This window comes from Enterovibrio norvegicus DSM 15893, assembly GCF_900115495.1.
GTDB lineage: Bacteria > Pseudomonadota > Gammaproteobacteria > Enterobacterales > Vibrionaceae > Enterovibrio > Enterovibrio norvegicus.
In genome coordinates this window covers 57,299-114,969 of record NZ_FOWR01000013.1, presented here as the reverse complement: position 1 = coordinate 114,969, position 57,671 = coordinate 57,299, and the positions used below count along the sequence as shown (strand labels likewise).

Sequence of the window (57,671 nt, the reverse complement as noted above, 5' to 3'; positions counted from 1 at the left end):
AGGCAATGAGCAAACAGGTAAGAAACAATGTTTGATTAAAAGTAAACGAGATGTTGAAGCAGCTGTCCGACATTTTTTCACTGTGAGTTCTCCAGAGATAGCAGGCTCTTTAGCGTCTTGCATTAACTGTGACCTCAAGTGCCAAACTTTAAATCGATAAGGTATATCTTGTTGATAATTAATATTAAGTTATCATTTAATAGTGAGAAAAGCCACACTCATATCGCGGGTAAGTGAAAGTGAACAGTATCTAATAAAGTGATTGGTGAACTAAAAAATTTAATAAATAAAGAATGATAAAAACACAATTTTAAGTGTAAAAAGTGGCGCTTTCATCACGGTTTAAACTTATATGTGATTAGCTCTACATTACATAGTGCAGTAGGTTTATGTTCTGAATTTTTGCCTTGTGTGTGAATTTATGTCCTGAAAATAGATAGTAATGGCTATATATCCTTTGAGTGTGCCCTATAATGTGATGTGGGTAATAAGCATTACTGGATAAGTACTATGTCAAGAACTATAAAGGTATGAATTTTAATTTTGAGTAAAGATATTAAAGACCAAGAACAAAATAAAAATATGTTGTAAAGTAATTAAAAAAGAGGGGTAGGGAAAAAGATAATTAGATTTTTATAATTAATATGAGGTACTAATCCTATTTATTGAGACTATATTTTAATCTTATTTATATTTATTTAATAAATATAAAATAAAACCAGTTTTAGCCTTTTTATACTCTAGATAGTAATTATCCATAGCCTTTAGTATTTGATTGGATTGAAGGAAATATTCATATGGATAAAATATTTGCCCCACTTGATGTCAATACTAAATTATCACAAAGCGAGCTGTATGATAATAGTGCATTCTATTCTGTAAAAGAAGAAATGAGAAAGCTAACAGGGATAGAGGAAGAGAACCAGATAGATTGGGTGAAAGTAGAAGATCTTTCATATGAAGTGTTGACGAAGTATGACAAGAACCTGCAAGTGCTTACCTACTGGTTTGTCGCTAGACTATATAACATAGGCTATCAGAGTATTCTAGATTCTTATTTTACTCTTAAAGGTTTTATTTTTAAAGTAAATATAAATCCTTCGCATAGAACAAGTCGCTATTTTGATTGGTGGATAGATAAAACAGTTGATTGGATAAATAATAATATAAAAAATATAGAACGTGATGATGTTAAACATTATATTGATGAGATTAAAAATATAGAAAAAAATTTACCAAATGGTTTTTCTGAATTAATACCAACATATAAAATACTGAATGTTTTAGAGAGTAGGGTATTAAAGCAGGATTCGAGCGTAGATGGATCTGTTACAGAGTTAGAGAGTATTGATAGTGATCGAGATACCCAGGGAAGTTGTTGTCAAGTAAAAGAGGTTACTGATAAAAATTCAGACGAAAACCATCAATCTTTAGGCAATCCTAGTGAAAATAATAAGTTATTGAAATCTAACTTACTAGAACTACAAAGAATTGCTGAGAAAATGTTTACTGATGATATCTCAGATACGAAATCTTATAGGATAAGAAGAATCGGAATTTGGGCGGATATCTATACGTTACCTATTGCTGTGGAAGGAGGAAAAACGAATATTTCGCCGCCTGATATCAACGATAAAAAAGTTATTATTACTCTATTAGAGTCTAAGAATTGGTTAGAACTATTAAGAGCTAGCGAGAGAAAAATACTGCAATATCCATATTGGTTAGATTTGAATAGATATAGTTATATGTCATTATTGGAACTAGGGTACTCTAATATTGCAGAACAAATAAAGAATGATGTTTATCAATTCAGTCAGCTTATACCTGAGGTTAGAGTGACAGAGTTTGTAGATGGAATGCCATATGCAGACTTAAAGACAATCGAGTGGATAACAAAAAAAGAAAAAAAAGAAAAAATTAAAGATCCAGGAAGAAAAATAATAAAGTCAAAAAAAGAGATTTTTATTGAAATTTATGATGAAGCTCAAACGTCGCTAGAGATTGGCAGAATAGATTTGGCACTTTGTCAAATAGAGTTAATTATAATCGCGATCGATGAGTATAAAATAGATGAATGGGAACCAGAGCTAAGTATTATGTTTTTAGAGCTTGCTTTAGAAATATATTATAAGGGCAAGAAAAAATCACATTACCTAAGTGTTATACAGAGGATTTCAAGAATAGATCCAAATAGAGCGATGAACCTATTCAGAAATTAAATGCCGATAACTGGGAGTGGAACATGAGTAATAAAGGAACTGTGGCGCCAAAGGAAAGGGTAAATATTGTTTATCGTCCAGCGACAGATGAGGCATCAGAAGGTGTAGAACTACCTCTTAAAATGCTGATTGTTGGAGAGTTTTCTAATAAAGAAGATAATCGAGCTGTAGAAGAGCGAAGTCCTGTAAATATAAATAAAGAAAACTTTGACGATGTGCTCCAATCGCAGGGTATTAGTCTCAATCTTTCTGTACCACGCAGACTAGCCGGTTCTGAAGAAGGTGACAGTATTGCAGTTTCCCTAGATGTTGAAAGTATGAAGGACTTCGAGCCTGACAATATTATTAAGCAAGTTCCTGAACTTAGAAAGCTATTGGAATTACGAGAAGCACTGAAAGCCCTAAAAGGCCCCTTGAGTAATGTGCCAGCATTTAGGAAAAAATTACAGACACTGATTGTTGATGATGAATCGCGTGCCACTCTACTTAAAGAAATTGGCTTGGATGAGCTTATGGAGAAAGGAGCTTCAGAATGAGCGATACGAACATAATACAAGATAATAGCCAACCGCTTGATAGCTCTTCTGATATGGCGTTACTAGATCAAATTGTTGAAGCAACTAAAATTCCGCCGGATAACCACGCGTTTTCAATAATGAAAAGTGGTGTTGAAGCATTAATAAAAGATCTGGTTAAACCAGAATACCGTGGTGTCAAAATCAACGGCGACTTAGTTGACGCAATTATTGGTGAAATAGATACACAACTCTCTCTACAAGTTGATGAGATATTGCACACTCAAGATTTTTTAAAGATGGAGAGCGCTTGGCGAGGCCTACAGTTTTTGGTCGAAAGAACGGATTTTCGTGAAAATATACGTTTGGAGATGATGAACCTATCCAAACAAGATTTACATGAAGATTTTGAAGACAGTCCAGAAGTCGTTAAGTCTGGCTTATATCAATTAGCTTACACAAAAGAGTACGGACAGTTTGGTGGCCAGCCCTATGGCGCAATCATTGCAAACTATGAGTTTGGTCCTGGCTCTCAAGATATGACATTACTGTCTGATATTGCAGCAGTATGCACAATGTCTCACTCACCGTTCATTGCCGCAGCAGGTCGCGAATTTTTTGGAATAGATGACTGGAAGAGTCTCCCTTCACTGAAAGATCTAAAGTCTGTTTTTGAGGGACCACAATACCAGAAATGGAATGCCTTTCGAGAAAATGAAGACTCACGCCATATCGGATTGACACTACCGAGATTTCTTCTTCGTCAGCCTTATGGTGGAGATGGGAAAATATGTAAATCATTCAATTACCAAGAGCAGGTTAATAATGATGACAATAACTTCTGCTGGGGGAATACCGCCTTTGCATTTGCGACGAGGTTGGCTGCCAGCTTTGCAGATTATCGTTGGTGCGCAAACATTATTGGTCCGCAAAGTGGCGGGATGGTCGATAAACTTGCTACCTACCAGTTCCACTCACAAGGTGAAGTGAAGTCTCAAATTCCGACGCAAGTTTTACTGTCAGAACGAAGAGAGTACGAATTAAGTGAAGAAGGGTTTATTGGTTTAACCATGAGAAAAGGGAGCGACAATGCAGCCTTTTTCTCCGCAAACTCCTGTCAGAAGCCGAAAACTTTTTCTGGACCAGGCGCAAAAGATGCTGAGCTTAACTACAAACTGTCCACACAACTTCCCTATATGCTTGTGATGGATCGTTTGGCTCATTACGTAAAAGTACTACAGAGGGAAAATATTGGTAGTTGGAAAGAAAAACAGGATCTTGAGAGAGAGCTTAATAATTGGATTAGTCAGTATGTAACAGAAATGGACAACCCACAGCCTGGAGTAAGAAGTAAGCATCCTCTAAGAGGAGCCCAAATTGCTGTGAATGATGTCGAGGGTGATCCTGGCTGGTATCAGGTTTCATTAAAGGCAAAACCTCATTTTAAATATATGGGAGCGTCTTTTACCCTCTCATTGGTCGGTAAACTCGACAAAGAGTAACACAAGATATATCTAAATTACTGAAGGAGCTTACGCATGGCACTAACTATGTACATGTCCCTTACGGGAAAAAAACAGGGTGAAATAAAGGGTGGTTGTATTCAATCACATGAAAGTAAAAAAGACAAAATTCTTGTCTACCAAATGGAGCAAGAAACCACAATCCCTAAGAATCCACATGATGGTTTACCTACAGGACAGCGGATCCATAACCCACTTATTGTTATAAAGGGGCTAGATGTTGCTTCACCAAAAATCTTCCAGGCAGTTTGTAGTGGTGAAAGATTTTCAAATGTTACGTTAGACTTCTGGCGTATTACATCTGATGGTATTGAAGAGCATTACTACACTATCCAGTTAGAAGATGCGATTATAGTAAATAGACGAGCATATACGCCGCTAACATTTCAACCAGAAAACCAATCTTATATGGATATGGAAGAAGTAAGCTTTAGCTACTCAAAAATAATCCATACATATAATGATGGAAATATATCAGCTGAAGATTCATGGGTGTAAAGTAATTTCATTCTAATACATAAGGGGAGTTTCCCCTTATATGGAGTTTTTATGAAAAATCAACGACTCCTAGAAAGAATTGGATCTAAAAGTAATGATTCAGATAAAGAATTAATTCTAGCTTCTATTACAAGATATATACAAAAAATTTTAAATACACAACAAGGTAGTGTTCTGATTGACAAGGACTTTGGTATGCCGGACTTCAGTGACCTACGCTGGGGTGAAGGATCAGATATCAGGCGCGACTTAGAGAAGTTCATATCCAAACTCATCTTAAAATACGAGACGAGAATTAATTCAGTTAACGTATGTACGAGGCAGAGTGAAAGTTCCCCTTTATTATTAATTTTTGTATTAGAAGCGAAAGTTGAACTTGATAATAAAATAGTGCCATTAGTATTTGAAACGGTATTAAAGCCGGATGGTCATATAACTTTGAAGCGGGAAAAGTAGAAATAATGTTCAAAGATTACTATCAACAACAACTTTCTCTTCTCAGAGATTTGGGAAAGGAATTCTCAAATAAGCATCCTTCTCTTGCGCCTATGCTTGCAGGGCAAAATTCTGATCCTGATGTGGAGAGGCTATTAGAAGGTGTTGCTTTTCTTACCGGCTCAGTACAGCAGCGATTAGACGATGATTTTCCGGAGTTGATACAAAACCTTGCCCATCTACTTTTCCCGCACTATATGCGTCCTCTGCCTGCAACAACGATTGTACAATTTAAGCCTAAAAGAGGGTTGAGCGAACTGTGCAAAGTGAAAGCTGGTACGGAGCTCAATAGCACTGAAAAGCATGGTGTCATCTGTAAGTTCACGACCTGTGATGATCTAAGCGTATACCCCTTGGCGATTGAGTCTGCTGAGACACACCCAAGTTTTCTGCAGCTTAACTTTCGTTTTATTGAAGCATCTGTCTCCGTGTTAAAAGAAAATTCCCTACGCATTTTCCTCAGTGGGAGCTATGCCAATGCCTCTAATAACTTATTGTTTATACGGGATAACATCGATGGTATTACACTCAGCTGTCAGGGGAAGACATTCTCCTTAACGGGTGAACAAGCAATCAGTCTGATTTCTGAGAGTGGAGAGATAAGTTTATTTGAGTACCCTAATAACGCCAATACATCGTTCAAAAGTATCCAAGAGTATTTTACCTTACCAAAATATCAATTATATATTGATATTCTTGGTGTCGATTGGTTGCAACAAAATCGATTTCTTAATGAAAAAGAATTCTCTATTAAACTGCGATGGAAAACACCTCATCCATACAAAACGTTTAGACAAGAAGACTTCCAGTTATTTTGCGTTCCTGCTGTTAACTTATTTAACCATCATGCTGATAGTATCAGTTTAGACCACAGTGTGACCGAATATCGTGTCAACCCTTCTGGTGGGGAACAATATCAGATTTATTCTCTTGACAGTATTGTGGGCTTTCAACAAGGGTCAGTCAATCAGAGAGAATATTTGCCTTTTACTATGTTCAACCCACAATCATCAAGCGTGGCTGTTTATTCTATGAAACGAAAGGCCTCTATGTTGAGGGATGGCTGTGATTCTTACATCTCCGTTGCTTATACCGAGCCTTTAGAACAAATAAAGCAAGAGCATTTAGCCATAAAGGTAAAGTGTACAAACGGTCGCGTTACTGATGACTTAAGAGTAGGTGATATTTGTGAATCAACGAGTACATCGCCTGTTCTCGCTGAATTTTCTAATATTACAAAACCGACTGCAGCCGTAGAATCACCGCTTGGTGACCAGTTGCTATGGAGAATGTTATCACACCTATATATTAACCAGGCTAGTTTGGCTGAAAGGCAAAACCTCATTACCTTGCTAAAGCTATATATTTTTACTGATTCACAAGACACAAAAAGTACCCTTGCAAATACAAAACGCGTAGAAGCTATTATGACCATCACTTCAAAGCCGGTGTTACGACTTTTTGAAGGAATGATGGCGAGAGGAAATGAAATCATTATCACGCTCGATCCTGATGGATTTTCGAGCAGAGGTGACATGTACTTATTTGGCTGCGCCATTAATAAAGTGATGTCTGGTTATAGCAGCATTAATAGTTTTACAAGGCTTGTTTTTGAAGAATCTGGTACAAGTTATCGGATAACTTGGCCAGAGAAGGTTGGTTTGAAATGTCTCGTTTAAATCAACGTCCGGTTATCGACTTACTCTTTGAAGCACCATATAAGTTCACTTATATACAGGCAATTAGGCTATTAAATTCTGGGCTGGAAGGTTCGAACACAAAAGTAACGTCACGATCCGCATTATCACTTGCTTTTTCCGCAAACCACCTAGAAAGCGTGGTTAAGGAAGATGATCGGGTAGAAATTACTACCAATATTCTTGGCTTATATGGTATTGCTTCTCCGTTACCAACCTTTTATACCGAGGAACTTTTCGAAGAGTTCAGAAATGATGAAACTGCACAGCGTGACTTTTTAGACCTACTGGTTGAGCCGATTTATAAACAGTACTTTCAAGCGTGGGAAAAGTATCGTTCAATATCGTGGCTAGTCGAACGAAATGATCAATCAAAAACAAATCACTTATTTTCATTTCTGGGGAACACTCATCCTCCACCGAGTGCACAGGATGAATTTGATGCTTTTGAGTTGCTTCCCTATGCAGGGCTTTTTACGCAGACAAGGCGTTCAGCTTATGGCTTAAAGTCTGTTGTTCAGGAACTTGTTGGGAATCATGCCACGGTTTCAATATACCAATGGTATCCGAAGTGGGTCGATGTTCCTTCTAATCAATTGTGTCTATTAGGTCAGAAAAATACCTACTTAAATGGCGGGTGTTATTTAGGAGAACAGATTCGTGATTGTGCAAATAATATACAAATTGGAGTTACAACTCATGATTACTTGCTTTTCCTAGGTCTTATTCCTAATGGGGATAGACATATAAAACTATTAAGAACATTAAAGAAATATATACAAGAAGGGTTGGATGTTAATTTGGATCTTAGGTATGAGCGCTTGGAAGACACGCAAACTTATCTAGGTGATGATAATTCCGCTTTACTGGGGCTGAATTCATCATTGGGGAACGAATTATTCACCTTAAACTTTCAGCTAGATTATTTTTCTGTTGATGGAGAAAGTCATTCTTTTTTCAAAAAAGAAAAAATAGATATGATGAATTGTCACAATTATGAGTAAGCACCTCGGAGATAGGGATTTATGACAGACTTTGAATTTACTTGCATAAACTGGCAAGGCAGCACACTCAACGTGATTAAAGTACAGGGTAAAGAAGCTATCTCCCAGCCTTATCGCTTTGACATCATCCTAAGCTGTCCAGAACCCATTGATCCAGATATATTTCTTGGACAAGTAGGTCAATTTTCAATGCGTAATGGCATCGATGAACCCCAGACATATCACGGTATTATTTCCGAAAACCAGCTGTTAGCGAAAACACATGACCAGTATCGTATACAGGTCACATTGGTACCTCGCTTATGGGCATTAGGGTTGGGTACGCAAAGCCAGATTTTCTTAGATAGAAACATTCCAGAAATCATTACGCATGTGTTAACCGACCTAGAGTCCAACGGTCTACCCTTGGCCATTGATATTTCCCTCACCAAAGAATACCCGCAGCATGAATATGTCTGCCAATTCAATGAATCAGCATTGAACTTTATTTCGCGTCTTATGGAAAAAACGGGGATTTACTACTTTTTTGACCAAAAAAATGGGACGGATTGTTTATGCATCAGAGACTTGAGCCTACTACATGAAAGTAAAAACGACGCAGAGCTTACTTATGCATCGATATCCGGTTTAGATTCCATCGAAGACGAACTGGGTGAACCTAATGATAAACCTCAACTGATACATACCTTCACTGAACATTTACAGCACCGCACAGTCGACGTTCATCTAAGGGCTTTTGATGAACAAAAGCCTGATGTGCAAAGTGAAGTTATTCATCCCGTCGCTGATAAAGGCTTCGGAAAAACCTACGTGTACAGCACCCAGTTTAAACGGAGCGAAGATGCTAGCCATCTTGCCGAAATCTGCGCACGTCAACTCGCTTGCCAATTAAAGCAATACGCCGGCAAAAGCCGCGCTACCTGGGTGGAGCCGGGCTATACCTTCGCCTTAAAAGAGCATTTTCTTGGTCGATTAAATCAATCGTACCTGGTCACCGAAGTGCACCATTCAGCTGAACAATCCACATTCCTTACGCACGGCATCAGTAAGAATGAAAACGTTGACACTATTCACTACACCAACTGGTTCACTTGTATTCCAGCCTCCGTGCACTATTACAGCCAGCCCAACACACCGATTCCCAAAATCACTGGTGTGCTCAGCGCAGTGATAGACGGAATAGGAAATGGGGACAGTGCACTGCTCGATGAACAAGGCCGCTATAAAGTCATTATGCCGTTTGACTTGGCATCAGATGCCAAGGGAGACGGTAAAGCCTCCCATTGGATTCGACTCGCTCAACCTTATGGCGGAAATGCCCAAGGTTTCCACTTTCCATTGCTCAAAGGCACAGAGGTACTCCTTACTTTTGAAGAAGGCAACCCTGACCTGCCCGTCATACAAAGCACGATCCCCAATGCCAAAAACCAAAACATCGTGAATGACCAAACGCCATACAGAAATACGCTCAAAACAGTGTCAGGAGCGGAAATCGTCATGGATGACACCCCGGGTAACCAACATATTTGCCTCAGAATAGGCGGCGTTTCCATAGAAATGGGCGACATAGACATATAAGCATAGATGTGTGATTAATCGGGATTAATGAAAAATGAGAATTATAAAAGACCTGAATCAAGGCATATTAACCGCCCCGTTTTCACTGGCTGGTAAGCAATATTTTACTGTCACAACAACAGTGGCTTTCACGCTTGGTGAACAAAACATACTCAAAGATGAACAAGAGATGTGGAATCTACTGGGTGAAGAGTTGGGAGAAGAGATCCTGGATACAGGCATGCCGAAAACAAACGGTGAATGGTTGGTCAAAGGAAAAGCACATTGCTACGAGTCGCCCAAAGAGCATACAAGGGTCAAATCAGGGCTCGCAGGGCGCAGTAAAACCCTTGAAGTTCATGGCCCGAGACGCTGGCAGAAAGATGAAGCGACCTCTGCGTCATCATTTCGCACCATGGCTATCGATTGGGTAAACGCCTACGGACACGAAAAGTGCGCCGAGAATCCCAGTGGAAATGTGTTCCAGCAACCCGCCATGGTGAATTATCCAGGCCATACCCAACTGCATAGAGACCATGAAATTGAACCCGCGAGTTTCTTACCTTTGTATGCCCATCATCCGCGTCGCTACAAACAATTGGGAACTTACGATAAAGACTGGTTTGCTGATCACTGGCCTGGCTACCCACAGGATTTTGATCTCAACTACTTTAATGTCGCCCCCAACGACCAACAACTTTCCGGATGGGTACCTGAAGGTGCGGAGTTCCAGTTGGTCAATCTCCACCCCACTCAACCGGTCTTGACGGGGCGCATCCCCACTCATACGCCAAGGGCATTTGCGCTTCATGAAACAGAAGACAGCACGCTATTTTCAGAAATCACGCTGAACCGCGATACGGTTTGGTTCTTTCCCAGTGTCGAGCTTGGCGTAGTCATTTACCACGGGGTAATTGAAATTACAGACGATGAGGCTCTGGACGTAAAAACGGTAGTGCTGGGCTTAGAGCCACCGGGCTCCGAGCTTTTGCCTATCGAACATTACCTTGCAGAAGCAAACAGCACGCCTGCTGAGCAGGCAGCAAAAATGGCTGGCATTGATCCTTCGGACAATGAAGCCGCTTCTCAGGAAGCGTCTCTCAAAGAACTCGCTATTCAACGGGAGAGAGAAAAAGCCAATGCAGACAATGCGAGGCAACGTCATTTTGAAATCGCCCAGCTAAGAGGGCTGGTACCCACCCTTACCGTCGGAATAGCAGACTACGGATCCTTTATGACGGATATGCTCGAAGGATTTGGCGAAGACACCAGTGAGTTTTTGGAGGGGTTAGAACAACAAAAAAATCAGCTCAACGAAATTAAGCAATCAAGCCTGAAAAAATTAGACAAACAATCTGAAAGCTTGAGCAAAGAAGCGGCTGGCAACCCTCAAAAGACAAACAATCGGGCAATGTTAGATGCACAACAGAAACTACAAGCTGCAAAAGAAAAAATAAATAACGTGGGTAAAGACCCGGAAGATTGGAATCTGCGTGCCAGTAGTCTGCTGGCACTGGGGGAATTAGCCGTCTCAAAACATTGGGAGGAATATCAGGCAAGCGGTCTGAGAACGGTGAGTGCTAAGCGCTACATGCTGGGCTATTTAGAGAAGCCTTACCCCTTTATGGCAAGAGAATGGGGTCTTGATATGGATGAAAGCTTAGAGATTGGTCCTGGATGGCTACTGCCCAACTATCAGGGCGACAAGTTTGTATCCATCACCGTCAGACCGAGCCACCTGAGCGACCCAAATGGGGAGTATCAAGTTCCCGGCAGCCGAACTGTAAATTGGCGATCGGGACCAGAGGGAAAAAACGTTCTCATTGCAGATGAATTATTTCTGGGTTGGCAAATCGCGCAGGACATTGACGACTCTATCATGGTGATCGTCGCCGAAGATGCCACATTCATTCAAGCTGATGAATTAGCGCACGCAGAAAGTATTCTGATCCCCGTTGCGGCTGGAAACAATAGCGACCAGAGTTTACTCGAACCCTGGCAAGCCCTGCATCCCAATGTCATCGCTTGGCAGTTACCGCAAGATTGTGAATGTTTGGATGACCTTATAGCAAACGGACACGAACCACGAGAATGGTTGCAACCTTATGTGTCTGATGAAGCCCTTGAACCGCCCTCAATAGAAGAGCTCATCCAAGCAACATACGACAAACACACCGAAGGAAAACCGCCTGAGCAATTTATGCAGGAGCAGGCAGAAAAGCACCTTGCTCAAACAGAAGAAACCTTATTAAAGCAGGGTCGCTTTTTAGAAGATAAAGCCCCCATTTATGCTGCAATAGAAAAGGCGAGGGCACAAATAAACGCGCCCGCCACACCGATGACATATCAGGATATGAGAGATGTGCTGAACAATCAGCCGAGCCCTGACACCTTACTGCCAAAGATGAAATCAATGAAAGATGTCCCATTAGAAGACATCAAATTAAAACTGGCTGAAGCCAAGAAAAAACAGGCAGCGTTTAACCAAGAAATGAATCAGTTAATCGATGATGCCGAGCAAGCTGAGAAGAATGTTCAAGCGCTGGAAGAACAAGCGAAAGTGATTAAACAAAAAGAAGGTATGGCCGGTCGAAAACTGACGCGTAAAGAGTTGGAGCAAGCCTATGCCAATGGCGAATCACTTCAAGCCCTTGATTTAACGGGATTAGACCTAGCTAAGATTCAACTGGAAGGTGCGGATTTATCAAAATCAATACTCATAGGGGCAGACTTGACGGGCAGTAATCTTGCGAATACAAAAATGGAGGATATTCAGGCAGAAAAAGCCAAGTTTGATGAATGTATTCTTACAGAGAGCAGCTTTAATTCTGCGTTAATACAAGGAGCGTCATTTTCAAAAGCTCAGTGTATACATTGTGACTTTAGCGGAGCGAATCTTACTGAAGCGTCTTTGATAGGTGCAGATCTTACACAAGCAAATTTCCAAATGTCGCAAATAGATAAAGCCGATCTCTCTCAATCGTATTTAATGAATGCTGACTTTTCCAATGTTATGGCTTTTGAAGCTAACTTTGATAACGCACAAATGAAAGGGTGCATATTTAATAAATCCATCTTCAACGATGCCAGCTTTAACCACACAAATCTTTCTGATTCACAAGGCGAGCGGTGCTGTTTATGGGGAGTGAAAGCAGAATCAATGTGTATGGATAATGCAGATATATCCTATTTAGCATTAAGTGAAGCAAAACTTAATAACGCCAGTTTTATGCACGCAAAACTAGTCAGTTTGAGTGTTATTGAAGCTGAAATATATAATGCGAACTTTCAAGGTGCGATACTAAATCAAGCCTACATTAATGAAAGTAGAATAATAAGAAGTAACTTTAATCTTGCTCAGATAAGGCAGGGGCAACTTAGAAATACGGATATGGAAGGAAGTAGTTTTATCGGTGCTAACTTAATGAAATCTTCGTTGGTAAAGTCAAGTTTTTCAGATGTTGACTTTCAAGGTGCTATTTTATTTAACGCTGATGTAAGAAATATTAATATTACTGAAGGGGTATTTAAAAATAGTAATGTTAAACGCACTATTCTCGAAGAAAACAAGAGCATTTGAGGTGTAAATTATGAGAGAGCATGATTTTATAAACCTACTTGGTGAATCTAAATTTATCAAAGGCATAAATCTAAAAAATGCAAATTTATCTGATGCTGACTTTTCAGGAAAAACGTTTGAAGATTGTGACTTTTCTTCAAGTAATTTTCATGGTACTAATTTAGAGAATGCACATTTTATTAACTGTATACTAAATAGAATAAACTTCAGTCATGTAAATTTAAAACATGCAATATTTGAACGTTGTTTGATGCAGTCCTCTTCATTGAAAAAAGTCGAAGCGGTATTCACTTCTTTCAAAAATTGCCAGATGAATGCTTGCATGATAGCTGAAAGTTACTTTCAGCATTGTTCATTAGAGGTGTGTTGTTTTCATCATAGTCACTGGTCTAACAATTCAATTGATATCATGATGATGACTGATTGTAAAATGTCTGAGGCGACATTTAGAAAGGTCAAGTTGAAATCCATGATTATATCAGGAGGAAAGTTCGGAGAAGTTGTATTTGAGCGATGTAGACTCAATAAATGCTTTATGGATGATCAGGACTTAAGGAATGTAAAACTTACAGATACAAGTGTCTTAGCTTGCCAGCTAAATAATTGTGATATGAGAGGGATTAATTTATCAAATATAAATATGGCACATTGCTATTTTAATAATTCTGACTTTTCACATTCGGATTGGTCCCATTCTATTATAAGGAATTGTGCATTTCAAAATGCTACTTTAGAGTTTAGTTGCTTTAAGGGAGCATCAATGAGTGGATGTATTTTTGATGGGGCAAGAATTTCCGGTTCTAATTTTACCGAAGCAGATTTGGGCAAAAGCATACTGACATCTGTGTCTGGCTCTGCTGCTCTCTTTTATAAAGCTAATATGCCGTATTGTGATTTTTCATATGCCGATTTGAGTTTGGCAAATTTTAGTGAAAGCAACCTTATGTACACAAAATTTCACCGGACTAAGTTAGAGCATGCCGACTTTTCGAGGGCAGATAAACGTGGATCTAGCGGCACAGATGCTGATCTATTGCAGGCAGAAAGCTGGAAATAAATAGGGAGAATAATCATGGTTGTTTCACCATTAAAAACGTCCACCCACCAATCGGAAGGTGAACTGACGAGTGGCATCGTGAATGCTGTCTGTACCAGCACTTTTACTGTCGTTATTCACAACCGTCGCCTCACGGCTAAAAAGGCGGCTGGCTGTTTGTTGATTCCTGAGGTGGGCGACACCGTTATGCTTGCCATGCTGGGTGGACAATCCTGGATCCTTGGTGTGCTAGAGAAATCAAATGTCGAGAAGGGCAATATTTCTTTCCCAGGCTCTTTGACTCTGCATACCGGCCAAAAACTAACACTCTCAAGTCTTGCGGGCTTGACGTTACAAACCCCGGCGAAAGCCGCGCTTGTCGCGAGTGAAATGAACGTGAAAACCCAATCTACTCAAGTACACACTAGCCAGGTCAAGCTCACTGCAGAAAAGGCTGATGTAGCCCTTACAGTCCTCCACCAAGTGATCGAACGGGCAGAAACATACACGGAATGGCTCATCAGCAAACTGGGGCGATGTATACGCACTGTCCGTGAGCATGATGAGCAACGCTGTGGCAGCCACACGCAGAGGGTTGAAGGCTCCCATGTAGTGGAATCAGAAAACAGCGTACACATTGCTCGTAAACACATGGCAATGGATGCCAAGAAAATTCATTTGGGATAGGAGAACAACATGTGCATGGCTAACAATGCGGTTTCAGGCAGTTCCATGGCGCCGGCAGACGTATGTAAAACGCCGCCGTTTGGCATACCTGCCCCTTTCCCCAACATGATGAACAGATCCATGTCTAACCCCTCAACCGCCAATACCAAGGTGATCATCGTGAGCGGTCCTGCCGCCACAACCAACACCATAGTATTGCTAAGCAGTGGCGATGAAGCTGGTGTGATGGGCGGTGTCGCCTCCTCAATGATTATTGGCCCATGCCGGAATGCTACAGGCAGTGCATGTGTGATCCATGCCGGTATGCCAGCAACCACCTTCATTCACCCTTCTATGCACAATGGCATGTCGCCTAATACGGTTGGAAACGGCGTCGCGCCTTCACAAACCAAAGTCATGATAATGAGGTAACCGTCATGAAATACACACTCCTTGCCATGTTGTTATTCGGCCTCACTGCTTGTTCCAGTTCGGACGAGCTGGCCGAAGAACTGCCACCGTCTGCGGAACATCCCAACCAAATGGTGTGGACCAAGCAAAAATCTGCTGTGAGCTACCACATACAAGCTGACGAACGACTCAATGTGAATAACGACGCGCCAACCAGTCTGATGTTGTGTGTTTACCAACTGACTGACAGCGCTGAGTTCGTGCAATTCAGCCAAAGTGAGCAAGGAGTGAGGCAGTTGCTGGAATGTGAACGCTTTGGCCCTTCCGTGGCATTTTATCAGCGGCTCTATCTTCAACCGGGGCTAACCCTTTCTGATGTGATGGATAGACATGAAGCCGTCAGATTCCTCGCCGTAGTAGCGGGATATTGGAATTTGGACACCAAAAATGTCACCCAGCTTTATGCATTCCCAACCGATTACACCACCACAGGCAGTTTATTGTGGGAAACGGACCATTACCGTCCCGGTAAATTGGCTGTGCGGCTAAAAGCGGGTGAACAGTCCCTCTGGTCTGAAACAGAAACGGAATAAGGTAGGCAGGACATGGACAAGATCACACCAGTGTATTGGCATCAGGGTATGTTGCTGCAACCTCAGCATTTTCAAATGGAATCTCAGTATCTTCAGTCTCGACAAAACAGGATTGACCAGTTAACACGAAACGAACACTGGGGGTTAAAGGACATTCACATTCAGGTTGATGAGCTGGAACAGGGTCGGCTTGTCGTTAGTGGCGGCGAGTTTTTCTTTCCCGAAGGAAGTGTATTCAGGGTACCACAGGAGGCGACCGTACTAACGCGAGTGCTTGACGATGAGAGTATTCCTTCGGGACGAACAACAAACATTTACCTCGGCATCAAGCGTTGGCAAAGGGAAGGTGCCAATGCTGACGAAATGGCCCGAGATCAACTGTCTAACGCATTAGAATCTCGCTTCTATATACCGGAAGACGTGGATTCTGTGCCTGATCTTTATGGGAAAGGGCTGAATGCTGACGTTCGTAGCATGAAGTTTCTAGTCAAGATTTTTTTTGAATCAGAGCTTGAACACATCAGTGACTACGACCTTTTACCCATTGCGCGCCTTGAGCATGAAAGCGGGATGTTGCGCTTGGCATCTGACTATGTGCCACCTCTTATTAATGTTCAACACTCACAACGACTTAAAAACCAGCTTATTGATATTCGCGATCACATTTTATCCCGGGCAAAACACATTGAAAGGTTCAAACCCACCGCGGAAGAACTGCTTGAACAGGGAGGTAATGACTTCGGGTTAATGCTTGTTCTTGGGGTGCTCGTGGAATGCGCTTGGAAAATTCAGGATGTGACAGAAACCCCTATCCTCCATCCGAGAAAAGCCTGGTCAGATGTTTGCTCCATTGTGGCTAAGCTAAGCAGTTTCGTGAGCCAGTTGTCTGTTGTCGGTGAACCTGGAAGGGAGCGTTGGCCGGAATACGATCATGAAAATCTCAGCCAGATTTTTGATGAACTTCAAACACAAATAAAGCAAGCCCTAAACACGATCACGGTAGGCCCTCAACATGTGATCAGGTTCAGTCAACAGCAAGAAACCTGGTATTGCCAAATAGAAGAAGACGTCTTTAACGAAGACTATCAATTCTGGTTGTTGTTTGAAGGACAACACCGTGAAGACATTGAAGAGGCACTCAGCCACCTCATAAAGCTGGCACCAGAATCCATGTTAAGCACCATTCTCATGCGGGCGCTTTCTGGTATTCCGTTACAACCCCACAGCACCTCCCCACGGGGATTACCCAAAGAAGAACAAGGGGTTTACTGTGAAATCGATGTGACTCATGAACTCTGGCAGGAAACAGTAGAAGAAGGCCAGCTTGCCTTGTTCTGGCCAACTGATGAGGGTGCCCAAGTCACACTCTATGTGCTGAGGAAGTAGACAGCAATGAATGATAGTCAAATACGCCAATTTATGGCGACAACATCCGCGATCGCAGAAAACAGGCTACCCACTCCCCACGAAGAGCTCGTTGCGCAGCTACAAAAAAGGTGCATCGAACTGGAGCAAGGGATGAGCACATCGTCAAACAAGCGCGCGAACCTCGCTTTATTTGCACTCTATGTATGGGCAGATGAAAGACTGCTGGCTTCCGCTTGGGCAAGGGATACCCAATGGAAACCCTTACAGACTCGCCACTTCAAGACCACTTGTGGGGGAGAGCTCTTTTTCGAGCGTTTAAACATGCTCATTAACGAATATCAGAGCGCCACAGCTGCAGAACAAAAGGCGTTGGTCGATGTACTGCGTGTTTATGCGATGTGCCTTAATGCCGGTTTTAAAGGCAAATATTACAATGATGGTGAGCCAGCGTTGAACCAGTTCCGCCAATCACTTCTTGAAATTTTCAATATAAAAATTCCTGCACTTAATACCTACACCTCATCAGGCATGTCAGACGTTCCTCTAAGACCTGCTATGGGAGTAAAAGGACTGTTCATCATGCTGGTCATCGGTGTGGGCTTTGTTATAGGGCTCTTCTTTATCTATCGGGAATTATTGCTTAAGCAGCTGATTGTGTAATTACACAACTAACGAGAAGTGGAATGAAAAAGAAAATCCTGGCGTTAATGGGTTGGCTTTGTTTAATCACCCTGTTACTGCTTTTATCAGCAGCACTTTTTTACACCGTGAATAAAAACCAATGGCCATGGTGGTATGGCGCAATCGGTGCCTTATTGATCTGTGCGTTTGCCTTCACTCTGGTGTCACTGGCGAAATGGATACGTCGACGTCGGCAAAAGCGTCTCATTAAACGTATGGTCACCCATGACCAGCCGCAACTGGACACCACGGAAGAGCAACACAAACATCGCCAAACCGAGGTAAAAAGCCAGTTCTTGGCTGCCATAGACACACTAAAGAAATCGAAGTTGTCGGCACAGGGCGACCCCGTGCATGCCTTACCATGGTTTTTGGTGCTCGGTGAAACCGACTCCGGAAAAACATCCGCGCTACGAAAATGCGGTTTAACGTCGTTAATTTCCAAAGCAGGTCCAAAGTTAAACGCCGATTCTACCGACACCTGTGATTGGTGGTTTTTTGAAGATGCCGTCGTGCTCGATACCGCAGGAAGATACACCCTGCCGCTTAATGGTGACGAGGATGAATACGAATGGCAGGAATTTCTCACACTGCTCGGAAAACACCGAAAACGCGAACCAATCAATGGCATTGTGGTTACCTTACCCGCAGAAATGCTGGTGGAAGGCGATGCAGAGAGAATAAAAAAATACGGCACTTACATTGCTAATCGACTCAACGCGCTGACGACAGAATTAAAAGCACGTGTATCTGTATATTTAATGATAACTAAAGCCGATCACATATTCGGTTTCAACGAATTTGCTGAACAGCTCAGCGCCGACAAGCAAAAAGAGGCGCTGGGCATCACCATTGAGCAGACGTCGGAAGCCTCCGACTTTATTGACATGGCATTGAACGATCTGTGTGACCGAATTGATGCGTTATCACTGCTTTCTCCGAATCAGGTCTCATGCGCTGAGCTCAGCCTAACGGACGAGCTGAAAGCGTTGAAAGCAGTATTGAACCAGTTCGCCAGATCCGCGTTTGGTCATGGGAAATATCATGAAGCCGTGTTACTGAGAGGGATCTACCTTTCCAGTGCCAGACAACAACACCCCACCCAAAGCGCCTGTTTCTCGCAAATCAGCCAAAGTACAGGCCCTGAGAGGGAACACGGTCTCTTTCTTCACGATTTCTTTTCACACTTGTTACCCAGTCAGCGAGCGGCATACCACCCGAGCAGCGCATGGTTAAATGTTCAACGGAAAAAAGTCTACACCCTAGGTGGCGTATTTGTTGCCATCCTCACGGTAGGTGCACTCACCCTCACCTATGTGTTTTGGCAAGGTCACAACCAGCTATCAGCCCTACAGAACAGTCTGGTGAACCTTCAACAACATGCGAAGCAAAATACGTCGCCCGAACAAAGCTTGCTTAGGCTGTCAGATTTACATACCCAGATTGCTGGTTTCGAGCGCGAATTGCCCCCCCGTTATTTGCAGCCTGTCAGCTTAAAGGAACCGATGGTTATCGCCCTTGCTAACGCGAAAGACATATACAGCGAGAACTTTCACCGTCAGGTCATCCACCCCACCAACCAACGGCAATTGCAGTGGCTCAAACATGCAGGAGACCCCAGTGTGGCGCTCGGTGCCGTGATTGATAATTTCGCCTCCCAGCTAAAGGGAGTCGATGCTACCCTCAACGATACTTATCACCCCATCACGCTTTCAACGCCGGTGGGACAAGCAGAAGACAGCGAAACCCCCTGGCTATACCAAGGTGTATACGAATCACTGTTTAACGCCTACCTAGGCTTTAACACCCAGCCTAAACAATTGCTCGCATTGCGTGCCCAGCTCGACAACCAGTTGAACAATCTGCTTGCGATCAACGGTGAACTCTCCTGGTTGGTCAACTGGGCAAATCACCACAATCGACCTGTCAGCTCCAATGAGTTCTGGCAATTACCTTTAGTGAGTCCGCTTAAAATACCGGGGGCATATACCGAACAGGGCTATCAACACATTCAAGCCTTGCTGACCACACTCAGCGCCTTGAAGTTGGTCGACAACAGTCAGGTTTCTCGTTTCAACAGTGGTTATGCCGTTCAATACCTCGAACATTGGCGCAACCTTAACCTGAACTTCAACCAGACCGGCGAAGGCATGACCATGGCAGAAAGGCGTATGGTGTCTCTCACGGTGAACCAACCCGACAATCCTTTTGCCATCTTGCAGCAAAGAACCCTTAAAGCGCTGCAGGCCATAGCAGCAATCAATGATGTGAGCTTACGTTCCCTCACGCTTGCGGAAACGATGTTAAAAGGCTACTGGGCGGAGAAAGAACAAGACAACCTGAATAAAGGACAGGCGTTTTTAGATTCGGCAGTCAACAGTCTGGTCGAAGGGGACAGCGCATATTTAGAAAAAATAGAAAAAGGCAAAGAATGGGTTGGCGCATTCACTCAAGCCATGGTGGTGCAAAACCAGAATATTGATAATCAGTCCAAAGTGACAGAAAGCCTGGGGCGATGGCTAAGCGGCGCAGATTCCGGTGCTGGCATAGAAGATGCTTTTACGGCCACACAGCGACTAGAGAATTTATTGGCCTTAGCGCCCGGCTCAACATCGCTGGGGGGCTATCAGCTTTTCAACAATATCTACCAGTTTATGCTCCAATCCAACATGGAAACCGCCGCCTGCCGCATACAAAGTGCATGGGAAAGTGACGTGCTCGGGCCACTCAAGTACCTGCCCAACAACGAAAAAGTACAGCGACTGTATGAAAAAAAAGGGTTGTTAGATACCTTTCTTACCCAACAGCTCACCCCTTTTGTCAGCCTTGATGGGAGAGGCTGGAAGCCCAAAATGGTGCAAGGGAAACAAATTGAGTTCCAGCCCACCTTTTTCAACTTAGTGGAACGGGGGGCGTATGTTCGGGGTTCGCAGCGACAGGAATATACGGTGCGCATTCGGTCTCTACCCGTTACCGTCAACCGGGATGCGTTAACTTACCCGCAAAAAACCACCCTTTCACTTTCCTGTGAAAGCGGCGAACAGACTTTGGTCAACCATAACTATGACAAGAAGCAGGCGTTCAAATGGCAGCCCTCTTCCTGTCTCACCACCAAAATCAGCATCGATTTTGGCGATTTCATTTTGAATAAAGCCTGGGATGGCGAAGGCGCATTTCCCGATTTCCTTCAGGATATGGCCGGAGGCTCCCTGAGACTGGTTCCCTATGATTTTTCAGGCTCACTGCTGACATTGAAAAAACACAATATTAAGCAAGTGACCATCAATTATGAAATACAAGGAGGACGTTCAATAAGGAACTGGAAAAAAGCCAGAAGACTAGTCACACCTAAGAAAATAACTCACTGCATTTAACAGTTTCATATAAGGTTAAAATAATGGAATATGATATAGAAAGGAAAGGTATATTTAGAGTTAAACATATAGGGCATAGTTTTACTTGGACGGGTGGGGATAGTCATTCTTATACACTAGGACATGCGCTTGGAATCAATATTGGCTCAAAAGAAGCCTTCACTATCGGTCTTGACATGTCTTTCAAACTAGCAGCGGTTTTAGATATTTCTTTTGGTGTGAAAAGAGAGTTTACGCTTGTAAAAAAGTGGAAAAACGCTAGCTTTGTAGAGAGCACCTCTATAAAAGACAATAAATTGACAAAGGAGTATAGCCTTACTACAAAAGATAAAACAGAGACAATAGACGAAAATAAGTTATATATAGGATATAACGCTGTTAAGGATGTAAATGTGAACATTTTTGACAGAAAAAAAGCAGAAGAAAACAAAAATATTACAAAGCCAATAGGTCAGTTTTTAACAATTGATAAGAAGGTTAAGAGTCATATTTATATTAATGGTTCTGAAGAAAAAAATATTGGGGGTAATGAAAAAAAGGATATAGCTGGAGATATAATTTACACTTCCACACGAGGAGATATTCAATTGGAAGCGAACATAGACATAATTCAAAAAGCTAAAAATATTTTACTTTTAAAAGCAGATCAAGGATTATATACCTTATCAGAAGGAAATTCGATTGTTAAAAGTAAAAAAACACTCCAGTTAGAAGGGGGTAGTATATATATTAAAACACAAAATAAAGCTTTTTTCGTTTAATGAAATTCTATGAAAAAATGTCTAAAATTATTAAAAGACCAATTTCCGAAGTAAGCTCCTGTGGTATCAACGCAGCGGAAACTGAGCATTTTGATGAAGTAAAGGCTCAGATTAATAATAAGAGCAAGATCATGGCCAGGGTTTCCTGGCCAGTGGTCGAAAAAGGCACGGAGGAGATATTACGCCACCATAGTAAGGATTTCCGCTGCGTGTGTTATTACGCCGTTGCTGCCACCCACAACAGAGGCATAGAGGGATTATTCGATGGGTTAAACGCCATTTTGGATATGTGCCTGATCTATTGGGATAACGGCTTTCCAAAAGGAGGGAAAAAAGATGCCCGGTTAGCCGCGTTTGAATGGTATATCGAAAATATCTTACCTACCAAGGCCCTGATACTAGAAGAGAAAGACAAAGCGAAGCTAGAATTAGGCCGTTCGCTGGCGCTTGATATACATGAAGAATTGCTCAAGCACTATGGAAGAGCAGCGCCTGCTTTTGATTCATTGGTTGCGCTGTTTTCCCGCCGTATTGAAAATCTTGAGGCAAAACAGCGGGCGTCGCTGACACTGTTTAATCAGGCTGAACCGCCTCCCCCCCAGCCTTTGGTTGCGCCTGCTTCGTCCGAGCCTGAAGCCGCGCTTTCCCAAAAACCCAGCAGCAAAAAGGCAAATACGCCTTTGCTACTGATGATCGCACTGACCTTTTTTGCGGCGTTTTTCTACATTATCTATCAAGAAAAACAATTGGAGAGGCTAAAAGAAAACATCAAAGACTATTCCATTGAACGCGTACTGAGCGTGATCAGACATGCGGATACGCCGACAGAACTCACCGCTATACAACAGCCCTTGTATGAAAGGCTCGCGGCGATTGTCAACACCTATGGCCACGAGCCGTTTTCTGTTGATAAAAGCCATAAAGTGCTGGCATCCATCAAGGCGTTTAAGCGGCTTTACCCTGAATCGAACAAAGCCGAAGTGTTAGAAAAGGCGTTTGTTTCTAAACATGCTGGTTTAGTCAGCGAGTGGGCGGCCTTAAACGAGGGCTTCAAGAAAGCCAGAACCCTGTTCGCGAACCTGAAAGAAGCAGGAGGTGAAGAAGCAGGCATCATAAAATCCTATCAATACAGCAACACCCTGTTTCCATTGATGGGCAGAATTAACTTCGCCGAGAGCGAGCAATCATTGGAAGCGCTGGATAGAGCGCAATACATCCTCAACAGCTATCAGTATAAGATTAACCAACTTCGTGAGAACTTCGAACAATGACGTTTGAGTCCGTGTCTTGGTTAAAATCCGAGGAAATAGAACGACTATTCCTCACGAAATTCGCCTCGAGTTGAACGTATTATGACCTCTGAATGCGAACATCTTCCGGTTGTTTGGGTATATGCCGCCGCCATGTCATGACCAAACGCTATTTATCTGACCAGACGGCAAATTCGTTGCCGCTTGGTTCAACGAAATGAAAACGTCTCCCACCAGGGAAGTCGAAGATGGCTTGCACAATTTTGCCGCCAGTTTGGCGAACGTTGATTTCAGTTTGTTCAAGCGATTCGCTGTAGAAAACGATCAGTGCGGCACCTTTGCTGGGTTCTGAGTGCATGTCTGCGCGGTAAAAGCCGCCATCAAGACCTTCATCGGAAAAGGCGGTGTAATCTGGGCCATAGTCGGTGAATGTCCAGCCAAAGGCTTCAGAGAAAAAGGATTTGGTCGCGATTAAATCGCGTGCTGGAAACTCAACGTAATTGATCTTGCCGTGTTGATGCATGGGTGCACTCCGGTGATATGGCCAATGCGGTACGTTCAACTGCCCAAACTGACAACCGCATTGCCTCTGCTAATTGACGGAATCTATCTTAATGGAACGCGCGCTATTTCATTGAGATCAAAGGCGCTTTCTAAAAAATACACCTCTGAAAAATGTGGGTAAACGTTCATCACGTGAAATCAATCGAAGCTGTCCGTGATACAGCTGCAAGTTGCAGTCGGAACTGGGAATGAAGGTAAAGAAAACCGGCAACATAACAATATTCTAGCAACACATTGACGCAAAAATGCCCGTCAGAAACTCGCTTACGTGTCTGTTTAACGGGCATTCTCACTTTTGTCTCATCGTTCCTCACTGAAAGACGGGCTAGGTGACTGACGTTTGTGAGGCGTGTTTCTTGCGGTAGGCAAGGGGGCTTAATCCGTTAATTCTTCGAAAATGGCGGCTGAAATTCGCGAGGTTGTGAAAGCCAACAGTTTGGCTGATGTCGGCGATGGTATCGCTGGTATCACTTAACAACACACAGGCGCGTTGGATACGCACACGGTTTACAAAATCCGTGAATCGATGACCGGATGACTGATGAAAAAACCGTGAGAAATAGGATTCGGTCATGCCGAGCTTGTCAGCTAAGGTTTTGAGGCGTATCGGCTGTTGGTAGTTTTGCATCACGTAGTCGACGACTTCGTTTATTCTGCTTTGTACTGTGCCCGGTTCTTTGACTTCTGAGGCTGGCATATTGGAAAGCAAACGGGTGTTGCGCTTGCTGAGGTAGTCAATAAAAGAGAGGAAATGAACCAGTCTGGTCACTCCTTCGCTTTCCCTGACTTTTTGGAAGCATTCGACGGCATTGTCGAAAGGCACATCGAGGAATTCTATCCCCATTTTTGCTTGTTCTAATAAGCGGCCAAACTGAGCGAGCTCAGGAAAGGACTTGGCCGCTGTATAAAAAAGGTCAGGTTTAAACAAAATCACCATATCGCGTAGCTCATGGGTTTCACCGGGTTGCAGCGTGCTCTCCCAATTGTGAGGGAGCCAAGGGCCAACAAGGGTAAGTTGGCCGGGGGAAAATGGCCCTAAGTGGTTACCTATCATGGCTTTACCATTTGTTTTCACGATCAGGTGGAGTTCATACTGTTCATGCACATGCCAGTGAATACTATGATGAGGCACACCGTGCTCTTTGTAATACACGGACTCGTCGTTGATTTGGATAAATTCCCATACGGGATCTTTGGTGTTCGGCTCTGCCATTAAGTGCTCCTCTTGAAGGGGGCTATACCTGATAGGTTTTTAACCATATGTTGGTGCTAGTGCCGTAAACAACGCCGTGAATTTAGTGTGTTTCTCAGCGTATAGTTGATGCCTTTTGGCATTGGGTGTGAACGTTCTTTCTATTGCGGGAGAGGGGCACACCGTGTCAATAGAGTGCGTGGTGTGGCTCAAAATCGCAAGTCGCGCCGCCCCCAATGCTGGCCCCGTTTCTGCGCCGTCGTATTTGTGAATAACAAGATTCAACACGTCTGCGAGCATTTGTAGCCAGTAATCGTTTTTCACGCCGCCACCGATTGCCCCCAATGAGGATAAATGTGTGTTGGCATTTTCAAGCGCGAGTAAGCAGTCTCTAAAGCTGAATGCAATCCCTTCTAGTATTGCTTGTGTCATGTGATTACGCGATGTGTGCGCTGTTAATCCTTCAAAACTGCCTGTTGCAAACGGGTTGTTGTGCGGGGTGCGCTCGCCATTGAGATAGGGCATGAAAAACACAGGACGATGCAGATCATCTGCGGCTTCTGCTTCGCCAAGCAATTGCTCGATGGACAGGGACGTGATGGACGAGAACCATAGCAACGGACTCGCGCCATTGAGTAAACACGCCATATGGCACCAACGATCAGGCAAAGCATGCGCAAAAGCATGAATGTAGCCTTGAGGGTTCGCACTGTGCTGCGCTTTGGCGACAAAAATTTGCCCCGATGTACCAAGAGAAAGAAAGGCATCGCCTTCATTGACCGCGCCAATACCAATGCCGCCCGCAGAAGCATCACCCGCACCGCCTGCAACAATGACGTCGGTAGACAGCATCAAGCGCTTGGCTATGTCAGGCAGCAGTGAGCCACTGATTTGGTTGCCTTCGATGAGGGTTGGCATGTGGTCACGCGTGAGGTGGCAAGCGCTGAGCAGGTCATCATCCCAATCGCGTGCTGCTTCATTTAGCCACAAGGTGCCTGCGGCATCGCTGACATCGGTGCAACACGCTCCTGTGAGCATTAAGCGTACGTAATCTTTGGGCAAAATAACTTTATCAATTCGCGCAAAGATATCCGGCTCGTTGTCATGCAGCCACAGTAGTTTTGGGGCAGTAAAGCCTGGCATGGCTGGCACCCCCGCGCTGTAGCCAATGTCGGGGCATAAACGGTTGAGATCAGCGCTTTCTTTGTGGGCACGTCCGTCGTTCCATAGAATGGCGGGGTAAACCGGCTCTTGGTTGCTATCAAGGCAAACAGCCCCGTGCATTTGACCGGATAACCCTATGGCAGCGACATGTTGCCATAGGGTTTCATTGCGCTCACGGAGTGCGTCGAAACAGGTGAGCGTACTGTGCCACCAAATAGAGGGGGTTTGCTCGTTCCACAATGCCTGGGGGGAGTCAGTGCCGTAAGACACCGAGCGACTGTCCAGCACTGTGCCATCGCCGCTCACCAGTAACACTTTGACGGCAGAAGTCCCGATATCAATACCTAGATAGGTATTCATGGGTTAACTCATCACATTGCCGCCATCGACGTTATACGTCTGGGCGGTAATGTAGTCAGAAAGGGGGGAGGCAAGGAAAAGCGCCATGCCCGCGATGTCATTAGGAACACCCATACGACCTAATGGCACTTCTTCGCCAACCAATTTTTTCTTCTCGCCAAGTTGGCGGTTTTCATATTTGGCAAACAAGGCATCGACACTGTCCCACATTGGTGTATCCACGACGCCGGGGGAAATCCCGTTAACTGTGATGCCATGTTCTGCCAGTGCGAGTGCGGCAGATTGGGTATAGCTGATCACTGCGGCTTTTGTGGCGCAATAATGCGCGACCAATGCTTCTCCACGACGCCCCGCTTGTGACGCCATATTGATGATTTTTCCGCCTTTACCTATTTCAATCATGGCCTTCGCGACATCTTGCATCAAAAAGAACATGGCTTTGACGTTCACGGAAAACGCGAGATCAAATTCTTCCTCAGAGGCATCCAATATCGGCGCCATGTTAAAAATAGCGGCGTTGTTGAACAGCACATCAATGCTGCCGAACTGGGTCAGAGTAGAGGACACCAAACGTCTGCGTGTGTCAGGATCCGTGATGTCTCCATGTTGGTATGTCACTTTATCGCCAAACTCATCAATAAGGGCGGACACGCCAACCGACGGCTCAATAGGAAGGTCAGCAATCACACATTTTGCGCCGCTGGCGAGATAGGCATAGGCGACGGCAAGCCCAATGCCACCATTCGCGCCCGTCAGCAATGCGACTTTGCCTTGCAATGTAGGTTTGCCATGAAGTTCTAGTGACATTGTCATCTGTAACGCTCCTGATATGCGCCCATCGTGATGGCGATTTGCCTTTTAAGGGACTCGCCAAATTCTGGATATTGTTTATTGAGACCTTGCCAGATATCAGGGTCATGGAGAAAAGCGCCAACAGGATCTTGTTGGTGCATCCACGTTTCGGCGGTTGATAGATAGGGGTCTTTGTAGTTAAACGCGATACGACCCCTGACTTTGAGGGATAAAAAACAGTACCAATGCGCAATCAATATGATTGCCGATATCGGGAAGTGTCCACGGCCGAGGCTTAGCTTGAGCGTGGGCAAAATAAACTGCGGAAACTTGCTGATACTGTCCATCGCGATACGCTCAATGGAATCCGCGATATACCCATTGCTGAAACGAGAGATAATAATTTGTCGGTAGGCCTCTAAATCGAACGGGCGATCATCTATCGTCGGGATAACGTCTTTTTGATGGTAGGCCTTTAGCCACCCATTGAGTTCGTCATCATGAATATTTTGGTCGAACGTCTGGTAACCTCGCAGCGCCCCAACGTAAGACAGCATAAAATGCCCGCCGTTTAGGATTCGGATTTTGGCTTCTTCAAAGGCATGAACGTTCTTCGTGAAAGTCACTCCCACGGCATCGAGCGCAGGGAAAGCGTTCGCCAATTTGTGTTCAATGACCCACTGCTCGAAATCCTCTCCTAGAATAGGGCATGCATCCTCTTCGCCGCGTTGTTGTTGGATCTCGTGAGACAAGCTTGCTGGCGGCACAGGGGTGATCCTGTCAACCATGGAGCACGGGAAGGTGACATTGACATTCATCCACTGTTTGAGGTCTGAGAGTTGCGCTGCTTCGGCAAATTGACCGAATGCCTTTGCGAGGCGATGACCATTGTCACGCAGGTTATCGCAGGTCGCGACGGTGATTGCACCGTTGGCCATGCTCTGGCGTGCTAGCAGCGCCAATGCAAGGAAACCAAACAAGGTTTTTGGTTGACCGCGTTGTTGTTTTATTACCGTGATATCGTTTGCCACCTCTGGGTGTGACAGGTTGACGTCGTCGGTGTCGGTAAGGTAGTACCCGCCTTCCGTCACGGTGATCGTTAACGCTTTTACATTGTCGTCGTTGAAGATACGCCCAATCACTGAAGGGTCTGCAGACGCGTCTTCCACACGGTCAATACTGCTAATTTTGATGTATTCGGCATCCCCATTCGGGGCAATGCGTTTGAAGTGATACTGACCATTTTGAGCCTGCAACGCATCTGGAATAGCCCGCGTCTCTTCACGTAAATTCACGTCTGTGTAATACCAACGCTCGCTTTCTGGCAGCGTGTCGTTGAGCAACTGAAGGTAATAAGCTTGATGGCCTCGGTGAAACGCACCAATGCCAAAGTGAACCAGACGCTTGTGGTCAGACATGGCTCACCTCGCCGTAAATATTGGACGCTTGTTCTGCGTTGTCGAACAAATACACGCGCTGCGTATCTAGCTTCACGCCGACGGTTTCTCGTAATTCTGGAGTGTATTTAGGAGCGGCCCGCACAACGACAGTGTTCCCACTGAGGGTGCGGATATACGTGAGGGTTTCACTGCCCAATTGTTCGATCACCTCCACATCGCCGCTCAAATCGCCATCTTCAGGGTCACAGAAAGAGAGGGATTCCGGGCGGAAACCGATAGACGCCGAGGCGGTTGCACGCTCATCAAACATCGCGGCTGGCAGCGCTGTGCATGCATCTTCATTGAAGGTGATTTCCAAATGCTCGCCGGATGTAGCCACGCTGTTCACGGGCAGCACGTTCATTTTTGGTGTACCGATAAAGGTGGCGACAAATTGATTTGCAGGCTGGTGGTAGAGCTCGAGCGGTGTGCCGATTTGTGCCACTTCACCTTGGCTCATGATGACGACCTTGTCTGCCAGCGTCATGGCTTCGATTTGGTCATGAGTGACATAAATCATCGTACTTTCAAGTTCTTGGTGCAGACGTGAAAGCTCGATACGCATTTCCACGCGCAGTGCGGCATCAAGGTTTGAGAGGGGCTCATCAAACAGGAACACTTTCGGGTTACGCACAATCGCACGACCGATGGCAACACGCTGGCGTTGACCGCCTGATAAGGCTTTTGGCTTACGATCTAAAAGCGCATCCAGCTTGAGTGCTTTCGATACCTTGGTGACCTTTTGTTCAATTTCGTCTTGTGGGCGTTTCGCCAATTTGAGGGCGAAAGACATGTTGTCTTTCACCGACATGTGGGGGTAAAGCGCATAGCTTTGGAACACCATTGCCACGTCGCGTTTTGATGGGTGAGTTTCAATGATGGACTCACCGTCCAATTGAATGTCGCCTTCAGAAGACGACTCTAAGCCTGCAATCGTGCGAAGTAAGGTCGATTTGCCACAACCTGACGGGCCAACAAAAACGACGAATTCGCCTTTTTTAATCTCAAAATCAATGTCCTTGAGCGCAAGAACGTCACCGTACTTCTTATATAAATGTTTGACTTGTAAGTAGCTCATTTAACAGCCCCAAAGGTTAATCCCTGAACCAGTTGTTTCTGACAGAACCAACCAAGAATGATGATAGGCGCACACGCCAGCGTGGATGCGGCTGACAGTTTTGCCCAGAACAAGCCTTCCGGACTTGAGTAAGTTGAAATCATCGTCGCGAGCGTGCCCGCATTGGCAGAGGTCAGGTTGATTGACCAAAATGCTTCATTCCAGCTCAGTACAATCGAGAGCAGCGCGGTGGATGCGATGCCACCGAGAGATAACGGGATCAGCACGTGTCGGATTTCCCCTAACGTGTCAGCGCCATCAAGACGCACAGCTTCTAGGATGTCACGCGGGATATCTTTGAAGTAAGAGAACAGCATCCACACCACAATCGGCAGATTGATCAGCGTGTAAATGATGGTCAGCGCAAACGTGGTATCGAGTAACCCCGTCTTTTGGCAAAGCACATAGATGGGCACCAACACCCCAACCGCAGGCAGCATTTTGGTGGACAGCATCCACAGCAGCATATCTTTCGTGCGTTTCGCGGGGTAAAACGCCATGGAGTAGGCCGCAGGAATCGCAATGATCAGCGCCAATATGGTTGAGCCAAACGCGGTGATCACAGAGTTTGTCGCAAACTTCAGGTAATCACTGCGCTCTTGCACAATGCCGAAGTTCTCCACGGTTGGTTCGAAGATAAAGCTTGGCGGCACTGAAATCGCCTGTTGTTCTGTTTTGAACGCGGTGATCAGCATCATCAAAATGGGAAAGAACACAATCAGTGCAATGGCCCAGCAAATGATGGGGCGCAACCAGCCAGTTTGATCGATAAGTGAAACGTCTTTAGCCATGATGCCTCCCTATGCCACTAAGTTTTTGCCGATCGCACGTATCAAAAAGAACGCGACGATATTGGCGAGAATGACGGCTATTAAGCCACCGGCGGAAGCCACACCCACATCGAATTGCATTAACGCTTGCGCAAAGATGAGGAAAGCCAAGTTGGTCGATTCGTAGCCCGGGCCACCGCCCGTGGTCACAAAAATTTCTGCAAAGATGGACAGCATGAAGATGGTCTCAATCATCATCACCACCGCAATAGGGCGCGCCAAATGGGGCAGGGTGAGATAACGGAACACTTGCCATCCGGTTGCGCCATCCAGCAGCGCGGCTTCTTTTTGTTCGTGGTCCATCGATTGCAATGACGTGATGAATATCAGTAAGGCAAAGGGCATCCATTGCCAACTCACCATGGTAATGATCGAGCCAAGCGGGAAAGCCGTGAGCCAATCTATGGGCTCTAACCCCACGCTTTCCCAAAGCGCCGCCAGTACGCCATAAACGGGGTGCATCATCATGTTTTTCCAGATTAAGGCGTTAACCGTCGGCATGATGAAAAAAGGGGAAATCAGCAAAACGCGTGCGATGCCGCGGCCAAAAAATGGCTTGTCTAATGCGATAGCAATCAGCAATGCACCAATCACAGTGACAACCAACACCATCCCGACGAGGGTCAGTGTGTTAATCAATGCGGGCCAAAATGCGTCGTCGGTGTAGAAGAACTCAAAGTTCATCGACCCGATAAAATCATTCTCTCCGGGATACAGCAGGTTATATCTGATGGTTGAAAAATAGATCGTCATGGAGAGAGGAACGATCATCCAGAGCAGCAAGCTGACAAAGGAGGGAGCAACCAACAGTCGAGGCAACCATTTTTGCATGAGCGACTACCAAATAACGGAAGATAAGAAGCCGGACAGCGCACTGCCCGGCAAGAGGGATTTACTTGTAGTAGCCTGATTTACGCATTTCACGGTCGGCGGACTTGTTTGCACTTTGCAGTGCTTTTTCTACCGTTGTTTTGCCCGCCAGTGCAGAGGAAAGCTGCTGTCCTGTGGCAATACCAATGGCTTGGAACTCAGGGATGGCAGCAAACTGAACGCCAATGTAAGGGCTTGGGTTCTGCGTGCTGTTGCTTGGATCGGCAGAGTTAATGGCGGCAAGTTCTGCTTCTGCAAAGGATGCTGCATCAAGGAACGCTTGTGTTTCGTAGGTAGATTGACGAGTACCTGTCGGTACGCTTGCCCAACCGTTATTTTCGGCAACCAGTTGGATGTACTCTTTTGACGTTGCCCATTTCACGAACTTCTCAGCCGCTTCTGCATTTTTCGTTGCAGATGGAACAGCGAGAGCCCATGCCCAAAGCCAGTTTGCACCGCGGTCAGTGACGGCCACTGGTGACTGTGCGAACGCCACTTTGTCGTGAACTTTGCTTTGTTTAGGGTCTGTGATGAAGGATGCGGCGATCGTTGCATCAATCCACATGCCACATTTGCCTTCGTTAAACAGAGCGAGAATTTCATTGAAGCTGTTTGAGCTTGAACCTGGAGGACCGTAGCTGCTGAGAAGGTCAACATAGAAGCTAACAGCGTGGCTCCACTCCGGTGAGTTCAGCTGTGGTTTCCAATCTGCGTCAAACCATTGCGCGCCAAACGAGTTAGCCATGGTGGTCACGAACGCCGTGTTGTCACCCCAACCTGGCTTACCGCGTAAACAAATGCCGTAAACGCCGTTATCTGGATCATGAATGGCCGCTGCAACATCGCGAATGTGGCCCCATGTGGCGCGATCTGGCACTGTCATGCCGGCTTTGTCTACAAGGTCTTTGCGGTACATGACCATGGAGCTTTCACCGTAAAAAGGTACCGCGAAAAGTTTGCCGTCCACGGATAAACCCGCACGCATTGCTGGCAGCAAATCGTCCGCATCATACGCCGCGTCGGTTTTGATTTCGTTCAACCAACCTTTTTGGCCCCAAATGGGGGTTTCATACATACCAATCGTCATGACATCGAATTGTCCGCCTTTGGTGGCGATGTCAGTGGTTACACGTTGGCGAAGAACTCCTTCCTCTAGGGTCACCCAATTGAGTTTGATGTCAGGGTTTTGCTTTTCAAATACTTCGCTAAACTTCTGCATTTCGATCATGTGACCGTTGTTGACCGTGGCAATGGTCAATTCTGTCGCCGCATGGGCGGACATGGAGAGGGCGGTACAGCATGCAGCAAAGGCAGTTAACGTTTTCCTTGTAGACAGCATTTTTAGTTCCTCATGGTTAGAAGATGCTCATTAGGGGTAATTAACATCCGTGTAACAATGAAAGTACAAAAAAAGGCAAGAGTGAATAAAAGCAGTGTAGAAAAGTACTTTTCTTCATGAGGAATGATGATTTTCTTACTTCATGTGATGTGTGAAGTTTGTAAAATTAGGCGATATTTGGTGTGAGCTGCCTGCTTAAGAATACAGTGATTTTTTGGCTGAAAGCCCTTCTTACGTGTCGCTACGTTGGACAATCGCTTTTTCTCGTATGAAGAACGCTAGCCTGCAGCCAAAAACCATGGTCATCATTGAATTGCCACGATTCTGTCATGCCCCTGTCACCAAAAATCGAAAAAGTAGCGACCCTCAACGGAAGTTAATGGAGTAACCTCATGCGTACACAACGCTCTCTACTATTTTCATTGCTGGCGGTGTCTGTCAGCGTGGGTGTTCATGCTGCTGATGCGGCGTCGTTTCATCGTATAAGTGCATTTTCGACGGCAAACAATATTCCTCCTCATCTTGAGAAAACGCATGAAAGTTCTGCAGAAATCATTGCCGCAAGTGAAGATGGCAACACACTTGTGTATTCGGATAGCCCGCTCAAAGGCGTTGGGATTGTCGACATTACCAACCCGAAAAAACCGCAAGGTAAGGGTTTCATTACCTTTGACGGCGAACCGACATCCATCGATGTTGTGGGCAACACCTTTGTTACCGCTATCAACACCTCTGAAAGCTATACCCAACCGTCGGGCTACCTTGCCCAGCGTGACATAAACAGCACGCAATCACTCGCGACTTGTGATTTGGGCGGGCAGCCTGATTCCGTTGCCGTGGCAAAAGACGGCAGCTTTGTGGCCGTGGCGATCGAAAACGAGCGCGATGAAGACTTAAACGACGGTGTGTTGCCGCAATTCCCTGCGGGGCATTTGGCTTTAGTGCCATTGAAAAACGGTGTACTGGATTGTGGCAACGTAACGCGTGTGGCAATGACTGGGCTATCGGACATTGCACCGAACGATCCTGAGCCTGAGTTTGTTGACATAAACAGCCTCGGCGAAGTGGTGGTAACGCTGCAAGAGAACAACCATATCGTGTTGGTGGACGGCATAAAAGGCGAAGTGATTGCTGACTTCAGTGCAGGCGCAGTAGACCTCAAGAATGTGGATCTAGACGAAGAACGCGCACTGACATTCTCTGGTACTAAACTGGCGGTAAAACGCGAACCGGATGCGGTGAAATGGCTCGACGATCAACGCTTTGTTACCGCCAATGAAGGCGATTATGAAGGCGGATCTCGCGGCTTTACGATCTTCGACAAGCGCGGCAAGGTGTTGTTTGAATCTGGCCTTGATTTTGAATACCGCGTGGCATTGGCGGGGCATTACCCTGAAAAACGCTCCGGTAACAAAGGCGCAGAACCTGAAGGCTTGGAAGTGGCGACCTATAACGGTCAGCGCTATATCTTCGTGATGTCAGAACGAGGCTCTGTGGTGGGCGTTTATCGTGATACAGGTGCAGCACCAGAATTTGTTCAGCTGCTGCCATCGGGCATTTCACCAGAATCTGCGGCAGCGATGCCAAGCCGCGGTTTGCTCGCCACGGCGAACGAAAAAGATTTGATTGAAGATGGCGGCGCGCGTGCGCATGTCATGATGTATGAAATCAGCAATGAAGCTCCTGCTTATCCGCAGATTGAATCTGTGATGGTAGACGGCAAGCCTATCGGCTGGGGCGCGTTGTCGGGTTTGGTGGCAGATCCAAACCATGCAAATAATGCAAACACGCTTTATGCGGTGAACGACAGTTTCTACAAAGCGCAGCCTTCAATCTTTGTGATTGATGCAGCGTCGACGCCAGCAAAAATCACCAAACGTATCCCTGTCATGAACAACGGTAAACCTGCTAAAAAGCTCGATCTTGAAGGCATCACAACTGATGGAAAAGGCGGCTTTTGGCTCGCCTCTGAAGGGCGCACTGACAAAGGTATCGCCCATGCGCTTTACCGCACTGATGCAAACGGTAACATCGTTGAAACGGTGAGTTTCCCTGCTGAGTTAATGGCCGTTGAAAAACGCTATGGCGCGGAAGGCATTACCCGTGTTGGCGATAATCTCTGGATTGCGATTCAACGTGCCTGGAAAGATGACCCAGAAAACACCGTGAAACTGGTGCAATACAACACCAAAACAGGAGAGTGGGGCGCAGTGCGTTACCCTACCGATGCAGCTGCGACGGGCTGGGTGGGCTTATCTGAAATCACCGCTCATGAAGGCGCGCTTTACATCATCGAACGCGATAACCAAATTGGCGAGGCGGCGAAAGTGAAACAGCTTACCCGTGTAATCTTGGCAGATGCACAACCCGCGCCGCTTGGTGGTGAATTGCCAACGGTACGCAAGGAAGTGGTTTACGACTTCTTGCCGGATCTGAAAGCGCAAGGCGGTTACGTTACCGATAAGATTGAAGGCTTTGCCATCACGAAAGACGGTCGCGCATTTGCTGTGACGGACAATGACGGTGTGGATGACAGCAGCGGCGAGACCTTTTTCTTTGCCCTTAAGAAAGAGGGCAAGGTGCTAGATTTCGCCTCAATGCGCCCTTAACCCTTATTCACTCGCCACGCATGTCGTGTGTGGCGAGATAAAAATTTGTCTGTTCGTTTTTCATGTCTGGGACAGACAAAAAACGCCAGCGTTAGCTGGCGTTTCCCTTTTTGACCTACCCATAATGTCACTTTATGCAGGCTGGATTTATGGCGAAATCGGCGTGAATTGACTCATTAATCGCCATGACGATGACGCATAATTTGTGGTGAGGGCAGAGCCTTGATTCACCCAGTAATGCTCGCGATTGAACATCGCAGTTGGGTGATATTTCGGGAGGGTAGAGGCCAATGGGTACTGTCGACCAAAACCGCTTTTTTGGGTAGCCTCCAGCACATATTCTTTGCCCTTATAAAACATGACGACCCATGCGTGACCGCCCCCATCGTAATCCCCAATGACGACGCGCGCGTCATACCCCAATTCAATCAGCCAATCTGCCAATAAAATCGCGTGATCCTCACAATCACCCGAAGGGTAGAAATACGACTGCTTGCTTGATTGCCAGACTTCCATGTTCCCCTTGTATTGCTCGTGGTCATACTGATATTTCTTTTTACGGGCAATGGTCAACATGGGAATGAGCGGGTTATCTACCTTGAAAGGCAGGTAGCCTTCGAGGTAACTGTGCGTCAGGTGAAAGTCGCCGTTGATGTCCGGTGCAAGCGACGTGAATTCACCGATTCCCCGTTCACTGAAGCTGTAAATCGCGTACTTTCCTTTGAGTTCATTTTTCCATTTCTGAATTTGATATTGGGTGATGTACCGATTGTTCGGGATGACCTTTAGCTCGCCTCTACCACCCGAAAACGCCACCTCTTTCTCGGTTAACGTGTTCTGCGATTTCGCCATTAACTGCTTGGTTTCATCACTGATCGCATCTTTCTTCTCTTGCAGAAACCCAGAGAGAATAATCAGTCCGGCGACGAGGGGAAGCACTTTCACCATACCCATGGTTTAAGAGCGAAACCCGAAAGCCACAATCACGGCGACAAAGATCAAAATGGTGGAGGCGAAAATGGCGACAGCCACATTGCCTTTTTTCATTTCCTCTTCGATATTCACGCTTTTTAGCAGCTTTTTGTCGACCCACAGCAAGGCGTAAACGCCAACGAGCAGAGAAATGATGGTGTAAATCAGGTTGATGGAAAGGTTAAGTACAGAGGCGATGAAAAATTCGCTACCCATGTTGTGATGCTCCTTGCGACATGTCGTTGTTCTGTTCTAAATGACGTTGCACAACGTTCCTCGTTGTGTCGCCAATATAAGAGTCGGTAATCAAGTTGTTGGGCATCAAGCGTAACGGTTTCGACGTGGAGAGACGAATTTCACCGTCGAGCTTGAGAATAGCGTCAAATCGTCAAGGGTAGGGATGGGCAAAATTGTGAATACCGTCTTTGATTCAATCGCATCGCATCGCATGGAATGGTTTGGAATGGAATGGTTTGGTGGCGACGTGTTGGGATAGTATCAGTGCTTGGGTATTAACAGTCGTAGACGTAGTACCAAAGCTCGAGGTGATTGCCATTCACCACCGTGCCGTTTCTTTCTTTGTGACTAAACACAAACCCCGCTTTTTCGAGCACACGCTGAGAGGCGTGATTCTCTTTGGTGACTTTGGCAAGCACATAAGGCGTAGCCAGTTGATGTCTGCTGATATCAAGCAGTGCCGCCACGGCCTGTGTTGCGATACCTTTGCCAACATGCGCTTTGCAAACGCGATAGCCGATTTCGACAAAATCGGGACAGATCGTATGAATGTTCGCACGCGCAACAATCGCTGTGCCCTGATAAACCACATACATTAAATGCGACTCGTCGCCTTGGGTCTGTACGAGCTTTTGCGTTGCTGACGCGAGCCCAACACGGTCGAAATAGCGTGTTGGCCGTGGGGGAATATGTTGTTCAAACCACCTTTTATTGCGGCGTTCAAAATCCAATAACGCATCGCAATCTTTCATGGAAAGGGGCGAAAGGGTGATGGGGTGCATCTGACGATTCCGTTGTACGTTTGAAGACGTGCTTTTTACATTGTAAATCACGCGGTATAAGACGATCGAGCGCCTCTAGGCTCATTCATCTTTGACGACGTGCCGCTTCAAGAAATGTGTGCTTAGAGGCGTGTTTTTCACCTCAAACACCATGGTTGTTGCGCTAGAAAAACCGATGATGGGCTTGAGAAACGCAAAGTGTTCAACCTTGGTGGCGATGAACCCTTTGGACTCATACAATTTTTTTGCGCGTGGATTACTGTCGATCACATCAAGGCGCACGGTGTCGAAACCCTTGTCAGCGGCGTGCTGAATAATGGCATCAAGCAGAGCGGATCCCGCGCCGAACCCACGATAATTCGCATTCACCGCGATGCCATCCATCACCAATTCTTTTGGTTTTGCTTTACGTTCAAACAGGCTGAGAATGAGGCACGCCCATAACCCGCGAAGCATTCCTAGAAGACGAATCAAGCCATCGGCATCCATACCGCCTGTTAGCGACCCTTCTGGTGTTTGAAAACCAGCAATACCAATGATGCGATCGTCACGACGTACCACATACGAAAAGTCGGGTTGAAAGCTCTCTGTCAGCATCTCCATGCGTTTCGTTTTGTCTGAAATGGCAACGGCGAATTTTGTACCAAACGCTTCTTCATACAAAACGGCGATGTCATTGGCTTCGGACGGATACCAACCATGCTCGGTAGCTATTTTTGTATCGAGTTTGTTCACATGCGTTCCTTGGCTACTGGTTTTTTCGCAAAGGCGAGATTGTTGATAGTGATGCCACCAAATTATCACGAATGTTCAAAAATGACAGACCGCTGCCAACCTTACAAAAATGTATAGTTCAGGAAAGCTCCTCGCAAGATGACTTGAGTAAAGTGAACACATCGACAGGGACATCACCTTGTCTGGTTAATACCAATAACGAGGAAACCACCATGAAAAAGTCATCTGTGTTTAAGCCTGCTGCAATGTCCACCCTACTTGGTATGAGCGCCTTGATGGTGATGGGAACTGCCTATGCCCATGACGACGCGCCAAAATCCATGACGGAAGATTCTGTCACGCTGCTACAAGCGATTGAGTTGGCAAAAACCAACACAGGCGGCATTCCTATGGAAGCCGAGCGTGATGTCGAAATGGGTCAAGCTTTCTATGAGATTGAACTGGCCGGTAAAAATGGCGAATCCTACTACACAGTGATCAACAGCAGTACTGGCGAAGTGATTTTGAACAGTAATAACCGCCGCAAGCATGGTGATGATCACCACGACAGCGACGACCAGCTTGAAAATGCGCTCTGGTTATCTGGGCTGAATAGCGGCCAATATCAATCGCTAGAAGACGTGGTCAAGCAAGCGGAAGCCGAGCTAAGTGGCAAAGCGTATAGCGTTGAAATTGACGAACACCGCGGCAACTACGTGTATGAAGTGAAACTGGTGACAGCGAACGGTCGCACGGTAGAAACTGAAATTAATGCAATGACGGTGGCGAAGTAATCATCGGTTATTTGAGTAAAGACTGACTATTCAAGTTAATAAAATGGGGTGTTATTTCCAACACCCCGCTAAGGAAAATGCCATGAGTGAATCAACTATGTATTCGAATATGTGGAAACGTGCAAAAAACCTATCTAAAAACGTGCGTGAAAATGGATTGCAAGCTTTAGGCGGTGTTGTTGCTTTCTCTCTGTTTTTTATGATGGGACTGGTTACACTAGGTGCATGTTTATTTGCAGGTATTGCCGCCATTATTATGATGAAGTGGCAACAGCGCAAAGCCGCGCAAAATGATGTCGCGAACCCGACTGACGAAAGCGCACCAAATGATCCAATTGTTGCGGCGTAAGCCGCAGCGTTTTTCTAGAAGAGAGAACCGACATGCGCGTGTTACTGGTTGAAGACGATGTCAGTCTGAGCAGTTTTGTGGAAAAAGGCCTGCGAGAAGCGGGCCATCAGGTCGAGATTGCCGACGACGGCAAGTACGCGTTGACACTTTGCATGACGGAACAATTTGATGTGGCGATCGTTGATCGCATGCTGCCTGGCCTTGATGGCTTGTCGTTAGTGAAGGCGCTAAGAGCCGCGCAAATTGGTACACCTATTTTGTTTCTTACCTCCCTCGGCGGTGTCGATGATCGCGTGGAAGGGTTAGAAGCGGGGGGCGATGACTATCTTACCAAGCCCTTTGCATTCTCTGAATTGATTGCCCGCGTGACGGCGCTTTCTCGCCGCGCTGTGCTGACCTCCACCGAAACGAAACCGGAATTGTCGTTTGGCGATTTGGTGTTGAATTTGTTTGAGCACACAGCAACACGACAAGGGCAACTCCTCGATTTACAGCCCAAGGAATTTCGTATTCTTGAGCTCTTTTTGCGTCACCCTGGCCGTGTGATTACACGTACTATGTTGCTTGAGCATGTGTGGGACATTCATTTCGATCCCCAAACCAGCGTGGTAGAAACGCACATCAGCCGCCTTCGAAACAAGGTAGAAAAGCCGTTCGGCGATTCCCTGATCCAAACTGTTCGTGGTGCAGGCTACAAACTTGAGCACCGCTCCAGTGAGGGCGCGAAATGAAGCAAATGTTGAGAGATGTATGGCTGCGCAATTTCTCGCTGCATCGCATGCTGAATCATCTTCCCACCAAATTGAAAAGCTCTGCCATTCAACAGGGCATCATGTTTGGCCTTGTGTCTGTGTTTAGTCTTGTCTTAATGGCGACCGTGACCATTCTTTACGTTGATTACGAACTGAGTAAGCAGAACCAAGAAATCGTCAAAGAGTCCAAGCAACTCGCGATTGGTGTTGAACATGATATCGATGAAGATCCCATCGAAGATGATGAGATTCTTGCCGTACTCACGTCGGGTTTTATTCTGGCCGGGGTCCTTGTTTCCATTTTCACCACTGCAATCGTTATCGGCATGAGCCGTTTGAGCCAGCAGCGTATTTCCCGTATTGAGCAGGTGTTAAGTGCCGCGGCGGAAGGGGATCTTTCTGCTCGAACCGGTGAAATCCACACTTATAACGATTTGGCGCGTATTTCCGTGTCTGTCGATGAAATGCTGTCTCGCCTTGAAGGGTCTGTGGCAGCCATGAGCGACATTTCCGCCAACATCGCTCATGAACTGAAAACCCCCATTACCCGCCTTCGTCATAACCTGCTGACGCTTCGTCAAGACGTAGACGATTCAGAAAACGGCATGGACGAAAACCAAATTGCTGAGCTTGATCAAGCGCTGGTGGACTCGCAACGGTTAGCGTCTATTTTTGATGCCTTGCTGCGCATCACTCAGATTGAGTCTGGCGCAAGACGCAGCCGATTCACTGACACTGATCTGACGCAAATCGTCGATACTGTGGCAGAGATTTATGTCGATGTTGCCGAAGATGCCGAGATGCAATTGGTGGTAAAAAAACCGTCGCAACCTTTGATGATTCAGGGCGACCGAGAGTTGCTGATTCAACAAGTGGCTAACTTGATTGAAAACGCACTGAGGTATTGCCCAGCGGGCAGCAAAATCAGATTAAGCTGTGGTTTGGATACCGAAAATAACGACGTGTGGCTGCGCGTGGAAGACAACGGCCCAGGCATTCCAGACAGTGAAATGGAGCGTGTGTTTGAGCGCTTATACCGCGTAGACAAAAGCCGTACTGATGGCGGCTTAGGGCTAGGGCTCTCTTTAGCAAAAGCTGTTGCAGGGCTGCACCATGGGACCATTCGCTTACACGACAGCCAACCTGGTTTAGGGGTGACCGTGTCCATGCCAGCGGCGTAGGTTCAGCAGTAAACACAGAAAAACGCCCCAACCAAGGTTGGGGCGTTTTCGTTTAAATCTTCCCTTCTTTAAAATCTTTCTGGAAGTAGAGCACTTTCTGCAAGTAGCGGCGTGCTTCCCCTTTCGGGTGCTGGGTGGTCAGCGCGTCGTACACTTGTTTCGGTGATTTGCGGTTTAGCTCCACCATTGCGCGTTTGCGATCGGTGTGGAAGGTGGCCAATACACCGCCCGTGCCACCGTTATACGCTGAAATCATGCTGAAATGGCGAGACGATGGGTTGGTCACTTCGCGCAGGTAACGGGTTTTCAGAATGTGTAAATATGCCGCGCCTGTGTCGATGTTGTTCGCAGGATCAAACAGGTACTCCTTGGTCGGGATCCCCGGTTTCTTCTTCACCAGATTAAACACATCGGCACCCGCCGTTTTAGGAATCACCTGCATCAATCCATACGCACCGGCATGGCTTACCGCATAAGGGTTAAAGCTGCTTTCGGTTTTGATCACCGCGTAAATCAGATCTTCAGGAATGTTGTAGCGTTTTGCGGCATCACGCACGATGTGCGCGTATTGGTATTCACGCTGCTCAAGGTGGTCTTTCACCATGTCGATTTGCACGTAATACGCCGTGCCTTTCTTGATGGATTTAGATTGCAGCTTGTTATCAATCAAATGGTCGGCAAAACGGTTCGCGCGCCATTCCCATTCAATCGCTTTACCGTCTTGATCGACCACTTGCCCAAGGAAGAAAGGCTTGCCTTTTAGGGCGATATTTTTGTCGCTGAACAAGTCGTCGTATTTCGCATCAGCAGGCATCAATAAGGTCTGAACAATGGCCTTTTGCAGTTTCTCTTTTGGCTGATGCTGGGAGATGGTGGACACATAAATTTTACCAGCATCAAAATCGATGTGCGCGCGTGTCGCATACCCATCAAGGTATTTCACATAACGGTGCTTGCCCGATTCCACATACTCATCTTCGCCCCATTCTTTCTTGGCTTCTTTCGCCAAATACGCAAACAGCGCTGCAATCGCTTTTTGGTCTTTGTCTGGCGAGGTGGTGGTGGTGATCGGAGGCTGAGGCGTTGAGCAATCGCACGGTGGTGTTTCCGGCGCGGACGAACAAGCAGACAAAAGGACTGCTGAAAGCAAAACGAGCGCTTTTCTTGTCATCGGAGTTGGATACTTCTTATAGGAATAGGAGGCTTGGGTAGTCGCAATCTTCAAGGCAAAAACGTTGCGAAAACCCAGCAAATAATCAATGTCAGGATGCTATTCTCAGTGCCGAAAAATGCAACGTTTTTCGTTGTTTTTCTTAGGGTAAATGCGGAATCCGTTTCCTTTTTTAGTGTGCTGGTGAGGGATTGAGCAATTGGGGGCAAGGAGGGGAGGCGAATGGGTTAAAAAACAGGTTAAGCATTAGACGTTTTGGATTTAACACTATGGGTATAATGCGTAGTGGGGCGATCGATAAGGGTTAGAATCTAGCTTGTTTATGCCCCAAAGTTACTTAGATTAAATACTCTACACATTTTAGGGGTGTGCATTTCCCCTACAAAACCTAATATCAAGTTCATGGATAATTTACTTACCATCTTTACTTTCTTTTCTGTATATCTACACAGTTCGCGGTTTATTAAGTTTTAATATCGTTTGAGTATGGAAAGTGGCATGTTTTATTGAATGTTTGCTCTCTCTTTACCGATGGTTGGCTTTTTTAAGTTATTGTATTTCAGTGTTTTTTGGAGTGGGTTACAGCTTGGATAACACGCATTGTTAAAAAGTGATAACAATGCATTTTTTATATGAGGGTAGAGTATAAATCTCGATATATTTTCTTTAATTTTTAGTTGCTTATGATAAATTAATCGAAAAACGAGCAGGTAGAAAAACGAGACTGCCTGTTATTAATAATGTTACGCATCAAGGAGGTTTCATGGAATTAGCCAATTTTGAAGAAGATTATTGGCAATTGAGAAATGGCGAAGAGTCTCATAGAGAGAACCCGGAGACATTTTGGATTCCAGAACTTGAACGACGAACCTCGCTACAAGTTGGTGATGCGGCGAAAGTAATATTGGAAATAGAGTGCGAAGACGAGGACGGAAAGATCTTCATCGAAGGTGAGCGAGGTTACTTGATTGTATCCGAGATTGTAGGTAACAAATACATTGGTATTCTTGATTTTCAGCCTGTCTGTATTGAGGCAGGTCGAGACGATATTTACCTATGCTTCGGTGTAGAAATTCCATTTTCTCATGAGCACGTAATTGATATTGATCGTCCACCTGAAGATTATATTGAATGGCAGCTAGGTCAAAAACCGGAGCGAGTATGGCACAGAAGATATTGCCTAACAGGGTCATCAAACATAGCTCGCTGTTGATGGCTGGCGTTAGGCGCTAGAAGAATATGAAGCACGAACTTTGGTCCAACGAACAAGAATTAGATACGTTTTGCCTGGCAGGTCCAGACGGTGACGATGCTCGATCATTAATTGAGCCTGATTCAAAACTAATATGGGAATGTGAGGCCAACTCACATTTCGAAGCTATGACAAAGTATTATCAATTTAGAGGTTGGGGTGAGTATACGTCAGATTATCCCGAAATTGATAAGAGGCCGTATTGTGAGTAGCGAACTTAAAAATATGCTTAACAAGCGGTAGCAGGCGTTATCTGTTGGGAAACTATGAGAGCAATTTTCAAAAAAACGGAAGGCGATTATCTTGAGGCAACCATCGAAGTAGATGGTGTCAAGGTTGTTGCAATGGACGAATTTGGGGGCGATAGATATCAAGCTGGAGATAATATCGATATCTGTTTATCAGTCGGCCTCCACTATGAAGACGAAGAATGGGAGTCAATGTTTTCAGGTAACCCCGAAGCCAAGAAAGAGCTAGAGCATCAATCGGGCTGGCGCTATCGGGCATATGGTGTCGTGACAGGCATAGATCCTGAGGTAATAGTTGATGTGGGTATTACACATCTATCAGCACCAATCGATACTAGTGATCGAAAAGTGGTAGGAGAAAGCATTGCATTTACCATTGATCGTCTGGATGCGCACAGCAGCTAACAAGGCGCTGCTGTCGGATAACTTTTCCATACTCCAATTAATCCGTTATATTCTAATTTAGTCATTTAGCTGACAAGCTTTTGTCCATTAATCAGTTAGCCAAAATCCTACAAACCTGCGATCGGCTATAGTCGGTCGCTTCTGCAATTTCTCTTAGGCTGAGACCTTTCTCCCTGAAGCTTTTTACTTTCTGGTGCCGTTCGGTGTCAGCTTGCTTACCTTTGTACTTACCATTGGCCTTGGCGGTTTCTATGCCCTGGCGTTGGCGTTCTCTTCTTGTTTCGTAATCCTTTCTGGCCATGGCGGCCATTAGCTCTATCAGCATGTTGTTGATAGCATCGAGCACGGCTTTGATGATGGGGTCATTGTGGGTGAGGGCGTTGTTGTCGAGTGCCTGCCAGCTGGTTGGTACGTCCATGCTGACAATGCGTATGCCTTTTTCCTCAATCATGCGCTTAAGCTGTTTCCAGTCGTGGTCGTTAAGGCGGGTCAGGCGGTCGATTTGTTCAACGAGCAGTATGTCGTTTGCCTGTGTGTCGGTCAGCAGGCGATTTAGCTCTGGGCGCTCAAGTTGAGTCCCGCTGATGCTTTCGGTGTAGTAACTGGCAATGCGTTGGCTATGTTCACTGATGAATTGCTCAAGGGTGGTTTTGGAGCGGTCTGCATTTTGTTCATCGGTGGAAGCGCGGAGGTAGGCGCGAATAAACATGGTTTGTCTCGCTGAAAGTAGCCAACGTCGCATTTAGGTAGTCGCAATAGGGAGTGTCGCATTTAAGTGGTCACATTGTCAGTTTTTGTATCAGAATAGGGTGGTCGCGCTGGGGTATACTTAAATGCTATACACACTATGACAAACCCTAAAGCTATGTGTATTTGCGCGACCGCCTATTTAGTACAAACGCTTGTTAAGATAGAACCTTCGCACCCGGAATATGTCCTCCTGCCTTGGCAATAGCAGATTTCAGTGTATATAGGCTGTCTTCGGGCAACCCAAATGCTTTTCTAATTTGCTGAATCTGGTTATACAGTTGCGTTGATGGAATGTTAGGGATTACTGCAATTCTATCGCCGGTTTCAATGGGCAAGTCTTTTTCATGTTCGGGTAGGTCGGTTGGGCAGGGCGCAGCGGTTGTTTCAGCCCCAAAATGATCTAGTCCTGGGATACTTGAAGGGCGGTCATTTACTGGGCTGTTCATTCCTGAAAAATGCAAGAGGAAGTGGTACGTCATGTTTTCACCATGATAGACCTCAAACCGGATTTCTGGCCAGATATCCCCTTTAAAATAGGCTTTTTCTCGCGTAAGTGTTTGTGAGAGGTAATCCGTTGAATCAAACAATATTGGACCACCTTCAATCTGGCTTAGGTGTGAATAGGTTTTATCACTATGAAACGCCAATACTCGGGTTCCCGTTAGGATTATTTCTTCTTGTGGTAAACATTCAAAGCAACCCACTTCTTTAGCGTTACCTAAATGGTAACTGGGGTTAGCCTGTCGAAGTCTCCACATCAAATACCAGCATATGAAGAGCTTTCTGAGTAAGTTGTGGTCTTTGCAGTAACCGGTCAGTCCATCAAGCTGTTTCGCTATTAGGTTGAGTTTCTTGTCGTAACCTTTACCTGTCGTGTTGATTACTGGTTCTAGGGCCTCAAATTGTTTGAACAACAATCCAACATCACTTCGGTTGAGTAATGTATTGAGATGTGTAAGCTTGGCTGAGTCCTCTTGCTCCTGCGTGATCTTTTCTCGGTCAATTATTGTAAAACATATGTGGCCAATGTCGTCGGTAGTAGTCGGTTCAGGCTCTTTGTAAAACTTATCTTCAAACAGTACTTGATTACTCAAGATGAACTCAGTTTGTTCTTCCAACCAATTTGCTGCTTTTTGGTTATATCGGGTCTCTGCCTCTTCAGCTATCCCGCTGAAAAACGTATCGAGGCTTGTGTAAATTTCAGCGACTTCAAAGCGGCCTGGTACTCTTTGTGGTGCTCCACACAGATCGATTATGTTGTCTCTTAGTGTTGGAGAAAAAAGTCCTTTTCCACTTTTTAGATCAGTGAGTCGAGGTTCTGGAATCCCTAAATCGAATGCTAGTTGTTTTTGATTCTTGCCGATTGATATGTAGTAGGCGATGGCATGATTAGCCCATAGTGCTTTGTCTTTACTGGTGAAAGTAGTCATATGCAGCTCCTTCTTTGAACTGCTGAATAAAGTACCACTACAGCTAAATTTATGAATTACAAATATAATGTAATTTTGTGTAATTAATTACATTAAATAAATCTATAGCTACTAATTAGCACCCTTCGGACAACCATGCTTTATTTCACACGTCTCTCCAGCGGTTTAACTAAGCCAAACCGCGCTTCGCAACGTCTTTGTCCATTGGGGGCACTATAAGGGCTGGATTGGCAAGGGCGCAGATCAAGTGCGTTCACCTGCTATTGGATCTAGCTTCCGTACCTAACTCCTCGGCCTTATTCTCTTTTCTCCTCCAACGTATCAACCACATGTCAAAAATAAGGGGACAGACACTTTAAGAAAACCATAACCTTATCAGTTGCATGTGTTAGTGCTTTCAGGCTCAAAGGTGTGTGACAAAGATGAATGGATGGTTTTATAACGATATGCTTTTTATATTGTTTGGTTTCCATCCATTTTGAATCTCAATTACAAAAGCCCGCTCCTCCCTCATCAGTATTGAAGCCACACCTTATTACCACTGCGTTTCCCGTTGCGTTCGTCGCTCATTTCTCTGTGGCTATGATGAACAAGCGCAAAAAAGTTACGAACATCGTCGAACATCGTCGAACATGGATAGAAAAGCGACTACTCGCGTTAGCAGGCGCGTTTTGTATCGATGTATGCGCGTACGCGATTATGAGTAATCACTATCATGTGGTTTTGCATATCAATGCTGAAAAGGCAAAAGCGCTGTCAAATTTAGAGGTGGTCGAACGTTGGCTCGCTTTTCATCATGGACCCGTGTTAATTCGACGTTTTGTTCAGGGAGACAAACTGTCGGAAGCAGAAATTGAACGATGCAATGAGATCATTGAAGCGTGGCGAGAGCGTCTTATATCTATCAGTTGGTTTATGCGTCTGATCAATCAACACATTGCCTCAGAAGCGAATAGAGAGGACAACTGTACCGGACATTTCTGGGAAGGGCGCTTTAAAAGCCAAGCATTGCTTGATGAGAAAGCCGTCGCCGCCGCCATGGCCTATGTCGACTTGAACCCTGTACGCGCAGCAATTGCCGAGACGCCAGAAACGTCGGATTATACGAGTGTGAAAGCGCGCATTGATGCGATAGAAAGTAATAAAATCTCCCCACAAGGTTTGTTTCCTTTCGCGGGAAACCCACGAGAGAATATGCCAGACGGTATTCCTTTTCGGCTAATGGATTACCTTGCGTTGGTTGATTGGACGGGACGGCAAGTACGTGATGATAAACGTGGGCATATTGATAATACATCACCGCCACTGCTCGAAAGGCTAGGGTTTGACGCTAAAAGTTGGTTGGCCACATGCACGCAAATTGAGCAAGGTGGCATTGTCGGCACTGAAACCGCAATAAAGGCGGCGTTACCTCACTTGCATCGGAAGCGATTTTCAGGCTTTCGGTTGCCAAACCGCTAACAAAATCTTTCCTTTAGAACACACGATGTCTCAGGCGCTAGCCTGAGGTTTTTGCTGCGTGTCATTCAGACAAACTCCGTAATTTCTTTTCCGACTGAGCGCTATGATAGCTTTGGTCTGCAGAATGATGTGTTCGACAGTGCAAACGCACCATTCTAGATGTTCAACTGGGATGATTTTTAAGTATGTCTGTCCTCTGTTTGTCAACTTTGGCGAAGAATAGTCCGATATCTATGTTGAGGAAATGGAAGCGTGTCTGCTGACGCTATCTGGTGAACCCTTAATGGGGCGAGATTGTGGTGAGATTGGCCCAGGTATTCGTCGACATGACTTTCAAAAACATACCCTCTTCTACCGTGTGCGCGAGAGCGATATCTTTGTGCTTCGAATTCTTCATCAACAAATGAATCCGCTGCAGCATTTTTAATGCGTAACCACATTTCAGGCAAATGTCAGTGTATATAAGTGTTCTTTTCCCCGTTATGTCAAGAGAGTTCATAACAAATGGAAAATTACATGTTCAAAATATACCTTAATATCACACTGAATTTTAAGGAAAAAAAAGGAAACGCTTTTGTTACTACTCTCCTTCTTTGCTGTCTTTTCGATCCTTGGAAAATATATTTAATCTCTGAAATACTTCGAAACTGACAATGACAAAAAAGCCTCGCTAGAGGCTTTTTTAATCCACATGCCCCATCGCCTCACTCATGGCCACACTGAACTTGGCCATAAAATCTGCATCGAGCGCCCTTCCGCTTTCCATCAATTGCGCGGTGTACATCATCATCGTATTCAGTTCTTCAACACTTGGATTTCCACTGTCACCCGGCACGAACTGGTGAACGAGGTCATACACCATTTCAGCACGGTCGAGCGGTGCAACTTCGTCGGCCAGCTTGGCTCGTTCAGCCTAAACATAATATGTCTGTCCTGCTTTGCGCTTTTGCAAAAAAATCTTAAAGGGGGGCGGCAGGTAAATAAAGCCTGTATGCCTTACCTCAAAGAGCTTAGACCTCACTCTGTAATCTTCACCGAAAGGGTTGTTTTGGTGTTCCCGTCTTGCTTCGTAATCCTTTCTTGTCATGCCTGCCAGCTGGTTGAATGATGCTGTGGCCTTAACAACGAAACGCTCAGAATAATTGCGATCTGCTAAGACTCTGAAAAGTTGTTACCTCCATAAACATAATATGTCTGTCCTGCTTTGCGTTGTCTGCTTAGCGAGATGACTAGCACAAAACGCCGTAAATCTTTTACAAAAGACTTACAGCGTTTTGGTACTACTATTCGTTAGTTGGAAGCAGGCGCTTCGATGATGGTTTCAGCATAGCTTTTGTAATGCTGTTCAAACTGACGGGCGATGGCGTCTGGAAATAAGTGGAATTGGCCTGCAGCGAGTGCGTCAATGATGCCTTTTGCGACGACGTCTGCGGGCTCTGCTACTTCAAGCATTCCTGCACTCGCTGCCATGTCTGTGGCAATAGGGCCGGGGTGAACACTCAATACCTGTACGCCATTTTCTGCCCATTGCTCTCTAAGGCCCTGAGTAATGGCGTAGCTAGCTGCTTTCGATGCTGAGTAGGTACTGACGCCTAGGAAATTTTTCATTGATGCAACGGAATTCATCTGAACGAGTGCACCATGATTCTGCACCAATATTTCGTTGAAGGCCTGTGCGATATGAAGTAAGCCGAACGTATTCACAGTCAGTTCTTTTTGCAAGGCTAATGCGGCGTGATCTGAAAGGGGGGCGGATATCTCAAGTCGGCCTGCATTGTTAACCAAAAGTTCCACATCGGATGCTTGCTCTGCCAGTGCATAGATTGACTGGCTATCTTCCATATCAACAACCAGTGTTTTCACGCGCTCGCCGTATTTGCTCTCTAATTCAGATGTTGAGGCGGGATTACGCACTGCGAGGTAAACTTTTTTGCTGCCCGCGGCGAGTAGATTTTCAACAATAGCGCGGCCTATCCCTCTGTTTGCGCCTGTGACTAACGCGATTTTGCTCTCTACATTAAAAGCCATTTTGATTCTCCATATCATGACGGCACTTTATTTTGTACCGATCGGTAAGGTTGATTGATTATTTACTGATCGGTACAATATAGTCAACAGGTATCCCAAAAATATTTTGTTGTTTACCTTAGATTTAACGAATTGACGCGGAGAGTGTTAAAGGCTGTGGGAGTGGAGTAGTGATGGCAGCGGGTCGAAAATGTGAATTTAGCAAAGAACAGGCGCTTAGTGCCGCTATGCGGGTATTTTGGGAGAAGGGTTTTCTTGGTGCCTCTCTGTCTGAACTTACTCATGTTATGGGCATTAACAAGCCGAGCATGTATGCCGCATTTGGTAATAAAGAGCAGCTTTTTGTCCTAGCAACAGATTATTTTGTTGAGCAGCATGGCTCTGAGGCTTGCCGAAATCTGAGTAATGCTGAAGGTGCGCTTAGAGACCGAATGAAGGTTTATTTGTCTGCGGTTGCCGATATGCAAAATCAACCCACTTTGCCGCCGGGATGCTTCATTGCTCAGGCAATCGGAGAATCAGCAGGTGGCACATTACCGGCATCTGCACTTTCTGCCATTAAAAAAGCCAGTGAAAAAACGACCTCATTTCTCAATGATTTTTTTCAACGTGAGATTGAGGCAGGAAGCTTGTCTGACAATAAGACAGCCGATATCTACACTCGCTACACGTTTACCGTGATTCAGGGAATGGCCTCAATGGCCAGAGGTGGTGCTTCACGAGAAGAAATGGATGACGTCATTGATCTCGCGCTGCACATTTTTGAGGGTTAAGCGTTTTAGGTGATCCATCTGCCTTCTTACTTATCTCAATCTCCTGCTTTCTCCAACGTATCCACGATATACCGCGCAATCGGAAAGCATGACGTGGCGGCGGGTGAGGGGGCGTTGCACACCACGAGGGCGCGTTTTGTTTGGTGGAATAAGAAATCATCTACCAAGTCGCCGTTTTGATATACCGCTTGGGCGCGAATGCCTGACGGGTAGGTGTTTAGGTCATCGTTGGTCAGTGACGGGCAGTATTTTTGCACTTCTTTCAAATAGCCTGATTTCCACAACCCATTGCGAAGCTCTTTTATGGCAGATCGGAAGTTTCGGCGGATCACGTTATAAAAACCCGGGAACCCGAGCATGTCCATGGTGTCTGGCATGTTGAAAGATGTGCGGTCATAGCCTTCGCGGGCAAAGCTCAATACGGCGTTAGGGCCGACGGTGACAGAGCCATCGATCATCTTGGTGAGGTGAACGCCAAGAAATGGCAATGCCGGATCGGGAATGGGGTAAATCAGGCTGTTGATGATGGTGTTGTGTTGGGGCGGTAACTGGAAGTAATCGCCGCGAAACGGAATGATTTGAAAGTCCGGCGTCTCACCCAGCAAGCGCACAATGCGGTCTGACATCACGCCGCAGCACGCAACAATGCGATCTGCGTGAAAGGTATGATCCCCCGCGACAGCGGTGACGCCGTCATCGGTCTCTTTCAAGTAACTGACAGGGCTATCAAGGTGGACTTGTCCGCCATTCTCCTCGATGAGTTGATGCAGCTTCTGGCAAATTTCGCGATAGCTCACGATGCCCGTTGAGGGTACAAAGATCGCGCCTACGCCTTTCACATTGGGTTCGCGTTTTTGCAGTTCATTGGCATCCAACACTTCAAACGCTAAGCCGTTCTGCTCTGCACGGGCGATTAACGCCTGCATGCGTGTTAGTTCAATGTCGTTGGTGGCAACGAGCAGTTTTCCGCACGCTTCAAATGCAATGTCATGCAGCTGGCAGAAGGCCTTGATGGCGATGTTACCTTCGGTGCAAAATCGGGCTTTTAGGCTGCCTGGTGTGTAGTAAACACCGGCATGGATCACGCCGCTATTTCGGCCTGTCTGGTGACTTGCAACGGCAGGTTCTTTATCCACCACGACGATGCGTTTATCAGGGTGACGTTGTTGAAGTTCATTCGCGACGCTGAGCCCTACAATGCCCGCGCCAACAATCAAATAGTCACAACTGATCATGGTGTCGTCCTGTTTTACGTTTGAAATGGAATGCTGAACCTCGATTGAAAGCCAAAACGAGGTTGAGTGAAAGGTGTGTGTTTGCAGGGTGTGATACGTGGCGATAAAGGAGCTTGAAGTGCGGCTACCCTGCGGATTTTCGGTGGGAGGTGACATAGCCTTGTGCGTTGAGCAATCCTGCCTTGGATGAGGAAATAATGCGAGACAGTGGCACGGGTTCGCCAAACACAAAGCCTTGGGTGTAATGAATACCCATTTCCTGCACCAGATTTAAGTCAGCGTTTTTATTGACCCGCTGCGCGACCGTAATGGCATTTAACGATTCGCTGATGTGTTTGATTGACTCAACGATTTTCTTGTCCACGTGGCTTGAGCTCATGAGCGAAATCATATCCCCATCAATTTTCACCATGCTGATATCAAATCTCCTCAAATAGCTAAATGACGCCATTTCAGAGCCAAAATTGTCCACTGCAATGTGACAGCCGATTTTACGAAACGTCGCCACAGTGTTGACAGCTTTAATGACATCTCTCATTAAGGTGCTTTCTTCAATTTCAATGCATAGCTGCCTGGCGGGCAACGTACTGCGTTTGATTTGCCCGACGATATCGTTGATGAAGGTGTCATCATGGAAGGCGCTTTCAGACAGGTTGATGGCGACAAACAGTTGGCAATCTTTCAATGCGACAGCTTGTGTCACCAAGACTTCGTTAAATACCCAACGTTCAATGTCATTCAAACGACCTGCCGGTTCCGCAGAATCTATAAAGGATTTAGGGGCCAGCAGTTCGCCTTCCTCGGTGATCATTCTTACCAGCACTTCATGCCATGTGGTGAGTCCATTGTGGTTTGGCACAATCGGCATACAGAGCAAACTGAAGGAGGAAGAAGAAATGGCGTTATCAAGGCGATCGAGCAGGGTGTTTTGTGCAGATTCGGCGTCTGCACCAACGAGTTCGTTGTAATTTGAAATCTGAGTGTGGTCAGACGTCGATGCGCTTTCTAGCGCAAATTCTGCTTCATTAATGATGTGATAAGGCGCGATACCTGACGCATTGGCAGACGTTAATCCAGCAACGCATGACACATATAAGGCATTGTCTTTGTTGTTAGATGGGGTGGTTTGATAATGCAATTGCTCGATTTTTTCTGTTACATCTTTCAAAAAATCATTTGCTTTGGTTTTCGGGCATCCTCTGAGCAAAATGGCGAAATCATCGTCGCCGATTTTAGCCAGAAGATCGTTTTGTCTAGCGGCCGCGCGAAGGGTTAAGCTGACGGATTTTAGTATTTGGTTTTTGGCTGGGCGACTCGCGTGTCGCTCTATTTCGTCAAGCCCCGTTATTCGAAGAACAGCGAGCGTATGATCTCCGCGTTGAAGCATTTGTTCTTCCGCATGATTGCGAAGGGCATGCTCTAACCCTTGTCGGTTCATCAAGCCTGTTACGTAATCATGGGTGGTGCTGAAATTTGGCAATGTCGCATTGTTTGCTGCATTTTCTTGCTTACGTAAGGTGAGAACCCAACCGACCAGTTTGAGACTCGGGCGAGCTAGTGAAGGAGAGGAAAGCGAAGAAATTGTGGTTTGTATGGCGCAAGGCGATGGCTCTGATAGGGGCGCGATCGTTAACGTCAGTGACGGGCTTGATATCGAGCCAAGATGCAACGTGAACTGCTTATGTACTTGGGTTGTTGCAAGCGAGATGGAGGCTTGTTCCAGCAAGGCATTGAAGGGCGTTTCGGCATCATCAGTGTACCAGGTGATGCATTTTTCAATGTTCACACCCATCACATCGCTGTGAAGGTGAGACAATTGGCGGGCGTGCTCGTTAATAAAAGTAACTCGTTGGGCAGCATCGAGCGTGATGATGCCATCTTTCATCGTGTGCAAGGTTAAGCTTAACCTGTCTTTTTCAGTGCGTAATGTGTGGTTGAGTGTCATGACATCTGAAATGTCCGTGTTTAAACCAACGATACGAGGTTGCCCCTGATCGTCGAGAACACGGCTGCCGGAGGCATAAATATGCTTAATCTGTCCGTCGTTTAATACGATCCGAAACGTGGTGGACACTGTTCTGTTGTTCGCGGCATCCATTTTGCTGTCGGCTTGCGACTGTGAGTGATAGGGCAGGATCTTATTGAATGCGGCGATATCGTCTGGGAGGACGTGTTCGCGCCACCAAGGCAAGGACACCAACTCAGCATCTTGGCATGCGTAGAGGTCACGCATGCATGCATCCCAAATCAGTTTTCCAGTGTTCGGGCAATATTCCCACACCCCTAAATTCCCCACGCTGGTGGCTAAATCGGCGCGTTCGGCGACATGTTTGATGCTCTCTAGTGCTTCGCGCTCAGCGGTAATATCCGCGATGGTGCCGAGCACACGTTTTTTTGTTCCACTGCCTTCTTCATTTTCCAATGGCTGACAACAATCGCGTACCCAGCGATAGCACTGGTTGTCATCCAGCAGGCGGTATTCCAGCGTGACACTCGAGGTACCAACGTTGGCGATGGCATGTTGGTATTCATGCAGATCATCAGGGTGAATACGCGCCATCCATTCGTATAAGCGGTGAATCGCGCCCATTGATATCCCAATGATAGGGAGCGAGTTGTCCGAAAAGTGCAGGTACTTGGTGTGACATTCCAACTCGTAGATGGCCAATTTGTTGAAACTGAGCGCAAACTGAAATTTCTTCGCCCAAAGCTGCCTTTCGGCTTCCAATCGGCGGTGTTTATCGATGTCCTGCACTTGGAAAATGAAGTGAATAACGTCGTTACTCCACGCTTCTCTCACCGCAGACACCGCGATTTTTGCCCAGCATACATCTTTGTTTTTTCGTAAGAAGCGCAGCTCCATTTGGAAGTCGTCGATATTCGCACTCGCGAGATCTGAGACCTTTTCATCGATGAGGGTTTTGTCTGCAGGGAACATGAGTTGCTTGAATGGCCTCACATTGAGTTCTGTCTCACTGAAACCCGAAAACTCCGTAAAGCTGCGGTTGGCGTTCAGTATTTTTCCATCGGGAGACACGATCACCATGCCGATCACTGAGGCTTGCATGGCATTACTAAAAAGCGAGGCCTTTTCGTCGCTTTGCATTTGTATTTGTCTCACGTTGGCAGATTTTACGGCCAGTGCCATACCAAGCAACATGGCACCAGCAATGGGGATGAGAAGCTCAATCGTACCAATGTCCGTTGTGCCTGCTGTGATAATGAACGAGTGCTTAACGAGCAGAAAATCGAGCACCAATGAAACAAAAAAGGTGGTGGTAAAAGCAGGAAGCCTATCGAGTACTGCCCCTGTCAGCATGAGAATGACCGCGATAGCGATGAAGGGAAAGTGGATTTCCGTGATAAGCCAACCACTGAACATGACGGCCGCGACAATGAGCAACACAGCGCGAGGGTTCATCGCCACCGTGGGGCTTAATTGAGGCCGTTTGAGCAACACATAGGTCATAGGGGTAATCGCGAGAAAACCAATGACATCGCCGAGATACCACGCTGTCGCCAATGTATTGAAGGGCACTGCCAACGCCAAATGCAAGGTGTACCCGCCTAAGAATGCCCCTGTTAATGGGGTAAGCAGAACGGTTAGCCCGATAAAATACCGAAAGGCGCGTTGCGTAAAAAAAGGGTCGCCGCGTTTTGTCGCGAAAGAAAGCGAGGCCATTCCTACGGTGATGGTGGCGGTATTGGCGGCTGACAAAAACAGGCTTTGGAGAATGTCATCCCCCCACAATAAATTGGCGCTCAAAATCGCCATGAACGCAGCACAGATAAGTGAGAATCGTTGAGAGGTTGGCGCAAGCGTGATGACGGCAATGGCAAATCCGTTGGCAAACCAGATAAAAGCAGCACTGTCAGGTTGACGCAATAAATAGATCGCGAAAAGGGAAGAAAGTAGGCAACCCAAAAACACCAGAGTAAGGCGGCTTATCAGGGCATTTTCCGGGAACAAGTCTTTGGCATTCTGTGGTGTGTTGGACATACCCAATTCTTTTGGTTGGCGCTGTCGCCATGAAAAACACATCAACGCATTACCATGAGCACTGCTTACACATCGAAATATCGGTTTATTAACGATGCGCCAATAATCACAACGCTTCACTCATGGAGTGAAGCGCGGTAATGGTGATAAGGCTAATTACATGTAAAGTCTAGCTCAAGTCTCAAAGATGAGGCGCGAAATCCGCTGGGCATGTTTACATGAGGAAGATGTGTTTGGGAGAAGCGAGTGACTCACCGTTCAACCCGGCGATGCCTTTGACTGGCCGGGGTTGAACTGACAAGGGTGAAGCAAAGCGCTCAGAAGACAGGTGAGTAGGGTCGGGTTGCTTACAATTCTGTGTATTTCTTCGTACTGCCGTAACATTTATCGACAGGGTACTTTGCTCTGTTGTGGGCAATTTTCTCATCGCAAGCTGCAATCAAATCAACGCCACAGCGATCGGCAATGCGCAGTAAATACAGTTGAACATCGGCAAGCTCATGCTCTAGTGCTTGGCGCTTTTCTGCCGGAAAATTTTCCGCTTGTTCGGGTGTGAGCCATTGAAATAACTCGGCCAGTTCGCCCACTTCGCCGCTTAACGCCATCACCAGATTTTTTGGGTTATGGAATTGTTCCCAATTACGTTCTTTCGCAAACTCCGCCATGTCAGATTGAAGGCGCTCAATGGGGTTAGTTGTGATGTCTTTCATTGTTTAACCGTCGAAATACTGATTGAGAGACACAGTGTGGCACGTCTTAAAGACGGAGAGAACCGTTTACCACGCATGTGATTTACACCCTATGAAATCTAGCGTCTCAAGTCATTTGGGTCGACAGGCTCTATTTCATATTGCTGATGGAATTCAGGGTGTTGAAAATTTAGCGCGTGGCACATGATTCTGACGTTTCATGTCCCATTTTTATGATTTCTCATACTTTCAGAAAAATATGAAAGTGTTTCCTGTTATTACCTGTCTATTCTCTTAGTTGTGAATGAGATATAGGCCGTTATTTTGAACGAAACGACAGCAACCTTGCTTACGTACTCCCCACTTACGCTCTTCTTTGCGGTTATTTTGCTGTCTTACTTATTAGAAGATTTAGCGATAATTTCTGCCGCTGTCGCCGCCTCGCAAGACGTTATGTCACTGCCGCTCGCGTTATTGGCCATTTTTATAGGCATCGCGACGGGGGATCTCGGTCTGTATGGCTTAGGGCTCTGGGCGCGAAAATGGCGGGCGCTAAGAGGTTTCCTCCTCACCAAACAAAGTGTGCGTTTCCTTCGTCGGAAATTGAGAACGCATGCTTTTGGCAACATTTTCCTCATCCGATTTATTCCCGGTCTCCGATTCGTAGGCTTCTGTTTAAGTGGCTTTTTCAGGGTCGGCCTGCGTCCTTTCTTAATGGCTGTCATTGCCGCTACCGCTATATGGACTGCATTGGTCTTTACCGCGGTTTACCAGCTTGGAGAAATTGATTGGATCAACCGCAACGTGAGTTGGGGGTTGATTCCACTCGCCCTCATCGCTCTTTTCGTCGTGAATCGGGTGGCGGGCAGAAAGCTCAAGGAGAAAACAGTTTGCACAGATTAAAACTGGTTGATGAAAAAACATCGCCAGCGTTACCAGTG

General features: G+C 45.8%; 50 protein-coding genes and 2 pseudogenes (1 of these 52 cut by a window edge). 30 read left to right on the top strand and 22 right to left on the bottom strand.

Translation table 11 applies throughout. From position 1 onward, the window contains the following. The 12 genes and pseudogenes from BM082_RS25315 to BM082_RS10285 form a co-directional block, all read left to right on the top strand. A pseudogene (locus BM082_RS25315) lies at positions 1 to 160 on the top strand (transposase); its annotated part reaches 179 nt to the left of the window's first position; the annotation flags it as partial. Between the two features lie 637 nt (positions 161 to 797). After that, positions 798 to 2,222: a TssA family type VI secretion system protein gene (locus tag BM082_RS10335; RefSeq protein WP_074926852.1), complete on the top strand. Its 1,425-nt coding sequence runs from the start codon at positions 798 to 800 to the stop codon at positions 2,220 to 2,222. A gap of 23 nt (positions 2,223 to 2,245) precedes the next feature. Continuing rightward, positions 2,246 to 2,758, top strand: coding sequence for a type VI secretion system contractile sheath small subunit (gene tssB, locus BM082_RS10330; RefSeq protein WP_017010868.1), 513 nt, complete (start codon positions 2,246 to 2,248; stop codon positions 2,756 to 2,758). Then, entirely contained in the window at positions 2,755 to 4,239 is a 1,485-nt protein-coding gene (tssC, locus tag BM082_RS10325; protein ID WP_074926850.1) for a type VI secretion system contractile sheath large subunit, read from the top strand. Before tssB ends, tssC begins: the two co-directional genes overlap by 4 nt. Positions 4,240 to 4,275: 36 nt before the next feature. Next, entirely contained in the window at positions 4,276 to 4,758 is a 483-nt protein-coding gene (gene tssD, locus BM082_RS10320; protein ID WP_017010870.1) for a type VI secretion system tube protein TssD, read from the top strand. A 51-nt stretch (positions 4,759 to 4,809) separates the two neighbouring features. Then, positions 4,810 to 5,214, top strand: coding sequence for a type VI secretion system baseplate subunit TssE (gene tssE, locus BM082_RS10315; protein WP_017015724.1), 405 nt, complete (start codon positions 4,810 to 4,812; stop codon positions 5,212 to 5,214). A 5-nt stretch (positions 5,215 to 5,219) separates the two neighbouring features. Beyond that, positions 5,220 to 6,932, top strand: a complete 1,713-nt coding sequence (gene tssF, locus BM082_RS10310) for a type VI secretion system baseplate subunit TssF (RefSeq protein ID WP_074926848.1) — start codon at positions 5,220 to 5,222, stop codon at positions 6,930 to 6,932. Next, entirely contained in the window at positions 6,920 to 7,954 is a 1,035-nt protein-coding gene (gene tssG / locus BM082_RS10305; protein WP_074926846.1) for a type VI secretion system baseplate subunit TssG, read from the top strand. The genes tssF and tssG overlap by 13 nt, the downstream gene beginning before the upstream one ends. A 21-nt stretch (positions 7,955 to 7,975) precedes the next feature. After that, on the top strand, positions 7,976 to 9,532 hold the full coding sequence (locus BM082_RS10300; protein ID WP_017015726.1) for a type VI secretion system Vgr family protein: 1,557 nt from the start codon (positions 7,976 to 7,978) through the stop codon (positions 9,530 to 9,532). A gap of 34 nt (positions 9,533 to 9,566) precedes the next feature. Next, on the top strand, positions 9,567 to 13,091 hold the full coding sequence (locus BM082_RS10295; RefSeq protein ID WP_074926844.1) for a DUF2169 family type VI secretion system accessory protein: 3,525 nt from the start codon (positions 9,567 to 9,569) through the stop codon (positions 13,089 to 13,091). Between the two features lie 10 nt (positions 13,092 to 13,101). Further along, positions 13,102 to 14,148 (top strand): pentapeptide repeat-containing protein, encoded by a 1,047-nt coding sequence (locus tag BM082_RS10290; protein ID WP_017015112.1) that lies wholly within the window; start codon positions 13,102 to 13,104, stop codon positions 14,146 to 14,148. A 15-nt stretch (positions 14,149 to 14,163) separates the two neighbouring features. After that, on the top strand, positions 14,164 to 14,814 hold the full coding sequence (locus tag BM082_RS10285; RefSeq protein WP_017010877.1) for a DUF3540 domain-containing protein: 651 nt from the start codon (positions 14,164 to 14,166) through the stop codon (positions 14,812 to 14,814). On the opposite strand, the gene BM082_RS25425 is transcribed toward BM082_RS10285, so the two are convergent. Continuing rightward, positions 14,802 to 14,936 (bottom strand): hypothetical protein, encoded by a 135-nt coding sequence (locus BM082_RS25425; RefSeq protein ID WP_277814926.1) that lies wholly within the window; start codon positions 14,934 to 14,936, stop codon positions 14,802 to 14,804. The two genes, BM082_RS10285 and BM082_RS25425, sit on opposite strands and share 13 nt — an antisense overlap. On the opposite strand from BM082_RS25425, the gene BM082_RS10280 reads away from it, so the two are divergent. From BM082_RS10280 to BM082_RS10250, 7 genes are all read left to right on the top strand, one after another. Then, positions 14,899 to 15,225 (top strand): PAAR-like domain-containing protein, encoded by a 327-nt coding sequence (locus BM082_RS10280; protein WP_241810511.1) that lies wholly within the window; start codon positions 14,899 to 14,901, stop codon positions 15,223 to 15,225. The two genes, BM082_RS25425 and BM082_RS10280, sit on opposite strands and share 38 nt — an antisense overlap. Positions 15,226 to 15,230: 5 nt before the next feature. Next, on the top strand, positions 15,231 to 15,797 hold the full coding sequence (tssJ, locus tag BM082_RS10275) for a type VI secretion system lipoprotein TssJ (RefSeq protein ID WP_017010880.1): 567 nt from the start codon (positions 15,231 to 15,233) through the stop codon (positions 15,795 to 15,797). 12 nt (positions 15,798 to 15,809) lie between these two features. Continuing rightward, the gene (gene tssK, locus BM082_RS10270; RefSeq protein WP_074926843.1) at positions 15,810 to 17,183 is read left to right on the top strand and encodes a type VI secretion system baseplate subunit TssK; all 1,374 of its coding nucleotides are present in this window, start codon (positions 15,810 to 15,812) and stop codon (positions 17,181 to 17,183) included. 6 nt (positions 17,184 to 17,189) lie between these two features. Beyond that, positions 17,190 to 17,825: a DotU family type IV/VI secretion system protein gene (locus BM082_RS10265; protein ID WP_017015115.1), complete on the top strand. Its 636-nt coding sequence runs from the start codon at positions 17,190 to 17,192 to the stop codon at positions 17,823 to 17,825. A 107-nt stretch (positions 17,826 to 17,932) separates the two neighbouring features. Beyond that, positions 17,933 to 21,220 carry a type VI secretion protein IcmF/TssM N-terminal domain-containing protein gene (locus BM082_RS10260; RefSeq protein ID WP_244275990.1) on the top strand — a complete coding sequence of 1,096 codons (3,288 nt, stop codon included), beginning with the start codon at positions 17,933 to 17,935 and terminating at the stop codon, positions 21,218 to 21,220. A gap of 23 nt (positions 21,221 to 21,243) precedes the next feature. Then, a complete protein-coding gene (locus BM082_RS10255; protein WP_017010884.1) occupies positions 21,244 to 21,981 on the top strand; it encodes a hypothetical protein in 738 nt (245 codons plus the stop codon). Further along, the gene (locus tag BM082_RS10250; protein ID WP_244275988.1) at positions 21,981 to 23,252 is read left to right on the top strand and encodes a type VI secretion system ImpA family N-terminal domain-containing protein; all 1,272 of its coding nucleotides are present in this window, start codon (positions 21,981 to 21,983) and stop codon (positions 23,250 to 23,252) included. The genes BM082_RS10255 and BM082_RS10250 overlap by 1 nt, the downstream gene beginning before the upstream one ends. A gap of 148 nt (positions 23,253 to 23,400) precedes the next feature. Here the strand turns inward: BM082_RS10250 and BM082_RS10245 are convergent, their stop codons facing one another. From BM082_RS10245 to BM082_RS10205, 9 genes are all read right to left on the bottom strand, one after another. Further along, entirely contained in the window at positions 23,401 to 23,754 is a 354-nt protein-coding gene (locus tag BM082_RS10245; protein WP_074926840.1) for a VOC family protein, read from the bottom strand. Positions 23,755 to 24,120: 366 nt separating this feature from the next. Then, positions 24,121 to 25,008, bottom strand: coding sequence for a helix-turn-helix domain-containing protein (locus BM082_RS10240; RefSeq protein WP_017015120.1), 888 nt, complete (start codon positions 25,006 to 25,008; stop codon positions 24,121 to 24,123). Between the two features lie 39 nt (positions 25,009 to 25,047). Beyond that, positions 25,048 to 26,511, bottom strand: a complete 1,464-nt coding sequence (xylB, locus tag BM082_RS10235) for a xylulokinase (protein ID WP_074926839.1) — start codon at positions 26,509 to 26,511, stop codon at positions 25,048 to 25,050. A 3-nt stretch (positions 26,512 to 26,514) separates the two neighbouring features. Further along, a complete protein-coding gene (locus BM082_RS10230; RefSeq protein ID WP_017016405.1) occupies positions 26,515 to 27,324 on the bottom strand; it encodes an L-iditol 2-dehydrogenase in 810 nt (269 codons plus the stop codon). Next, positions 27,321 to 28,721 (bottom strand): mannitol dehydrogenase family protein, encoded by a 1,401-nt coding sequence (locus tag BM082_RS10225; RefSeq protein WP_074926838.1) that lies wholly within the window; start codon positions 28,719 to 28,721, stop codon positions 27,321 to 27,323. The genes BM082_RS10230 and BM082_RS10225 overlap by 4 nt, the downstream gene beginning before the upstream one ends. Next, positions 28,714 to 29,820: an ABC transporter ATP-binding protein gene (locus tag BM082_RS10220; RefSeq protein WP_074926837.1), complete on the bottom strand. Its 1,107-nt coding sequence runs from the start codon at positions 29,818 to 29,820 to the stop codon at positions 28,714 to 28,716. The genes BM082_RS10225 and BM082_RS10220 overlap by 8 nt, the downstream gene beginning before the upstream one ends. Continuing rightward, positions 29,817 to 30,650 carry a carbohydrate ABC transporter permease gene (locus tag BM082_RS10215; RefSeq protein WP_017010892.1) on the bottom strand — a complete coding sequence of 278 codons (834 nt, stop codon included), beginning with the start codon at positions 30,648 to 30,650 and terminating at the stop codon, positions 29,817 to 29,819. The genes BM082_RS10220 and BM082_RS10215 overlap by 4 nt, the downstream gene beginning before the upstream one ends. A gap of 9 nt (positions 30,651 to 30,659) precedes the next feature. After that, on the bottom strand, positions 30,660 to 31,520 hold the full coding sequence (locus BM082_RS10210) for a carbohydrate ABC transporter permease (RefSeq protein WP_017010893.1): 861 nt from the start codon (positions 31,518 to 31,520) through the stop codon (positions 30,660 to 30,662). Between the two features lie 61 nt (positions 31,521 to 31,581). Continuing rightward, the gene (locus BM082_RS10205) at positions 31,582 to 32,898 is read right to left on the bottom strand and encodes an ABC transporter substrate-binding protein (RefSeq protein ID WP_017015125.1); all 1,317 of its coding nucleotides are present in this window, start codon (positions 32,896 to 32,898) and stop codon (positions 31,582 to 31,584) included. Positions 32,899 to 33,290: 392 nt separating this feature from the next. On the opposite strand from BM082_RS10205, the gene BM082_RS10200 reads away from it, so the two are divergent. Further along, positions 33,291 to 35,507 carry an esterase-like activity of phytase family protein gene (locus BM082_RS10200; RefSeq protein ID WP_017016407.1) on the top strand — a complete coding sequence of 739 codons (2,217 nt, stop codon included), beginning with the start codon at positions 33,291 to 33,293 and terminating at the stop codon, positions 35,505 to 35,507. A gap of 147 nt (positions 35,508 to 35,654) precedes the next feature. Here BM082_RS10200 and BM082_RS10195 read toward each other — a convergent pair whose 3' ends face one another. The 4 genes from BM082_RS10195 to BM082_RS10180 all read right to left on the bottom strand — a co-directional run bounded on the left by BM082_RS10195 (position 35,655) and on the right by BM082_RS10180 (position 38,233). Beyond that, a complete protein-coding gene (locus BM082_RS10195) occupies positions 35,655 to 36,461 on the bottom strand; it encodes a transglutaminase-like domain-containing protein (protein WP_017010896.1) in 807 nt (268 codons plus the stop codon). A 3-nt stretch (positions 36,462 to 36,464) separates the two neighbouring features. Further along, entirely contained in the window at positions 36,465 to 36,695 is a 231-nt protein-coding gene (locus BM082_RS10190) for a DUF350 domain-containing protein (protein WP_017010897.1), read from the bottom strand. Positions 36,696 to 36,991: 296 nt separating this feature from the next. Further along, positions 36,992 to 37,498 carry a GNAT family N-acetyltransferase gene (locus BM082_RS10185; protein ID WP_017016409.1) on the bottom strand — a complete coding sequence of 169 codons (507 nt, stop codon included), beginning with the start codon at positions 37,496 to 37,498 and terminating at the stop codon, positions 36,992 to 36,994. Between the two features lie 81 nt (positions 37,499 to 37,579). Further along, positions 37,580 to 38,233 (bottom strand): GNAT family N-acetyltransferase, encoded by a 654-nt coding sequence (locus BM082_RS10180; RefSeq protein WP_017016410.1) that lies wholly within the window; start codon positions 38,231 to 38,233, stop codon positions 37,580 to 37,582. Positions 38,234 to 38,445: 212 nt separating this feature from the next. Between BM082_RS10180 and BM082_RS10175 the strand changes: the two genes are divergently transcribed. The 4 genes from BM082_RS10175 to BM082_RS10160 all read left to right on the top strand — a co-directional run bounded on the left by BM082_RS10175 (position 38,446) and on the right by BM082_RS10160 (position 41,288). Next, complete coding sequence (locus tag BM082_RS10175) at positions 38,446 to 39,006, top strand: PepSY domain-containing protein (protein ID WP_017016411.1); 561 nt, start codon at positions 38,446 to 38,448, stop codon at positions 39,004 to 39,006. An 82-nt stretch (positions 39,007 to 39,088) separates the two neighbouring features. After that, the gene (locus BM082_RS10170) at positions 39,089 to 39,355 is read left to right on the top strand and encodes a hypothetical protein (protein WP_017010901.1); all 267 of its coding nucleotides are present in this window, start codon (positions 39,089 to 39,091) and stop codon (positions 39,353 to 39,355) included. Positions 39,356 to 39,387: 32 nt separating this feature from the next. Further along, on the top strand, positions 39,388 to 40,086 hold the full coding sequence (locus BM082_RS10165) for a response regulator transcription factor (RefSeq protein ID WP_017016412.1): 699 nt from the start codon (positions 39,388 to 39,390) through the stop codon (positions 40,084 to 40,086). Then, positions 40,083 to 41,288, top strand: coding sequence for a sensor histidine kinase (locus BM082_RS10160; RefSeq protein ID WP_017016413.1), 1,206 nt, complete (start codon positions 40,083 to 40,085; stop codon positions 41,286 to 41,288). The genes BM082_RS10165 and BM082_RS10160 overlap by 4 nt, the downstream gene beginning before the upstream one ends. 52 nt (positions 41,289 to 41,340) lie before the next feature. Here BM082_RS10160 and mltC read toward each other — a convergent pair whose 3' ends face one another. Then, positions 41,341 to 42,459: a membrane-bound lytic murein transglycosylase MltC gene (gene mltC, locus BM082_RS10155; protein WP_074926835.1), complete on the bottom strand. Its 1,119-nt coding sequence runs from the start codon at positions 42,457 to 42,459 to the stop codon at positions 41,341 to 41,343. Positions 42,460 to 43,222: 763 nt separating this feature from the next. On the opposite strand from mltC, the gene BM082_RS10150 reads away from it, so the two are divergent. Further along, positions 43,223 to 43,672 (top strand): hypothetical protein, encoded by a 450-nt coding sequence (locus BM082_RS10150; RefSeq protein ID WP_074926833.1) that lies wholly within the window; start codon positions 43,223 to 43,225, stop codon positions 43,670 to 43,672. 305 nt (positions 43,673 to 43,977) lie between these two features. Continuing rightward, entirely contained in the window at positions 43,978 to 44,364 is a 387-nt protein-coding gene (locus BM082_RS10140) for a hypothetical protein (protein ID WP_074926828.1), read from the top strand. Positions 44,365 to 44,455: 91 nt separating this feature from the next. Here the strand turns inward: BM082_RS10140 and BM082_RS10135 are convergent, their stop codons facing one another. Together BM082_RS10135 and BM082_RS10130 are read right to left on the bottom strand one after the other, a co-directional pair. Further along, a complete protein-coding gene (locus tag BM082_RS10135) occupies positions 44,456 to 45,106 on the bottom strand; it encodes a recombinase family protein (RefSeq protein ID WP_425285239.1) in 651 nt (216 codons plus the stop codon). A 163-nt stretch (positions 45,107 to 45,269) separates the two neighbouring features. Further along, the gene (locus tag BM082_RS10130) at positions 45,270 to 46,544 is read right to left on the bottom strand and encodes a hypothetical protein (RefSeq protein WP_074926823.1); all 1,275 of its coding nucleotides are present in this window, start codon (positions 46,542 to 46,544) and stop codon (positions 45,270 to 45,272) included. A gap of 488 nt (positions 46,545 to 47,032) precedes the next feature. Here BM082_RS10130 and BM082_RS10125 point away from each other — a divergent pair. Continuing rightward, positions 47,033 to 48,005: pseudogene (locus BM082_RS10125) on the top strand (transposase). A gap of 244 nt (positions 48,006 to 48,249) precedes the next feature. After that, positions 48,250 to 48,432, top strand: a complete 183-nt coding sequence (locus tag BM082_RS25310; protein WP_342028263.1) for a type II toxin-antitoxin system RelE/ParE family toxin — start codon at positions 48,250 to 48,252, stop codon at positions 48,430 to 48,432. A 255-nt stretch (positions 48,433 to 48,687) separates the two neighbouring features. Here BM082_RS25310 and BM082_RS10115 read toward each other — a convergent pair whose 3' ends face one another. Both BM082_RS10115 and BM082_RS10110 read right to left on the bottom strand, forming a co-directional pair. Further along, positions 48,688 to 48,867, bottom strand: coding sequence for a hypothetical protein (locus tag BM082_RS10115; protein WP_208862522.1), 180 nt, complete (start codon positions 48,865 to 48,867; stop codon positions 48,688 to 48,690). Between the two features lie 428 nt (positions 48,868 to 49,295). Then, positions 49,296 to 50,033 (bottom strand): SDR family oxidoreductase, encoded by a 738-nt coding sequence (locus tag BM082_RS10110; protein WP_074926821.1) that lies wholly within the window; start codon positions 50,031 to 50,033, stop codon positions 49,296 to 49,298. A 173-nt stretch (positions 50,034 to 50,206) separates the two neighbouring features. On the opposite strand from BM082_RS10110, the gene BM082_RS10105 reads away from it, so the two are divergent. Continuing rightward, positions 50,207 to 50,806, top strand: coding sequence for a TetR/AcrR family transcriptional regulator (locus BM082_RS10105; RefSeq protein WP_074926819.1), 600 nt, complete (start codon positions 50,207 to 50,209; stop codon positions 50,804 to 50,806). 35 nt (positions 50,807 to 50,841) lie between these two features. Here BM082_RS10105 and lhgO read toward each other — a convergent pair whose 3' ends face one another. The 3 genes from lhgO to BM082_RS10090 all read right to left on the bottom strand — a co-directional run bounded on the left by lhgO (position 50,842) and on the right by BM082_RS10090 (position 56,751). After that, a complete protein-coding gene (gene lhgO, locus BM082_RS10100; protein WP_074926884.1) occupies positions 50,842 to 52,041 on the bottom strand; it encodes an L-2-hydroxyglutarate oxidase in 1,200 nt (399 codons plus the stop codon). A 124-nt stretch (positions 52,042 to 52,165) separates the two neighbouring features. Further along, positions 52,166 to 56,041, bottom strand: a complete 3,876-nt coding sequence (locus tag BM082_RS10095; RefSeq protein ID WP_158009081.1) for an EAL domain-containing protein — start codon at positions 56,039 to 56,041, stop codon at positions 52,166 to 52,168. 347 nt (positions 56,042 to 56,388) lie between these two features. Further along, on the bottom strand, positions 56,389 to 56,751 hold the full coding sequence (locus BM082_RS10090; RefSeq protein WP_017010468.1) for a nucleotide pyrophosphohydrolase: 363 nt from the start codon (positions 56,749 to 56,751) through the stop codon (positions 56,389 to 56,391). Between the two features lie 303 nt (positions 56,752 to 57,054). On the opposite strand from BM082_RS10090, the gene BM082_RS10085 reads away from it, so the two are divergent. Then, complete coding sequence (locus BM082_RS10085) at positions 57,055 to 57,633, top strand: DedA family protein (protein ID WP_017010467.1); 579 nt, start codon at positions 57,055 to 57,057, stop codon at positions 57,631 to 57,633. Positions 57,634 to 57,671: the final 38 nt, after the last annotated feature.

What these genes read in the sequence shown, in the direction of transcription:
- BM082_RS10335 (WP_074926852.1), top strand. Translation starts at nt 798, where the DNA reads ATGGATAAAATATTTGCCCCACTTGATGTCAATACTAAATTATCACAA.
- tssB (WP_017010868.1), top strand. Translation starts at nt 2,246, where the DNA reads ATGAGTAATAAAGGAACTGTGGCGCCAAAGGAAAGGGTAAATATTGTT.
- tssC (WP_074926850.1), top strand. Translation starts at nt 2,755, where the DNA reads ATGAGCGATACGAACATAATACAAGATAATAGCCAACCGCTTGATAGC.
- tssD (WP_017010870.1), top strand. Translation starts at nt 4,276, where the DNA reads ATGGCACTAACTATGTACATGTCCCTTACGGGAAAAAAACAGGGTGAA.
- tssE (WP_017015724.1), top strand. Translation starts at nt 4,810, where the DNA reads ATGAAAAATCAACGACTCCTAGAAAGAATTGGATCTAAAAGTAATGAT.
- tssF (WP_074926848.1), top strand. Translation starts at nt 5,220, where the DNA reads ATGTTCAAAGATTACTATCAACAACAACTTTCTCTTCTCAGAGATTTG.
- tssG (WP_074926846.1), top strand. Translation starts at nt 6,920, where the DNA reads ATGTCTCGTTTAAATCAACGTCCGGTTATCGACTTACTCTTTGAAGCA.
- BM082_RS10300 (WP_017015726.1), top strand. Translation starts at nt 7,976, where the DNA reads ATGACAGACTTTGAATTTACTTGCATAAACTGGCAAGGCAGCACACTC.
- BM082_RS10295 (WP_074926844.1), top strand. Translation starts at nt 9,567, where the DNA reads ATGAGAATTATAAAAGACCTGAATCAAGGCATATTAACCGCCCCGTTT.
- BM082_RS10290 (WP_017015112.1), top strand. Translation starts at nt 13,102, where the DNA reads ATGAGAGAGCATGATTTTATAAACCTACTTGGTGAATCTAAATTTATC.
- BM082_RS10285 (WP_017010877.1), top strand. Translation starts at nt 14,164, where the DNA reads ATGGTTGTTTCACCATTAAAAACGTCCACCCACCAATCGGAAGGTGAA.
- BM082_RS25425 (WP_277814926.1), bottom strand. Translation starts at nt 14,936, where the DNA reads ATGGATCTGTTCATCATGTTGGGGAAAGGGGCAGGTATGCCAAACGGC.
- tssJ (WP_017010880.1), top strand. Translation starts at nt 15,231, where the DNA reads ATGAAATACACACTCCTTGCCATGTTGTTATTCGGCCTCACTGCTTGT.
- tssK (WP_074926843.1), top strand. Translation starts at nt 15,810, where the DNA reads ATGGACAAGATCACACCAGTGTATTGGCATCAGGGTATGTTGCTGCAA.
- BM082_RS10265 (WP_017015115.1), top strand. Translation starts at nt 17,190, where the DNA reads ATGAATGATAGTCAAATACGCCAATTTATGGCGACAACATCCGCGATC.
- BM082_RS10255 (WP_017010884.1), top strand. Translation starts at nt 21,244, where the DNA reads ATGGAATATGATATAGAAAGGAAAGGTATATTTAGAGTTAAACATATA.
- BM082_RS10250 (WP_244275988.1), top strand. Translation starts at nt 21,981, where the DNA reads ATGAAATTCTATGAAAAAATGTCTAAAATTATTAAAAGACCAATTTCC.
- BM082_RS10245 (WP_074926840.1), bottom strand. Translation starts at nt 23,754, where the DNA reads ATGCATCAACACGGCAAGATCAATTACGTTGAGTTTCCAGCACGCGAT.
- BM082_RS10240 (WP_017015120.1), bottom strand. Translation starts at nt 25,008, where the DNA reads ATGGCAGAGCCGAACACCAAAGATCCCGTATGGGAATTTATCCAAATC.
- xylB (WP_074926839.1), bottom strand. Translation starts at nt 26,511, where the DNA reads ATGAATACCTATCTAGGTATTGATATCGGGACTTCTGCCGTCAAAGTG.
- BM082_RS10230 (WP_017016405.1), bottom strand. Translation starts at nt 27,324, where the DNA reads ATGACAATGTCACTAGAACTTCATGGCAAACCTACATTGCAAGGCAAA.
- BM082_RS10225 (WP_074926838.1), bottom strand. Translation starts at nt 28,721, where the DNA reads ATGTCTGACCACAAGCGTCTGGTTCACTTTGGCATTGGTGCGTTTCAC.
- BM082_RS10220 (WP_074926837.1), bottom strand. Translation starts at nt 29,820, where the DNA reads ATGAGCTACTTACAAGTCAAACATTTATATAAGAAGTACGGTGACGTT.
- BM082_RS10215 (WP_017010892.1), bottom strand. Translation starts at nt 30,650, where the DNA reads ATGGCTAAAGACGTTTCACTTATCGATCAAACTGGCTGGTTGCGCCCC.
- BM082_RS10210 (WP_017010893.1), bottom strand. Translation starts at nt 31,520, where the DNA reads ATGCAAAAATGGTTGCCTCGACTGTTGGTTGCTCCCTCCTTTGTCAGC.
- BM082_RS10205 (WP_017015125.1), bottom strand. Translation starts at nt 32,898, where the DNA reads ATGCTGTCTACAAGGAAAACGTTAACTGCCTTTGCTGCATGCTGTACC.
- BM082_RS10200 (WP_017016407.1), top strand. Translation starts at nt 33,291, where the DNA reads ATGCGTACACAACGCTCTCTACTATTTTCATTGCTGGCGGTGTCTGTC.
- BM082_RS10195 (WP_017010896.1), bottom strand. Translation starts at nt 36,461, where the DNA reads ATGGGTATGGTGAAAGTGCTTCCCCTCGTCGCCGGACTGATTATTCTC.
- BM082_RS10190 (WP_017010897.1), bottom strand. Translation starts at nt 36,695, where the DNA reads ATGGGTAGCGAATTTTTCATCGCCTCTGTACTTAACCTTTCCATCAAC.
- BM082_RS10185 (WP_017016409.1), bottom strand. Translation starts at nt 37,498, where the DNA reads ATGCACCCCATCACCCTTTCGCCCCTTTCCATGAAAGATTGCGATGCG.
- BM082_RS10175 (WP_017016411.1), top strand. Translation starts at nt 38,446, where the DNA reads ATGAAAAAGTCATCTGTGTTTAAGCCTGCTGCAATGTCCACCCTACTT.
- BM082_RS10170 (WP_017010901.1), top strand. Translation starts at nt 39,089, where the DNA reads ATGAGTGAATCAACTATGTATTCGAATATGTGGAAACGTGCAAAAAAC.
- BM082_RS10165 (WP_017016412.1), top strand. Translation starts at nt 39,388, where the DNA reads ATGCGCGTGTTACTGGTTGAAGACGATGTCAGTCTGAGCAGTTTTGTG.
- BM082_RS10160 (WP_017016413.1), top strand. Translation starts at nt 40,083, where the DNA reads ATGAAGCAAATGTTGAGAGATGTATGGCTGCGCAATTTCTCGCTGCAT.
- mltC (WP_074926835.1), bottom strand. Translation starts at nt 42,459, where the DNA reads ATGACAAGAAAAGCGCTCGTTTTGCTTTCAGCAGTCCTTTTGTCTGCT.
- BM082_RS10150 (WP_074926833.1), top strand. Translation starts at nt 43,223, where the DNA reads ATGGAATTAGCCAATTTTGAAGAAGATTATTGGCAATTGAGAAATGGC.
- BM082_RS10140 (WP_074926828.1), top strand. Translation starts at nt 43,978, where the DNA reads ATGAGAGCAATTTTCAAAAAAACGGAAGGCGATTATCTTGAGGCAACC.
- BM082_RS10135 (WP_425285239.1), bottom strand. Translation starts at nt 45,106, where the DNA reads ATGCGACGTTGGCTACTTTCAGCGAGACAAACCATGTTTATTCGCGCC.
- BM082_RS10130 (WP_074926823.1), bottom strand. Translation starts at nt 46,544, where the DNA reads ATGACTACTTTCACCAGTAAAGACAAAGCACTATGGGCTAATCATGCC.
- BM082_RS25310 (WP_342028263.1), top strand. Translation starts at nt 48,250, where the DNA reads ATGGAAGCGTGTCTGCTGACGCTATCTGGTGAACCCTTAATGGGGCGA.
- BM082_RS10115 (WP_208862522.1), bottom strand. Translation starts at nt 48,867, where the DNA reads ATGGTGTATGACCTCGTTCACCAGTTCGTGCCGGGTGACAGTGGAAAT.
- BM082_RS10110 (WP_074926821.1), bottom strand. Translation starts at nt 50,033, where the DNA reads ATGGCTTTTAATGTAGAGAGCAAAATCGCGTTAGTCACAGGCGCAAAC.
- BM082_RS10105 (WP_074926819.1), top strand. Translation starts at nt 50,207, where the DNA reads ATGGCAGCGGGTCGAAAATGTGAATTTAGCAAAGAACAGGCGCTTAGT.
- lhgO (WP_074926884.1), bottom strand. Translation starts at nt 52,041, where the DNA reads ATGATCAGTTGTGACTATTTGATTGTTGGCGCGGGCATTGTAGGGCTC.
- BM082_RS10095 (WP_158009081.1), bottom strand. Translation starts at nt 56,041, where the DNA reads ATGTCCAACACACCACAGAATGCCAAAGACTTGTTCCCGGAAAATGCC.
- BM082_RS10090 (WP_017010468.1), bottom strand. Translation starts at nt 56,751, where the DNA reads ATGAAAGACATCACAACTAACCCCATTGAGCGCCTTCAATCTGACATG.